General features: G+C 47.5%; 56 protein-coding genes and 1 pseudogene (2 of these 57 cut by a window edge). 30 read left to right on the forward strand and 27 right to left on the reverse strand.

Annotated elements, in window-relative coordinates; translation table 11 throughout:
• The 7 genes from V7728_RS17285 to V7728_RS17315 form a co-directional block, all read left to right on the forward strand.
• Positions 1–821, forward strand: the 3' portion of a protein-coding gene (locus V7728_RS17285) for an MIP/aquaporin family protein (RefSeq protein ID WP_015239469.1). 7 nt of this gene lie to the left of the window's left edge; 821 of the gene's 828 nt are visible here — the last part of the coding sequence; its start codon lies off the left edge, out of view; the stop codon is at positions 819–821.
• Between the two features lie 16 nt (positions 822–837).
• Positions 838–2,328, forward strand: a complete 1,491-nt coding sequence (gene glpK / locus V7728_RS17290; RefSeq protein ID WP_007610291.1) for a glycerol kinase GlpK — start codon at positions 838–840, stop codon at positions 2,326–2,328.
• 137 nt (positions 2,329–2,465) lie between these two features.
• Positions 2,466–4,133 (forward strand): glycerol-3-phosphate dehydrogenase, encoded by a 1,668-nt coding sequence (gene glpD / locus V7728_RS17295; RefSeq protein ID WP_003155341.1) that lies wholly within the window; start codon positions 2,466–2,468, stop codon positions 4,131–4,133.
• A gap of 139 nt (positions 4,134–4,272) precedes the next feature.
• Positions 4,273–6,015, forward strand: a complete 1,743-nt coding sequence (locus V7728_RS17300; RefSeq protein ID WP_099566520.1) for a phospho-sugar mutase — start codon at positions 4,273–4,275, stop codon at positions 6,013–6,015.
• A gap of 145 nt (positions 6,016–6,160) precedes the next feature.
• Positions 6,161–7,303: a GAF domain-containing sensor histidine kinase gene (locus tag V7728_RS17305; protein ID WP_099566521.1), complete on the forward strand. Its 1,143-nt coding sequence runs from the start codon at positions 6,161–6,163 to the stop codon at positions 7,301–7,303.
• Positions 7,303–7,950 (forward strand): response regulator, encoded by a 648-nt coding sequence (locus V7728_RS17310; RefSeq protein ID WP_059366832.1) that lies wholly within the window; start codon positions 7,303–7,305, stop codon positions 7,948–7,950. Before V7728_RS17305 ends, V7728_RS17310 begins: the two co-directional genes overlap by 1 nt.
• Positions 7,947–8,471: an NADPH-dependent FMN reductase gene (locus V7728_RS17315; protein WP_099566522.1), complete on the forward strand. Its 525-nt coding sequence runs from the start codon at positions 7,947–7,949 to the stop codon at positions 8,469–8,471. The genes V7728_RS17310 and V7728_RS17315 overlap by 4 nt, the downstream gene beginning before the upstream one ends.
• Positions 8,472–8,484: 13 nt before the next feature.
• On the opposite strand, the gene V7728_RS17320 is transcribed toward V7728_RS17315, so the two are convergent.
• Positions 8,485–8,727, reverse strand: coding sequence for a YhdB family protein (locus V7728_RS17320; protein ID WP_003155335.1), 243 nt, complete (start codon positions 8,725–8,727; stop codon positions 8,485–8,487).
• Positions 8,728–8,917: 190 nt separating this feature from the next.
• On the opposite strand from V7728_RS17320, the gene V7728_RS17325 reads away from it, so the two are divergent.
• Complete coding sequence (locus tag V7728_RS17325) at positions 8,918–9,241, forward strand: DUF3889 domain-containing protein (protein ID WP_007610300.1); 324 nt, start codon at positions 8,918–8,920, stop codon at positions 9,239–9,241.
• 44 nt (positions 9,242–9,285) lie between these two features.
• Here the strand turns inward: V7728_RS17325 and V7728_RS17330 are convergent, their stop codons facing one another.
• The 3 genes from V7728_RS17330 to V7728_RS17340 form a co-directional block, all read right to left on the reverse strand.
• Entirely contained in the window at positions 9,286–10,740 is a 1,455-nt protein-coding gene (locus V7728_RS17330; protein WP_099566523.1) for a C40 family peptidase, read from the reverse strand.
• 178 nt (positions 10,741–10,918) lie between these two features.
• Positions 10,919–11,353 carry a nitric oxide-sensing transcriptional repressor NsrR gene (nsrR, locus tag V7728_RS17335; protein WP_007610306.1) on the reverse strand — a complete coding sequence of 145 codons (435 nt, stop codon included), beginning with the start codon at positions 11,351–11,353 and terminating at the stop codon, positions 10,919–10,921.
• A gap of 132 nt (positions 11,354–11,485) precedes the next feature.
• Entirely contained in the window at positions 11,486–13,000 is a 1,515-nt protein-coding gene (locus V7728_RS17340) for a mechanosensitive ion channel (protein ID WP_015239475.1), read from the reverse strand.
• Positions 13,001–13,169: 169 nt separating this feature from the next.
• Between V7728_RS17340 and V7728_RS17345 the strand changes: the two genes are divergently transcribed.
• Positions 13,170–14,576, forward strand: a complete 1,407-nt coding sequence (locus tag V7728_RS17345) for a SpoVR family protein (RefSeq protein ID WP_017417346.1) — start codon at positions 13,170–13,172, stop codon at positions 14,574–14,576.
• Between the two features lie 38 nt (positions 14,577–14,614).
• On the opposite strand, the gene V7728_RS17350 is transcribed toward V7728_RS17345, so the two are convergent.
• Positions 14,615–15,994, reverse strand: a complete 1,380-nt coding sequence (locus tag V7728_RS17350) for an alkaline phosphatase (protein WP_043021357.1) — start codon at positions 15,992–15,994, stop codon at positions 14,615–14,617.
• A 459-nt stretch (positions 15,995–16,453) separates the two neighbouring features.
• Between V7728_RS17350 and V7728_RS17355 the strand changes: the two genes are divergently transcribed.
• A complete protein-coding gene (locus tag V7728_RS17355) occupies positions 16,454–17,278 on the forward strand; it encodes a C40 family peptidase (protein WP_012117174.1) in 825 nt (274 codons plus the stop codon).
• A 68-nt stretch (positions 17,279–17,346) separates the two neighbouring features.
• Here the strand turns inward: V7728_RS17355 and V7728_RS17360 are convergent.
• Positions 17,347–18,226, reverse strand: a pseudogene (locus V7728_RS17360) (LysR family transcriptional regulator).
• 109 nt (positions 18,227–18,335) lie between these two features.
• Here V7728_RS17360 and V7728_RS17365 point away from each other — a divergent pair.
• From V7728_RS17365 to V7728_RS17380, 4 genes are all read left to right on the forward strand, one after another.
• Complete coding sequence (locus V7728_RS17365) at positions 18,336–19,439, forward strand: citrate synthase/methylcitrate synthase (RefSeq protein ID WP_099566525.1); 1,104 nt, start codon at positions 18,336–18,338, stop codon at positions 19,437–19,439.
• Positions 19,440–19,518: 79 nt separating this feature from the next.
• Positions 19,519–20,388 (forward strand): SDR family oxidoreductase, encoded by an 870-nt coding sequence (locus V7728_RS17370; protein ID WP_099566526.1) that lies wholly within the window; start codon positions 19,519–19,521, stop codon positions 20,386–20,388.
• A 333-nt stretch (positions 20,389–20,721) separates the two neighbouring features.
• A complete protein-coding gene (locus tag V7728_RS17375; RefSeq protein ID WP_012117176.1) occupies positions 20,722–22,125 on the forward strand; it encodes an amino acid permease in 1,404 nt (467 codons plus the stop codon).
• A 114-nt stretch (positions 22,126–22,239) separates the two neighbouring features.
• Positions 22,240–23,595 (forward strand): sodium-dependent transporter, encoded by a 1,356-nt coding sequence (locus V7728_RS17380; protein WP_012117177.1) that lies wholly within the window; start codon positions 22,240–22,242, stop codon positions 23,593–23,595.
• A 36-nt stretch (positions 23,596–23,631) separates the two neighbouring features.
• Here V7728_RS17380 and V7728_RS17385 read toward each other — a convergent pair whose 3' ends face one another.
• Genes V7728_RS17385 through sigM form a run of 3 tightly spaced genes read right to left on the reverse strand, consistent with a single transcriptional unit; the run spans position 23,632 to position 25,467 of the window.
• Complete coding sequence (locus tag V7728_RS17385) at positions 23,632–23,922, reverse strand: anti-sigma-M factor (RefSeq protein ID WP_003155315.1); 291 nt, start codon at positions 23,920–23,922, stop codon at positions 23,632–23,634.
• Positions 23,910–24,983, reverse strand: coding sequence for an anti-sigma factor (locus V7728_RS17390; RefSeq protein ID WP_099566527.1), 1,074 nt, complete (start codon positions 24,981–24,983; stop codon positions 23,910–23,912). The genes V7728_RS17385 and V7728_RS17390 overlap by 13 nt, the downstream gene beginning before the upstream one ends.
• Entirely contained in the window at positions 24,976–25,467 is a 492-nt protein-coding gene (gene sigM, locus V7728_RS17395) for an RNA polymerase sigma factor SigM (RefSeq protein ID WP_003155312.1), read from the reverse strand. Before sigM ends, V7728_RS17390 begins: the two co-directional genes overlap by 8 nt.
• 240 nt (positions 25,468–25,707) lie before the next feature.
• Here sigM and V7728_RS17400 point away from each other — a divergent pair, with 240 nt between their 5' ends.
• On the forward strand, positions 25,708–26,307 hold the full coding sequence (locus tag V7728_RS17400; RefSeq protein ID WP_007409265.1) for a lysophospholipid acyltransferase family protein: 600 nt from the start codon (positions 25,708–25,710) through the stop codon (positions 26,305–26,307).
• Between the two features lie 45 nt (positions 26,308–26,352).
• Here V7728_RS17400 and V7728_RS17405 read toward each other — a convergent pair whose 3' ends face one another.
• Both V7728_RS17405 and V7728_RS17410 read right to left on the reverse strand, forming a co-directional pair.
• Positions 26,353–27,687 (reverse strand): hemolysin family protein, encoded by a 1,335-nt coding sequence (locus V7728_RS17405; RefSeq protein ID WP_007409264.1) that lies wholly within the window; start codon positions 27,685–27,687, stop codon positions 26,353–26,355.
• A gap of 61 nt (positions 27,688–27,748) precedes the next feature.
• Entirely contained in the window at positions 27,749–28,174 is a 426-nt protein-coding gene (locus V7728_RS17410; RefSeq protein ID WP_007409263.1) for a MerR family transcriptional regulator, read from the reverse strand.
• Positions 28,175–28,353: 179 nt separating this feature from the next.
• Here V7728_RS17410 and V7728_RS17415 point away from each other — a divergent pair, with 179 nt between their 5' ends.
• From V7728_RS17415 to V7728_RS17425, 3 genes are all read left to right on the forward strand, one after another.
• Entirely contained in the window at positions 28,354–29,538 is a 1,185-nt protein-coding gene (locus V7728_RS17415) for a pyridoxal phosphate-dependent aminotransferase (RefSeq protein ID WP_099567265.1), read from the forward strand.
• Positions 29,539–29,570: 32 nt separating this feature from the next.
• A complete protein-coding gene (locus V7728_RS17420; RefSeq protein ID WP_099566528.1) occupies positions 29,571–30,815 on the forward strand; it encodes a beta-ketoacyl synthase N-terminal-like domain-containing protein in 1,245 nt (414 codons plus the stop codon).
• Between the two features lie 229 nt (positions 30,816–31,044).
• Positions 31,045–32,433 carry a hemolysin family protein gene (locus V7728_RS17425; RefSeq protein ID WP_043021351.1) on the forward strand — a complete coding sequence of 463 codons (1,389 nt, stop codon included), beginning with the start codon at positions 31,045–31,047 and terminating at the stop codon, positions 32,431–32,433.
• A 13-nt stretch (positions 32,434–32,446) separates the two neighbouring features.
• On the opposite strand, the gene crcB is transcribed toward V7728_RS17425, so the two are convergent.
• The 3 genes from crcB to V7728_RS17440 are packed head-to-tail and all read right to left on the reverse strand — an operon-like array spanning position 32,447 to position 33,916.
• On the reverse strand, positions 32,447–32,806 hold the full coding sequence (gene crcB / locus V7728_RS17430) for a fluoride efflux transporter CrcB (RefSeq protein ID WP_012117180.1): 360 nt from the start codon (positions 32,804–32,806) through the stop codon (positions 32,447–32,449).
• Positions 32,803–33,198 (reverse strand): fluoride efflux transporter FluC, encoded by a 396-nt coding sequence (locus V7728_RS17435; protein ID WP_032874298.1) that lies wholly within the window; start codon positions 33,196–33,198, stop codon positions 32,803–32,805. Before V7728_RS17435 ends, crcB begins: the two co-directional genes overlap by 4 nt.
• A gap of 1 nt (position 33,199) precedes the next feature.
• On the reverse strand, positions 33,200–33,916 hold the full coding sequence (locus V7728_RS17440) for a glycerophosphodiester phosphodiesterase (RefSeq protein WP_015417128.1): 717 nt from the start codon (positions 33,914–33,916) through the stop codon (positions 33,200–33,202).
• Positions 33,917–34,085: 169 nt separating this feature from the next.
• On the opposite strand from V7728_RS17440, the gene V7728_RS17445 reads away from it, so the two are divergent.
• From V7728_RS17445 to V7728_RS17455, 3 genes are all read left to right on the forward strand, one after another.
• Positions 34,086–34,190, forward strand: a complete 105-nt coding sequence (locus tag V7728_RS17445) for a YhdX family protein (RefSeq protein ID WP_003155299.1) — start codon at positions 34,086–34,088, stop codon at positions 34,188–34,190.
• Between the two features lie 163 nt (positions 34,191–34,353).
• Positions 34,354–35,469 carry a mechanosensitive ion channel family protein gene (locus V7728_RS17450; RefSeq protein WP_007409256.1) on the forward strand — a complete coding sequence of 372 codons (1,116 nt, stop codon included), beginning with the start codon at positions 34,354–34,356 and terminating at the stop codon, positions 35,467–35,469.
• 63 nt (positions 35,470–35,532) lie between these two features.
• On the forward strand, positions 35,533–36,264 hold the full coding sequence (locus tag V7728_RS17455) for an NAD-dependent protein deacylase (protein WP_373467138.1): 732 nt from the start codon (positions 35,533–35,535) through the stop codon (positions 36,262–36,264).
• 33 nt (positions 36,265–36,297) lie between these two features.
• On the opposite strand, the gene V7728_RS17460 is transcribed toward V7728_RS17455, so the two are convergent.
• A complete protein-coding gene (locus V7728_RS17460; RefSeq protein WP_099566530.1) occupies positions 36,298–37,146 on the reverse strand; it encodes a polysaccharide deacetylase family protein in 849 nt (282 codons plus the stop codon).
• Positions 37,147–37,402: 256 nt separating this feature from the next.
• On the opposite strand from V7728_RS17460, the gene dat reads away from it, so the two are divergent.
• A complete protein-coding gene (dat, locus tag V7728_RS17465) occupies positions 37,403–38,254 on the forward strand; it encodes a D-amino-acid transaminase (protein WP_012117185.1) in 852 nt (283 codons plus the stop codon).
• Between the two features lie 41 nt (positions 38,255–38,295).
• Here dat and V7728_RS17470 read toward each other — a convergent pair whose 3' ends face one another.
• The gene (locus tag V7728_RS17470; RefSeq protein ID WP_012117186.1) at positions 38,296–38,880 is read right to left on the reverse strand and encodes a TetR/AcrR family transcriptional regulator; all 585 of its coding nucleotides are present in this window, start codon (positions 38,878–38,880) and stop codon (positions 38,296–38,298) included.
• 108 nt (positions 38,881–38,988) lie between these two features.
• Between V7728_RS17470 and V7728_RS17475 the strand changes: the two genes are divergently transcribed.
• Entirely contained in the window at positions 38,989–39,540 is a 552-nt protein-coding gene (locus V7728_RS17475; protein ID WP_007409251.1) for a hypothetical protein, read from the forward strand.
• Between the two features lie 38 nt (positions 39,541–39,578).
• Here V7728_RS17475 and V7728_RS17480 read toward each other — a convergent pair whose 3' ends face one another.
• Entirely contained in the window at positions 39,579–40,079 is a 501-nt protein-coding gene (locus V7728_RS17480) for a universal stress protein (protein WP_007409250.1), read from the reverse strand.
• Between the two features lie 421 nt (positions 40,080–40,500).
• Here V7728_RS17480 and V7728_RS17485 point away from each other — a divergent pair, with 421 nt between their 5' ends.
• Positions 40,501–42,258 carry an ABC transporter ATP-binding protein gene (locus tag V7728_RS17485; protein WP_025284492.1) on the forward strand — a complete coding sequence of 586 codons (1,758 nt, stop codon included), beginning with the start codon at positions 40,501–40,503 and terminating at the stop codon, positions 42,256–42,258.
• Positions 42,255–44,276, forward strand: a complete 2,022-nt coding sequence (locus V7728_RS17490) for an ABC transporter ATP-binding protein (RefSeq protein WP_099566531.1) — start codon at positions 42,255–42,257, stop codon at positions 44,274–44,276. Before V7728_RS17485 ends, V7728_RS17490 begins: the two co-directional genes overlap by 4 nt.
• 38 nt (positions 44,277–44,314) lie before the next feature.
• Here the strand turns inward: V7728_RS17490 and V7728_RS17495 are convergent, their stop codons facing one another.
• From V7728_RS17495 to V7728_RS17520, 6 genes are all read right to left on the reverse strand, one after another.
• Positions 44,315–44,935, reverse strand: a complete 621-nt coding sequence (locus V7728_RS17495) for an NAD(P)-dependent oxidoreductase (RefSeq protein ID WP_076423810.1) — start codon at positions 44,933–44,935, stop codon at positions 44,315–44,317.
• 28 nt (positions 44,936–44,963) lie between these two features.
• Positions 44,964–45,089 carry a hypothetical protein gene (locus V7728_RS17500; RefSeq protein WP_007409245.1) on the reverse strand — a complete coding sequence of 42 codons (126 nt, stop codon included), beginning with the start codon at positions 45,087–45,089 and terminating at the stop codon, positions 44,964–44,966.
• Positions 45,090–45,190: 101 nt separating this feature from the next.
• Positions 45,191–45,397, reverse strand: a complete 207-nt coding sequence (locus tag V7728_RS17505; RefSeq protein ID WP_007610368.1) for an alpha/beta-type small acid-soluble spore protein — start codon at positions 45,395–45,397, stop codon at positions 45,191–45,193.
• A 224-nt stretch (positions 45,398–45,621) separates the two neighbouring features.
• A complete protein-coding gene (locus V7728_RS17510) occupies positions 45,622–45,837 on the reverse strand; it encodes a YheE family protein (protein WP_012117190.1) in 216 nt (71 codons plus the stop codon).
• Positions 45,838–45,919: 82 nt separating this feature from the next.
• Positions 45,920–47,278 carry a YheC/YheD family endospore coat-associated protein gene (locus tag V7728_RS17515; protein WP_015239497.1) on the reverse strand — a complete coding sequence of 453 codons (1,359 nt, stop codon included), beginning with the start codon at positions 47,276–47,278 and terminating at the stop codon, positions 45,920–45,922.
• The gene (locus tag V7728_RS17520; protein WP_012117192.1) at positions 47,268–48,359 is read right to left on the reverse strand and encodes a YheC/YheD family endospore coat-associated protein; all 1,092 of its coding nucleotides are present in this window, start codon (positions 48,357–48,359) and stop codon (positions 47,268–47,270) included. The genes V7728_RS17515 and V7728_RS17520 overlap by 11 nt, the downstream gene beginning before the upstream one ends.
• Positions 48,360–48,596: 237 nt before the next feature.
• Here V7728_RS17520 and V7728_RS17525 point away from each other — a divergent pair, with 237 nt between their 5' ends.
• Positions 48,597–49,730, forward strand: a complete 1,134-nt coding sequence (locus tag V7728_RS17525) for a DUF445 domain-containing protein (protein WP_052827224.1) — start codon at positions 48,597–48,599, stop codon at positions 49,728–49,730.
• A gap of 85 nt (positions 49,731–49,815) precedes the next feature.
• The gene (locus V7728_RS17530; RefSeq protein WP_014720937.1) at positions 49,816–50,166 is read left to right on the forward strand and encodes a YlbF family regulator; all 351 of its coding nucleotides are present in this window, start codon (positions 49,816–49,818) and stop codon (positions 50,164–50,166) included.
• Positions 50,167–50,204: 38 nt separating this feature from the next.
• Here V7728_RS17530 and V7728_RS17535 read toward each other — a convergent pair whose 3' ends face one another.
• A complete protein-coding gene (locus V7728_RS17535) occupies positions 50,205–51,344 on the reverse strand; it encodes a DNA alkylation repair protein (protein WP_099566532.1) in 1,140 nt (379 codons plus the stop codon).
• 383 nt (positions 51,345–51,727) lie between these two features.
• Between V7728_RS17535 and V7728_RS17540 the strand changes: the two genes are divergently transcribed.
• The 3 genes from V7728_RS17540 to V7728_RS17550 all read left to right on the forward strand — a co-directional run bounded on the left by V7728_RS17540 (position 51,728) and on the right by V7728_RS17550 (position 55,600).
• A complete protein-coding gene (locus tag V7728_RS17540) occupies positions 51,728–52,594 on the forward strand; it encodes a Cof-type HAD-IIB family hydrolase (protein ID WP_007409237.1) in 867 nt (288 codons plus the stop codon).
• 112 nt (positions 52,595–52,706) lie between these two features.
• On the forward strand, positions 52,707–54,209 hold the full coding sequence (locus tag V7728_RS17545) for a coproporphyrinogen III oxidase (RefSeq protein WP_099566533.1): 1,503 nt from the start codon (positions 52,707–52,709) through the stop codon (positions 54,207–54,209).
• Between the two features lie 101 nt (positions 54,210–54,310).
• Complete coding sequence (locus V7728_RS17550) at positions 54,311–55,600, forward strand: lysine N(6)-hydroxylase/L-ornithine N(5)-oxygenase family protein (protein WP_094031624.1); 1,290 nt, start codon at positions 54,311–54,313, stop codon at positions 55,598–55,600.
• 25 nt (positions 55,601–55,625) lie between these two features.
• On the opposite strand, the gene V7728_RS17555 is transcribed toward V7728_RS17550, so the two are convergent.
• The 3 genes in view from V7728_RS17555 to V7728_RS17565 are tightly spaced (at most 27 nt apart) and all read right to left on the reverse strand, a layout consistent with a single transcriptional unit that may run on beyond the window.
• Entirely contained in the window at positions 55,626–56,840 is a 1,215-nt protein-coding gene (locus tag V7728_RS17555; protein ID WP_003155266.1) for a cation:proton antiporter, read from the reverse strand.
• A 7-nt stretch (positions 56,841–56,847) separates the two neighbouring features.
• A complete protein-coding gene (locus V7728_RS17560) occupies positions 56,848–57,345 on the reverse strand; it encodes a cation:proton antiporter regulatory subunit (RefSeq protein ID WP_012117200.1) in 498 nt (165 codons plus the stop codon).
• A 27-nt stretch (positions 57,346–57,372) separates the two neighbouring features.
• On the reverse strand, positions 57,373–57,671 hold the 3' portion of the coding sequence (locus V7728_RS17565) for a hypothetical protein (protein WP_052827227.1). The gene runs 55 nt beyond the window's last position; only the last 299 of its 354 coding nucleotides appear in the window; the start codon falls outside the window, past its right edge — the gene reads right to left on this strand; it ends in the stop codon at positions 57,373–57,375.

Consider the following 57,671-nt stretch of genomic DNA (forward strand, 5'->3'; position numbering starts at 1 on the left):
CATTTTGGGGAGAAGTAATCGGTACAATGCTGCTTGTTATTTTCGGCGGCGGCGTTTGTGCGGGAGTCAATTTAAAGAAATCGCTTTCATACCAATCCGGATGGATTGTTATTGTATTCGGCTGGGGATTGGGAGTAGCCATGGCGGCATATGCCGTCGGCAGCATCAGCGGCGCCCACTTGAATCCGGCTTTAACGATAGGCCTTGCGCTTGAAGGCAGCTTTCCTTGGAAAGAGGTACCTGTTTATATTGCGGGACAGATGATCGGAGCAATGATCGGTGCGGTTGTTGTGTACCTTCATTATCTGCCGCATTGGAAGGCGACGGATGATCCGGCCGCTAAACTGGGCGTTTTCTCGACCGGCCCGAGTATTCCTCATACATTTGGGAATATGATAAGTGAAGTCATTGGTACGTTTGTGCTTGTGCTCGGCATTTTGGCAATCGGAGCGAATGAATTTACAAAAGGGCTGAACCCGCTGATTGTCGGATTCCTCATCGTTGCCATCGGGATTTCTCTTGGAGGGACGACCGGATATGCGATCAACCCTGCGCGGGATTTGGGGCCGAGAATCGCTCACGCCTTTCTGCCGATTCCGAAAAAAGGGCCGTCAAATTGGAAATATGCCTGGATTCCCGTAATCGGTCCGATCATGGGCGGTGCGTTCGGCGGCGTATTTTACAATGCCGCGTTTAAAGGAAATGTGACACCTAGCTTTTGGTTTGTAAGCGTTATAATGGTTGTAGTGCTTTTCATACTCTATATTTATACCAAGAAATCTCAATCACAGAAAACATTATCAAATTCTGAATATATTTAAAAAGGAGAGCGGCATCATGGAGACCTATATTTTATCAATTGACCAAGGCACAACAAGTTCAAGAGCGATTCTTTTTAATAAAGAAGGAAAAATCGTGCATTCCGCTCAAAAGGAATTCACACAGCATTTCCCTCAGCCGGGCTGGGTGGAGCACAATGCGAACGAAATTTGGGGATCGGTGCTCGCCGTTATCGCGACTGTGATCTCCGAGTCCGGAATCAGCGCTGATCAAATTGCCGGCATCGGCATCACGAACCAAAGGGAAACGACGGTCGTATGGGATAAAGATACCGGAAAGCCGGTATACAATGCGATTGTATGGCAATCGAGACAAACATCCGGCATTTGCGAAGAGCTTCGTGAAAAAGGATATAATGATACATTCAGAGAAAAAACGGGACTTTTGATCGACCCTTATTTCTCAGGAACGAAAGTCAAATGGATTCTTGACAATGTAGAAGGCGCACGGGAAAAAGCGGAAAACGGAAATCTTCTGTTCGGAACGATTGATTCATGGCTCATCTGGAAAATGTCCGGAGGGGCGGCGCACGTAACGGATTATTCCAACGCTTCAAGAACGCTGATGTTTAATATACATGAATTAAAATGGGATGACGAGCTGCTTGATATTTTAGGCGTGCCGAAATCAATGCTGCCGGAAGTGAAACCGTCTTCTCATGTGTACGCGAAAACGGTTGATTATCATTTCTTCGGTAAAAACATTCCGATTGCGGGAGCGGCCGGAGACCAGCAGTCTGCGCTGTTCGGTCAGGCGTGCTTTGAAGAAGGCATGGGGAAAAACACATACGGCACAGGCTGCTTTATGCTGATGAATACCGGAGAAAAAGCCATCACTTCTGATCACGGCCTTCTGACGACAATCGCCTGGGGATTAGACGGAAAAGTCGAGTATGCACTGGAAGGAAGCATCTTTGTCGCAGGTTCTGCTATCCAATGGCTGAGAGACGGCATGCGGATGTTCCAAGATTCAAAAGAAAGCGAGACATACGCAGAGCGTGTGGATTCCGCTGACGGTGTTTATGTCGTGCCCGCTTTCGTCGGATTAGGCACACCGTACTGGGACAGTGACGTGCGCGGCTCAGTTTTCGGCCTGACACGCGGAACGACGAAGGAGCATTTTATCCGGGCTACGCTTGAATCTCTCGCTTATCAGGCGAAAGATGTGCTTGATGCCATGGAGGCTGATTCAGGCATCTCTTTAAAAACATTGCGTGTAGACGGCGGAGCGGTAAAAAATAACTTCCTCATGCAGTTCCAAAGCGACTTGCTTGATGTGCCGGTCGAACGTCCGGAAATTAATGAAACGACGGCGCTCGGTGCCGCGTATTTGGCCGGAATCGCTGTCGGCTACTGGAAGGACAGCACTGAAATCGCTGATCAATGGAACCTTGATAAGCAATTCAAACCGGAAATGGAAGATGAAAAACGCGATGAATTGTACGGCGGATGGAAAAAAGCAGTAAATGCAGCTATGGCTTTTAAATAAGATAAAAATGTGGTATACTGAAAACAAGTTAATAGGAACGGTCCTGAGATGAGGAGAGACCACAGCACCAAAGTGATAACTGCGCTTTGGCTGTTGTGGTCTCTTTTTCTATACCGTGACAACAAGGAGGAAACGTAATGATGAATCACCAATTTTCAAGTTTGGAACGGGATCATATGCTGGAAGACATGACTAAAAAAACATACGATCTGTTTATTATAGGGGGAGGTATTACGGGTGCCGGTACGGCGCTTGACGCTGCTTCAAGGGGAATGAAAGTCGCTTTGAGCGAAATGCAGGATTTCGCGGCCGGCACATCAAGCAGATCCACAAAGCTTGTCCACGGCGGTTTGCGTTATCTGAAGCAATTTGAAGTCAAAATGGTTGCAGAAGTCGGTAAGGAACGTGCCATCGTGTACGAAAACGGCCCGCACGTCACGACGCCGGAATGGATGCTGCTGCCGTTTCATAAAGGCGGCACGTTCGGTTCATTTTCTACTTCCATCGGCCTGCGTGTGTATGACTATTTAGCGGGAGTAAAAAAATCAGAGCGCAGAAGCATGCTGTCTGCTAAAGAAACGCTGCAAAAAGAGCCGCTCGTCAAAAAAGACGGCTTAAAAGGCGGAGGCTATTATGTAGAGTACCGGACGGACGATGCGAGACTGACGATTGAAGTCATGAAAGAAGCCGTTAAATTCGGTGCGGAGCCTGTCAACTATTCTAAAGTGAAAGAACTGCTTTATGAAAAAGGAAAAGTTGTCGGTGTTTTAATTGAAGATCTGCTGTCAGGCAAGGAATACAAAGTTTACGCCAAAAAAATCGTCAATGCGACAGGTCCGTGGGTCGACGAGCTGAGAGAAAAAGACCACAGCAAAAGCGGAAAACATCTTCAGCACACAAAAGGGGTCCATCTCGTATTCGACCAATCCGTATTCCCGCTTAAACAGGCGGTGTACTTTGATACGCCGGACGGCCGGATGGTGTTCGCCATTCCGCGTGAAGGAAAAACATACGTGGGTACGACCGATACGGTTTACAAACAAAAACTTGAGCACCCGCGCATGACGGTGCAGGATCGCGATTATGTCGTCAGCTCCATCAATTATATGTTCCCGGAACTGAACATTACGGCGGACGATATTGAATCAAGCTGGGCCGGCCTCAGACCGCTTATTCACGAAGAAGGGAAAGACCCGTCTGAGATCTCCCGTAAAGATGAAATCTGGACATCTCAATCAGGCCTGATTACGATCGCCGGAGGAAAACTGACGGGCTACCGTAAAATGGCTGAGCACATTGTCGATCTTGTCCGCGACCGCTTGAAAGAAGAGGGCGGCCAGGACTTCGGCGGCTGCAAGACGAAGACGATGCCGATTTCCGGCGGACATGTCGGCGGCTCTAAAAACTTCGAGTCATTTGTGGAAGCAAAGACAAAAGACGGCTTGAAAATCGGTTTATCACAGGAAACCGCTAAGCAGTTAGCCATCAGATACGGCTCTAACGTTGAAAATGTATTCAGCCGGATTGAGGGTCTGAAAGACGAAGCGGAAAAACGCCAGATTCCAGTTCACATTTTGGCTGAAGCGGCTTACAGCATCGAAGAAGAAATGGCTGCGACACCTGCCGATTTCTTCGTCCGCAGAACGGGAAGACTGTTCTTCGACATCAAATGGGTGCAAACGTATAAAACGGCCGTGATTGATTACATGAGCGACCGATTCCAATGGAATGACGAAACGAAAGAAAAACACACTGAGTGGTTAAATACGCTGCTGCACGACGCGGTTGTTCCGCTCGAACAATAATAACCGGAGGGCTGTGCCGAAAAGGCATGAGCCCTTCTTTTATCTTTTTACATAAAGCATTTGGTTAAGTTATCAAGTGACACGGGCAGCCGCTTCATATTAAAATATGGTCATAAGCTGAAATTATAGGAGGACGAACATGAGTTGGAGTAAGAGTTACGAACGCTGGAATCAGACCGAACAATTAGATTCAGAATTGAAAAAATTATTGGCGGACGCAGAAGGAAACGAGCAGCTGCTGGAAGATTTTTTCTACAAAAATCTTGAGTTCGGAACAGGAGGCATGAGAGGAGAAATCGGGCCGGGTACGAACAGGATGAATATTTACACGGTCCGCAAAGCATCCGCCGGACTTGCGGCGTATATCGCGAAACAGGGGGAAGACGCGAAAAAAAGAGGGGTTGCGATCGCATACGACTCCCGTCATAAATCTCCTGAGTTTGCGATGGAAGCTGCAAAAACCCTTGCTTCCCAAGGCATTCAAACATACGTATTTGATGAGCTCCGCCCGACGCCTGAGCTGTCTTTTGCGGTGAGAAAGCTGAACGCTTATGCCGGTATCGTCGTGACGGCCAGCCATAACCCGCCTGAATATAACGGATATAAAGTGTATGGCGATGACGGCGCACAGCTGCCGCCGAAAGAAGCGGACATCGTCATTGCGGAAGTGAATGCCATAGAAAATGAATTAACGATTCAAGTTGAAGATGAACAGTCGCTGAAAGAAAAAGGTTTGATTAAAATAATCGGTGAAGAAATTGATAAACCGTATACTGAAGAACTGACTTCCATCTCCGTACATCCCGAGCTTTCGGCTGAAGTGGATGTCAGCGTCGTGTTCACTCCGCTGCACGGCACGGCAAATAAACCGGTGCGCCGCGGTCTTGAAGCACTCGGTTACAAAAACGTCACCGTCGTAAAGGAGCAAGAGCTGCCGGACCCGGATTTTTCAACCGTCAAATCGCCGAATCCGGAAGAGCACGCGGCATTCGAATATGCCATTAAACTCGGAGAAGAACAAAACGCTGATATTCTCGTCGCTACGGACCCGGATGCCGACCGTCTCGGCATTGCCGTAAAAAACAGCGAAGGCAAGTACACAGTGCTGACGGGAAACCAGACAGGCGCGCTTTTATTGCATTACCTGCTTTCCGAGAAGAAAAAACAGGGCGCCCTTCCTGAAAACGGTGTCGTCATGAAAACGATTGTCACGAGCGAATTGGGCCGCGCCGTCGCTTCATCGTTCGGATTAGATACGGTTGACACGTTGACAGGCTTCAAATTTATCGGTGAAAAAATCAAAGAATATGAAAAATCAGGCCAATACACGTTCCAGTTCGGGTATGAAGAAAGCTACGGCTACTTAATCGGCGATTTCGCGCGTGACAAAGACGCGATACAGGCTGCGCTGTTAGCCGTCGAGGTATGCGCCTTTTATAAAAAGCAGGGCATGTCGCTTTATGACGCGCTGCTGTCCATTTTTAAAGAATACGGTTATTACCGTGAAGGCTTGAAGTCATTGACGTTAAAAGGAAAACAGGGAGCAGAGCAGATTTCCGCTATCCTGACTTCCTTCCGAAACGATCCGCCGAAGCAGATGGCCGGAAAACAAATCACGCAGGCTGAAGACTATTCAACGGGAAAACGGACTGTATTTGCCGATCATCATGAAGAAGATATTGATCTGCCGAAGTCAAATGTCCTGAAATATTTCCTTGAAGACGGCTCTTGGTTCTGCCTTCGTCCATCGGGAACGGAGCCGAAAGTGAAGTTTTATTTCGCCGTGAAGGGAACTTCTTTACAAGACAGCGAACAGCGTCTTGCCGCATTATCTGAAGCCGTCATGAAAACGGTAGATGGCATAGTGGAAAAAACGAAATAAACAACAAACCGCCGGAAGCGACATCCGGCGGTTTTTTTATACGCCTCATCCGAAAGTATGAGGGAAATTCATGCTGAAAACAAAGGAATATACAGAAAAGAATTGATATAATATGGATAATTCTGATTGGCCGGAGTGAGGGAAATTGACGAAAACGACAACGACGGTAGAAACGTTAAAAACGTTAAAAGCGATTGCGGAAACCTTAAACCAAAGCCACGATTTAAAGGAAGCGCTTGATAAAGTGCTTCGCGAACTGCTCAGCCTGACCGGGCTGCAGACAGGGTGGATTTTTCTGATTGAGCCGGACGGATCTTATACGCTCGCCGCATCCGCTTATTTACCGCCGGCTCTCGGTCAGCGGGAAAATGCACTCATGTGCAGCGGGGAATGCTATTGTCTGACCAAATTCAGCAATGGCGGATTGACAAAGGCCGTAAACATAATGAATTGTAAACGGATTGAATTCGCGGAACAGACGACGAACTGCCGCGATACAGAGGGCATTACCCACCATGCGACCGTACCGCTTGAGGACGGCGGCCGGAAGTTCGGTTTATTAAACGTCGCCGCAAGCGAAAAGACATTTTTCAACGAAGAAGAACTGCATCTTCTTGAAGCGGTTGCATTTCAAATCGGAACGGCGATTCAGCGGATGAAATTGGCCGAATTTGAGCAGCAGAACGCCCTGTTGATGGAACGAAGCAGACTTGCGCAAGAGCTGCATGATTCCGTCAATCAAATGCTGTTTTCTGTCAGCTTAACGGCAAAAGCCGCAAAGAGCTTTACAGATGATGATCGGCTCCGGCAGATGATTACGTTTATTCAAGAGCTGTCGCAGGATGCGCTAACAGAAATGAGAGCGCTTATTTGGCAGCTGAAGCCGAAAAGTTTGACGAAAGGGCTGTATGCGTCGATCAAAAGCTATGCCGCTCTTATCGGCCTGGAAGCCGTTTGTGAAATGGAGGATGAGCTGGAGCTTACAGATGAACAGGAACACGCGCTTTGGCGGATCGCCCAGGAAGCCTTGAATAACTGTAAAAAGCATGCGGGAACGGACCGGGTTATCATTTCCGCCGTTAAAAAGCCGGATTGCGCTGAGCTTCATATTAGCGACCGTGGAGCGGGCTTCAGCGCTGATGCGCATGCTGTGCTCCCATCGCTCGGCGTGGCCGGCATGAAAGCGCGGGCTGAAGCAATCGGCGGCCGCTTTACACTGCAATCCGAGCTTGGCGCCGGAACGATTGTCTCCGTTCGGCTTCCGTTTCGGGACAGGAGGTCTGATTGATGAAAATTGTGATTGCTGATGATCATCACGTTGTCCGCAAAGGACTGCGCTATTTCTTCGCCACTCAGGAAGACATTGAAGTTGTCGGTGAGGCGTCCACCGGTGCTGAAGCGCTTCAGCAAGCTGAAAAGACGGAGCCGGACATCATTCTGATGGATTTATCAATGCCTGATATGGACGGCATAGAAGCGGCAAAAATTGCGGCGGAACGATTCCCGGACATCAGTATCGTCGTTTTGACGAGCTATTCTGATCAGGAGCATGTCATTCCCGCCCTTAAAGCCGGCGCAAAAGCGTATCAGCTGAAAGACGCTCAGCCCGATGATTTAGTAAAAACGCTCCGGGAAGTATATTCCGGACGTTACCGGCTGTCGGCGGATATTGTGCCTCACGTGCTGACCCATATGGTTCAGGATGATCAGGATAAGGAAAAATATGATCACCTGACCCCTCGTGAAAAAGATGTTCTTCAAGAAATAGCCAAAGGGAAAAGCAATAAGGAAATTGCGGCGGCACTGTTTATTTCAGAAAAAACAGTGAAGACCCACGTGTCCAACCTGCTGTCAAAGCTGAATCTTTCCGATCGGACGCAGGCGGCATTGTATGCGGTAAAATATAATGTTTTTGGAAAGGCGGTAAAATCATGAGCATATTAGTGATCAGCGGAACACCGAGAAAAAACGGGCGGACTAGAATTGCCGCTTCTTATATCAGAGATCGGTTTCATACCGATTATATTGATTTGAGCGAAAGTGATCTGCCGCTTTATAACGGTGAAGAAGAACAGAACGAGCTGCCTTCAGTGCAAGAGTTAAGGCGGCAGGTGAAAAAGTCGGCGGCCGTCGTCTTATTATCTCCCGAGTATCACAGCGGCATGAGCGGCGCTTTAAAAAACGCCATCGATTTTTTAAGCAGCGATCACTGGGCATACAAACCGGTGGCAATCATTGCCGCGGCGGGCGGAGGAAAAGGAGGCATGAACGCGCTGGCGAATATGCGGACGGTCATGCGGGGCGTTTATGCAAATGTCATCCCGAAACAGCTGGTCTTAGACCCGATTCACATTGACATGGAGCGCCGGACCGTATCTGAGGATATGGCGGTCAGCCTGAAAGAGATGATCGAAGAGCTGAATATGTTCACAAACATAAGAAATCCCGGCGTCTGACGCCGGGATTGTTTTATGTCAGCATGGCTAATTGATCTTCATAAGCGAGCTCTGTCGCATGATCAATATACCCGAGAAGGGAATACAGCTCTTTTTCAAGCACCGCATGATCATATTCGAAATGATACGCGTGCAGAAAGTGCTCAATACGCTTTGATAATAAATCATCTTTTGTACGAACCATCAATATTAACAAATTGTCCCATTGAGACCGGTGTGTGTAATACAAGGCTTTGTCATAATCGGCATGATCCATCTAACGCTTCTCCTTTCAATGAGAAGTTCTCCGTTAGTTTATGCCGTCGAAGACCGATGCAACGGGGGAAAAGTTGGTGTCCTTATCACAGCGGCATAGCAATATGAGGGAGACATAAAATAAAACCGCATATCCGTCTCTTCTTTGGACACGCTAAGATTGACAAAAAACGACTCAGGAGAACATAAAGATGAAATCCCTTCCATTTGCGCTTGCCCTCTTGTTTTGCGGCATTCTCATTGCCTCGATCGCTGAAAAAGGGCATACAGAACACCTTGATCCATCAGTTGAAAAATGGGAGCAGCTCGCATGGAACCAGCTTGAACGTGAATACAAGGGGGCCGAGCTTACCGATTATTCGTACATGGGCCGTACAAAAGTGAACCGGGAACAGACGAAAGATGTGTTTCGCGTAACGGTGCAAACAACAAAAGAAACGTTTTCATCCCGTGCTGAAGTGTATTTCCATCCCGTGACAAAACATGTGATCAGCATTAATATTTTCAGACTGTAAAAAAAGCTGCACAGCCTAATTGAGGCCGTACAGCTTGTCAGATATCAGAAGAAACGTTTTGCGCCGAGGTAACGCTGTTTCCAATAGGAATTGTTCATGCTGGAAATAACGACACCCGAATCGTTGGCATTAATAAACTGGCCGTTCCCGAGATAAATACCGACGTGGGAAGGTCCGGCTTTATAAGTTGAGAAAAAGACAAAGTCACCGACCGCCGGCTGGCTGACTGATGTCATCGTATTCCAGTAGCCTGCGGCTGAAAGTCTGGATACAGAAGTGACCTTATTGAGAACGTAATAAATGAAACCGCTGCAGTCAAAGCCTCTCGGCGTCGTCCCGCCCCATACATACGGTACGCCCAGCTGAGCTTTTGCGGCATCGATCATTACATTAATCTTCGCGCTTGTTGAACCTGTGCCGCCTGTGTTGCCGGACTGATTCGGTGTTGTGTTTGTCTGCTGCCCGGTAATCGTCAGCTTTTGTCCGATTTGAAGAACATCTGTTTTCAGATTGTTTTTCTCGCGGATCTGCTGGGCGGTCACATTGAACTTTTGGGCAATCACCCATAAAGAATCCCCGCTTTTCACGGTATATGTAGTGGTTTTCCCTGTATTTCCGGACTGGTTCGGAGTTGACGGTGAAGTCGAAGAGCCGGAAGATGACGTTTTGGTCAGCTTAAGCACTTGTCCGACCCGCAGCATGTCTGACGTCAGTTTGTTGATGCTTCTGATTTGCTGAACCGTCATATTGTATGCGTTTGCGATTTTCCAGAGTGAGTCTCCGCTTTTTACTGTATAGGAGGACGTTTGCGTCTGGTTTTTATTTTGGTTTGAATTGTCCTTTGACGGCGTGTTTCCCGAAGAAGACGTTCCTTTTGTTTTCAGGACTTGGTTTACGTAGATCGTATCCGTTTTTAAGTTGTTTAATACTTTGAGTTCCGCAATGGTCATATTGACGCTGTTTGCGATCTTCCATAGTGAATCGCCGAGTTTGACTTTATACGTCCCGGAAGATGATGACTGCTTTTTGCTGTTGTTTGAGCTGCTGCCAGGAGCGGTTTTTTTCTGATCGGTGCTTGAGGAAACTTTCCCCGTCACTTGCAGCTTCTGTCCGGCGCGGATTAAGTCGCTTGTCAGACCGTTCAATTTTTTCAGTTCCTGTACGGACATTTCAAAATCAGATGCGATCAGCCACAGCGAGTCTCCGCTTTTCACTGTATAAACGCTTTTAGTCGTGCCGCTGTTCTTTGAAGATGGCTTTTTGCTGCCGGAATCTGATTTGCCGTTAGGAATGTTGAGCGTCTGCCCGATAGAAATAACGGTGGATTTTAGATGATTCGCTGATGTAATGGCATCCACGCTTGTATTGTAGTTTTGGGCAAGCTTCCATAATGAATCTCCGCTTTTAACCTTAATCGTTTGTGCTTCTGCCGGTGTTACAGCTAACGCAGACCCGACGATCGCAGATGCAGTCAAACCGACCGCTACCTTTTTTTTCATAATGAATCTCCCTTTTCCTGCGATGATTTTACTATCCCCATTCGTTGCATACGCAAGGTGAGGATATCAGTAATGATAATCTTTATATCGGCACTTGTCTGCAATCGTTTATCATATTAATAGAAATAGTCCTTTTTTCTTATGCCGGCATAAAAAAAGAAGGAATGCGGGCATTCCTTCAGCTTCTGAGCAGTCTCATAATCTCCTCTTTGTTTTTGACCAGATCCCTTAACGTATATTTGTCTAAAACGGCCAGGTAAGCTTGCAGGGCTTCATTCAGAAGGTTCTTTAAGTTGCAGGCGGGAGATATGATACAGAGATTTTTTTTGGAGTCAAAGCATTCTACGATGTTAAAGTCGTCTTCTGTATTTCGAACGACTTCTCCAATGTTTATGTCTTCCGGTGTCATTCCTAAACGGATTCCGCCTCCCCGGCCCCGGATCGTTTCGACATACCCGAGCTGGCCGAGGCGGTAAATGACTTTCATGAGGTGGTTTTTAGAGATGGAATAAGTATCTGCGATTTCTTTTATGTTGGAAAGTTCGTCGGAATGTCTGGAAGCCAAAAAAATCAAAACGCGTAAAGAATAATCGGTATAGTTCGTTAATTTCATAGAATGACCTCGAAAAAAGAGATTTTGCTTCTGTTACAGTCTATCATATATGAATCTAAAATGAAAAAAAAGGAATTTGCCCCCTTAACTCAAAAAAAAACGTGCGCTCCTTCTGAGCACACGTTTTTTTCGTTAAGACATCGGCGGCTTACGATCGTCAGCCGATTGATGTTTTTCAATTTTGCGATCCAATTTTGCGAGATAACGGGAGGCAAATTCTTTTCCGCCAAGACCGAATGAAAGTCCGAAGGCAAGCGCGAAACCGCCCAGAATCAGAATAAACGCGGCATTTACGATCGTGTCGGCGACACCGAGCTGATCCAGCGCCATAAAGATTGAAAGAGTGATAATGGTATATTTCGCAAGCGGCGCCAGGAATCTGAATTCCTTTCCGCTCAGCATGCCGGCAAGCAGCCTGCTGACGAGCTGTCCGGCCAAAAGCCCGATTCCGAGAATAAATACAGCGGCCAGAACATTGGGCAGGTAAGCGATAATACCGGTTGCGATAACGACGAGAAATTCGAGATGAACAAGCTGCAGCGCCTCTGCCGTAAAGAGCAGGACGATGATGATCTGAACAATCATGCCGACCGTCTGAGAAAGCGTCAGCTTCGGGGTACCCGTCTGTTCAAAACCCATTTTACCGAGAAGAGAGTCGAAACCGGCCCGGTGCAGGAGCCCGGATACAATGCTGTTGACCCATTTTCCGATCCAGATGCCGGCGATGATCAGCACGATACCGATGATGATATTAGGGAGCATTGTGAAGACCGTGTGCAGCATGGCTGACGCCGGTTCAGAAATACCCGCCACATCAAGCCGGTCAAGCGCAGAAATGATCACCGGAATGAAAATCAGCACGTAGACAATCGTTCCGATGATTGCCGACAGGCTTGTATCCTTCAGATAAATAGAAAGCCCCATACGTGCGGCGAGCCTTTCCGTGCCGATACTCGCCAGAAAGTTTGTGACGATATCACGGACGAGACGGGCAACAAGCCAGCCGATTAAAACAATCAGCGCCGCGGCGAATAATTTCGGTATAAAGGACAAAACGCTTTGGATCATATTTGTAAACGGCCCTGATACTCCGCTGATCTGGAGAGCGGCCAAGACGCCGGGCAGGAACAAGAGCAAGACGAAGTAAAAAACGATTCGTGAAGCGGCCGTAACGGATCTGCTCATCTCCGCTTCTTCAGACACCATTGTCCATTTTCTGAGCCGGCCGTTTTCAGCGAGTTTCATGCCCGCTTTTTTGACGAGATAGCTGAAAAGCGAAGCGGCCGCCCAGCCCAACAGCAGAATCAGGCCGGCTTTTAAAATGCTCGGCACAGCCGCCGTTATCGCTGACAGCATGCTGACAAAAGGCGAAGCCACGGTTGTCAGATGCAGAATGTTAAAGAATAGAATAAAAACGATGATTAATGCGATAAAATAAATGACTTTACTGATGACTTTTTCTGAGGAATAGCGCGCCGGCTTTTTTTCGGCGAACAGCCTGTCGTCGATTTTTGTTTTTTGCAGGCCTTTGTATACGGCTTTTTCAATGATTTTGGCAATGCCCCAGCCGATAAGCAGGACGAGCAGTGCGATGATCAGATTCGGGAGTTTGCTGAGATACGTCGTAAGCATGTCTGCTGTATTCAAGTAGAATCGCTCCTTTTCTTTTTGGGGTATGGTGTGTGTTTTACCCACTTACATATAAAGCAAACGGGGCGGATGTGCCGAAAGTTTTCAGCCGGAAACCGGTCTGTTATTTCATCTTTTGAGAGGAGGGGTCATACATTATAAATAAGTCCAAGTAGGGGGGATTCGGTTGAACGCGGAGGAGACAAAAGGTTTACAGCGGGCAATTGAGGAAATAACCGACATTGCGAAGGGTTTCGGCCTTGATTTCTACCCGATGAGATATGAAATTTGTCCGGCTGAGATTATTTATACATTCGGCGCGTACGGCATGCCGACGAGATTCAGCCACTGGAGTTTCGGCAAACAATTTCACAAGATGAAACTCCATTATGATCTCGGTTTGAGCAAAATTTATGAACTTGTCATTAATTCCAACCCTTGCTACGCTTTTTTGCTGGACAGCAATTCGCTGATCCAAAATAAATTAATTGTAGCCCATGTTCTTGCCCATTGTGATTTTTTCAAACATAACTGCCGCTTTCAAAATACGAACCGGGACATGGTTGAGAGTATGGCGGCTGCGGCGGAGCGGATTAAGCATTATGAAAGAATGCACGGGATAAAAGAGGTGGAGTCCTTTTTAGATGCCATTCTGGCGGTTCAGGAGCATATCGATCCGTCGCTCGTCAGGCCGAAGCTGCTGTGGAGCGTCGATGACGAAGAGGAGGACGAAGAAGAAACCGCGCCATCGCCTTACGATGATTTATGGGGAATGGATAAGCCGAAGCAGGTGAAAAAGAAAAAAGGGAAAAAACCGTTTCCGCCCCGGCCGGAAAAAGATATTCTGCTGTTTATCGAGGAACATTCGCGGGAGCTTGAACCGTGGCAGCGTGACATTTTAACCATGATGAGAGAAGAAATGCTGTATTTCTGGCCTCAGCTGGAAACGAAAATCATGAACGAAGGCTGGGCATCCTATTGGCATCAGCGGATTATCCGCGAGCTTGACCTGACTTCAGATGAAGCCATCGAATTTGCGAAGCTGAACGCAGGCGTCGTTCAGCCGTCAAAAACGGGAATCAACCCGTATTATTTAGGGCTGAAAATTTTTGAAGACATCGAAGAGCGTTATGACAACCCGACAGATGAAATGAAAAAAACAGGAGTAAAGCCCGGTTCCGGACGCGAGAAAATGTTTGAGGTCAGGGAAATTGAATCGGATATATCATTTATCCGCAATTATTTGACGAAAGATCTCGTGATGCGTGAGGATTTGTATTTATTCCAAAAGCAGGGCAGGGACTATAAAGTGATCGACAAAGAATGGAAGGCCGTGCGCGACCAGCTCGTGAACATGCGGGTCAACGGGGGATTTCCTTATCTGACCGTCAATGACGGGGATTACCTGAAGAATAATGAGCTTTATATTAAACATTGGTATGAGGGAATTGAGCTTGATCTGAAATATTTGGAGAAAGTGCTGCCGTATCTGTACCAGCTGTGGGGCAGGAGCGTGCACATCGAATCTGTTCTTGAAGACAGAGAAGTGATGTTTTCGTATGACGGCAAAGGAGTGCACCGGAGATATCTGTAAAAGAAGAAAGGATGCGGGGAAACCCCCGCATCCTTTTTTTATTTTCCGTGTTTCAGGATGTGAAAGATCTTTTTGGCCTGGTCCGTGTTGTTTAAAAGCCCCGTAAATGACTCTCTTCCCGGACCGTATGCGTAAACGGGAACTTCTTCGCCTGTATGATCGCCGGTTGTCCAGCCGCTGTTGGTTTTCGCATTAAAGAGCTTAATGATCGCTTTGTAGATGCTCTTGTCAGCATCCTGTTTTGCGGCCGTTTCGATCTGTTTGATTTCAGCTTTTGACCATTTCAGGTCTGTATAGCGCGCAAGCACGGAAGATACGGATTTGCCCGCTTTGATTTGGTCAGCCATAAATGCCGGAGTTTTTTTGGCGGCAAGAATCGGTTCAACATGCCAGTTTTTATCGTCATTCGCGCCGATCGTCAATCCGCCGGTGGTATGGTCAGCCGTGGCAACGACAAGCGTATGTTTGTCCTTTTTGGCAAATGCGATCGCTGCTTTATACGCTTTTTCAAAATCCTTCATTTCGCTCATTGCGCCGACTATATCATTGTCATGTCCCGCCCAGTCAATTTGGCTGCCTTCGACCATTAAGAAAAACCCTTTTTTATTCTTGTTCAGCCTGTCGATCGCCGCCGTTGTCATGTCTTCTAATGAAGGGACGGCGTTTGAGCGGTCGATTGCTTTGTCGAGTCCGCCATCGGCAAACAGGCCGAGAATCTTCTTGTTACGATCCTTTTTGAGTTCCTGTTTTGATGTCACGTAGCTGTATCCCGCTTTTTTGAAATCCTTTGTTACATTGCGGTCTTTACGGATAAAGTTTGACTTGCCGCCTCCGAGGAGCACATCGACTTTCTGTTTTCCGTTGATGCGGTCATCAAAGTAGCTGCTTGCGATGTCATCCATGTTCTTTCGGGATTTGTTATGGGCTCCGAATGCCGCAGGGGTGGCGTGCGCAATCTCCGAAGTTGCGACAAGTCCGGTGGATTTCCCTCTTTGTTTCGCTTCTTCGAGGACGGATTTTACCCGCTTTCCTTTTTTATCGACTCCGATCGCCGCGTTATACGTTTTCACACCCGTGGCCATTGCCGTGCCTGCCGCCGCGGAATCGGTAATATTGGAATCAGGATCGTCAGGGTAAGTCATCATCATACCGGTGAGATTGGGGTCGAATGCCGTCAGTTTCATACCATCCGAAGGCTTTCCTTTGTTAATGACCGAACGGTAGGCGTTCATATAGGGAGCGCCCATTCCGTCGCCGACCATGAAGATGACGTTTCTGATTTCGTTTTTGTCAGGCTGTTTTTTTGCCGCAGCCTGTTCGGAGTGCTGAAGCCCCGCGCCCGCAATCAGACCGGCTGTCAGCACGGATACGGCTGCCGCCGGCAGAAGTTTTGATCGAACCTGTTTAAATAGACTCATTCTCACTCGTCCTCCTTTAATCGTGTCTGCATGTCTAATGGTAGGGGGTGTTTGTAAAGAGCGCCTGTTCCTCCTGTAAATTTCAGGTGAAACATTGTTAGAAATGTAAATTCCGGTGTAAAGTTATGTTTTCAAGAAAGAGTGAAAACCATTCACTTTTTTGAAAAAGTCGAGGATTTTTTTAACAAGGGGTTATTTGGAAAATAAACTGCTTTGTTTTTCCAAAATACGAGGATCACAGGAAAAAAACATGACAAATAGACTCGTTTTTCGTCACGTTTGAAATCAAATTGAAATATTTAATACCCTTAAAAACTTTTTTCTAAAACGAATTAGTAAGAAATTTGTCACGGGAAGTCAAGTCTATTTCTAGTGGAAATTGAACCTTATAATAGGAAACAGATAAAAACTTTAAAAAAGAGACACATAAAATAGATAGAATCATTCAGGGAGGAAAATATGAAAAAGCAACTTGTTACAGCAACAACGGCAGTGGTTTTGGGGACGACTTTGTTTGCGGGCGCGGCATCTGCGCAAACGATTAAGGTAAAAAAAGGCGATACATTATGGGGACTTTCAAATCGGTATGGAACGTCAATTAATTCCATTAAATCTGAGAACAAATTAAAATCGGATATCATTTACATCGGTCAGACGCTTTCGATTAACGGTAAATCATCCTCAGGTTCAAGCTCAAGCAGCAAGTCATCATCGTCTACATATAAAGTCGTAAAAGGCGACAGCCTTTGGAAAATTGCGAATAAATATAAAATGACGGTAAACCAATTAAAAAGTTTAAACGGTTTAAAAACGGACCTGATCCGCATCGGACAAGTTCTTAAAGTAAAGGGATCAACTTCCGGTTCAACGTCTTCAGGATCTTCGTCATCAAAGCAGCCTTCATCCAGCCATAATGCTGCACAGACGAGCCTGAATGTAAACAAGCTGATTTCTGATGCGCAATCTTTAACCGGGACGCCGTATGTATGGGGCGGAACAACGACTTCCGGCTTTGACTGCAGCGGATTTATCTGGTACCTGTTAAACAAACAGACGAGTGTCGGCAGAACGAGCACTGCGGGATACTGGAGCTCAATGAAGAGCGTGTCCAGCCCGTCAAGAGGAGACTTCGTCTTCTTTACAACATATCAGGCCGGCCCTTCACACATGGGTGTGTACATCGGAAACAACAAGTTCATCCATGCCGGTTCTGACGGCGTCACAACAAGTGATCTGAATAACAGCTACTGGAAACCGCGCTACCTTGGCGCGAAAAGATTCTAGCAGCGATAGAAACCCGTTCATCAGAACGGGTTTTTTATTTAGACGGGACAGAGCTCCATTTGTTTCACCTAAAAATGAAAATGTGATAAAAAATCTAAAAAGGTTTTCTTTTTTTCATTTTCATAGAGGGCGATGGCGTACGCGCCCGCGCTCGGCATCTGGGCGAATTCGCACGGAATTTCAATCATGCTGCCTGCGGCGAGTTCGGCCCGTACTGCTGACAGCGGCAGAAATGAGACACCCAGCCCCTCTTTAATAAATCGTTTCGTAATATGCGTCTGTGTCACCTTCATTGTCCTGACGAAAGGGAACTGTATTCTGACCTGGCGGAGCAAATCATCCCAATAGTCAGGATGGTTATGGGTCAAAAGCAGATATTGTCCGAACAGGTCTTTCACTTCATCGGCCTTCCCTGTTCCGGGTTTTCGGCCGGGCGGCGCGACGAGGACAACGGGGTCATTGTACAGGGAGCGGCAAGTGAGGGAAGATGATTGCACCTTTAAGCAGCTCAGTCCGATATCGGCTGAGCCGTTTCTGATTTGAGAGGCGATTTCTTCCGATTCGAAAATGGTGACCGTCATTTCGGTTTCTTTATTGTCCTCTGTATAACGCTTCATGACAGACGGGAGAACGGTGTCGGCGATAAGCGGCGAAACAGCGAGTGTCAGCGTGTGCGAGTAGCCCTGGCGCACCCTGTGCAGCTCCGCCATGCTGTTTTCATAGTCTTCCAAAAGCCTCATGGCAAACGGCACGTATGCTTTTCCTTCTTCGGTCAATTGTATCTTTCGGCCGCTTCGCTGAAACAGCTTGCAGCTGATTTCTTTCTCTAATAATTTTATATGAACGGTGACGGTCGGCTGAGATAAAAAAAGCGTTTCCGCCGTTTTTCTGAAATTCTCATATTTTGCCGCGGTGACGAAGGAAGGTGTGAAGCCATTTAAAATCCATAGATGCACTCCTCTGATTAAAAGTTTTAATTAATTCCCTTAAAAATATTCATTATTTTTTAAATATTATATTTACTATAATAACAGAAAGAGGATAAGGGGGAATGAAATTGATTTATCGTGGATTGAAAGGGATTACTTGTGCAGAAACGGCTATCAGCCACATTGACGGAGAAAAGGGGCATTTAATATATCGCGGCTATGATGCGAAGGATATTGCGCTGCAATTCAGTTTTGAAGAAGCGGCGTATCTCATTTTGAACGGGGCGCTTCCTGATGAGCGGCAATTGCTTGCGTTTCAGGAAGAACTTGCAGCCGAGCGCGGGCTTCCGAAACATTTGATCGACTTACTGGAAACGCTTCCGGATGAAATGGACGACATGGCGGTGCTGAGAACGGCTGTTTCAGGTTTGGGCACAGATTCATTTACATATCCGCCCAAGCCGGAAGAAGCGATTAAACTGATTGCCGTCACACCGACGATTATTGCGTACAGATACCGCCGTAAACAAGGGCAGGAAGCGTTGTCACCTGAGGCGCGATACGGACACGTTGAAAACTATTTGTATATGCTGACAGGCAGGCAGCCGTCCGCAGCCCAAAAGAAAGCGCTTGAAACGTATATGATTCTGGCGATGGAGCACGGGATGAATGCATCGACTTTTTCAGCGAGAGTCACCGCTTCGACTGAATCGGACTTAGTGTCTGCCGTCACTGCCGCACTGGGTACGATGAAAGGGCCGCTGCACGGAGGCGCGCCTTCAGGCGTCACGAAAATGCTTGAAGACATCGGGAAAAAAGAAAATGCAGAAGCGTATTTGGCAGCGAAGCTTATGAGGGGAGAACGCCTGATGGGCTTCGGGCACAGGGTGTACAAAACAAAAGACCCGCGGGCGGAAGCGCTGCGCATAAAGGCTGAAGAAGTGGCGGGAAATGATCCGTCGCTTGACTTGGCGCTTTATGTGGAGAAGGAAGCCATCCGCCTGTTAGAGCAATATAAGCCCGGACGGAAGCTGTATACGAATGTGGAGTTTTACGCAGCGGCTGTGATGCAGGCCATTGATGTCGACAATGATTTGTTTACGCCGACCTTTTCAGCAAGCAGAATGGCAGGCTGGTGCGCACACGTGCTTGAACAGTCCGCTGACAACATGATTTACAGGCCGTCTGCGAAATACACCGGCGCTTTTCCCGAAACGGCTCAGCAGCTTTAATTACCGGCATATTTGTCCGTTTAACTCCCCGCACTGCGTGGTATCGTCTCAGTAATACCAATTGCAGGAGTGTGAGAATATGAATCCGATGGACAGACAGACGGAAGGACAAAAGCCGCAGGTGCAAAAACGCCAGCCCGGTATTGAATCAGACATGGAGCCGAAACCGTTCTTGGAGGACCCGGATGTAAAAGGGTCGGACAGATTAAAAGGAAAAGTCGCCGTCATCACGGGCGGAGACAGCGGCATCGGCGCAGCGGCTGCGATCGCTTACGCGAAGGAAGGGGCGGATCTTGCCATCCTGTACCTAGACGAACATGCCGATGCCGAGAGAACGAAAAAGCGTGCGGAAGAATACCAGGCCGAATGCCTGTTAATTCCGGGAGACGTCGGTGATGAGGCGCATTGTCAAAAGGCGGTCCGCCAAGTCTTAGATCACTACGGAAAAATAGATATTCTCGTTAATAATGCGGCTGAGCAGCATCCGCAAAACGGGATTCTTGATATTACAGCTGAACAGCTGGAGAAGACATTCCGTACAAACATGTTTTCTATGTTTCATATGACAAAAGCCGTGCTGCCTCATCTCAAAAGAGGGAGCGCCATCATTAATACAACGTCTATTACCGCTTATCAGGGAGACACATCATTGATCGACTATTCATGCACGAAAGGCGGCATCGTTTCCTTTACGCGTTCAATGGCGATGTCATTGGCCGATCAGGGGATCAGAGTAAATGCGGTGGCCCCTGGCCCGATCTGGACCGCCCTGATTCCGGCAACGTTTACTGAAGAAAAGGTGGAAAAGCACGGTTTGGACACTCCGATGGGAAGACCGGGACAGCCTGCGGAACACGCCGGAGCTTACGTGCTTCTGGCTTCAGACGAATCTTCCTATATGACGGGGCAGACCATTCACGTAAATGGCGGCAGATTTATTTCAACATAATACGCAAGTCTTATCCCGCGCTTTTAAAAAGGGCGGGATTTTTATTTGAACGTACATATGAATACGATTTTCAAAAAATGGAAGTCGCCAGCTGAATCACTAATGTTAATATTTCACAGTGGAGAATCCGCTGAGTTCTGTTTTATGAAAACTAAAAATAATATATAGAATTTTCAAAAAAGTTATTTTCATTTTTATATTTTTCGCTATAATATGACATAGGAGAAAGGAATGATGTGCTGAAACATTTCATGCGAAAAATAAGAATTTAGTCATTATTGCTATTGTTATCTGAATATTCTAACATATATTGGTTTACAAGGAGTGAAGCAGATGAAGGGGAGCGTATTCAGAAAGAAAAGCATTCAGGACCTGCTTGCCGCAACGAGCGGGGAAAAGTCGCTGAAAAGAGAGTTAGGGGCCTTTGATTTGACCCTTCTGGGGATAGGGGCCATCATCGGAACGGGGATTTTTGTATTAACCGGAACAGGCGCTGTCACGGCGGGGCCGGGGCTGACCGTTTCATTTGTCATCGCCGCTCTTGCGTGTTTATTTGCGGCTCTGTCATATGCTGAATTTGCTTCAAGCGTCCCGGTTTCAGGTTCCGTCTACACGTTTACTTATGCGACACTGGGTGAACTTCTCGCGTTTATCATCGGATGGGATTTAATCTTGGAATATATGCTCGCCGTCAGCGCGGTTTCGGTCGGGTGGTCCGGCTATTTTCAATCATTCTTGGCGGGCTTCGGCATTCATCTTCCGACCGCATTAACGGCCGCGCCGGGATCTATTAAAGGCACGGTCACATTCTTTAATCTCCCCGCATTTGTTATCGTGCTTGCGATTACATTCCTTCTCTACTTAGGCATTAAGGAATCGAAGCGGGTCAATAATATTATGGTCATTTTGAAGGTTCTGGTTGTTCTATTGTTTATCGCCGTTGCGGCCGTATATGTCAAACCTCACAACTGGCAGCCGTTTATACCGATGGGGTTCGGCGGTGTTTTCAGTGCCGCGGCGCTCGTTTTCTTCTCTTTTATCGGTTTTGACGCCGTCTCTTCCGCCGCTGAAGAAACGAAAAATCCGGCGAAGGATCTGCCGAAAGGAATTATCTTTTCATTAATCGTCTGCACCGTGCTGTATGTGACCGTATCGGCGATTATGACGGGCGTCGTTCCGTTTGCCCGCTTTGAAGGCGTTGACCATCCCGTGTCTCTCGTCCTGCAGATGGCCGGACAGAATTGGGTGGCCGGAATTATTGATATCGGCGCAGTGTTGGGGATGACAACGGTGATGCTCGTCATGCTGTACGGCCAGACGAGGGTGATGTTTGCCATGTCCCGTGACGGTTTGGTGCCGGGGGCGCTTTCAAAAGTCCATCCGAAGCATAAAACGCCGCACGTGGTGACGTGGGTGTTCGGCATCCTGTCGGCATTACTCGGCTCGCTCGTCCCGCTTGATGAACTGGCGAAGCTGGTGAACATCGGCACGCTTGCCGCATTTGTCCTGATTTCCGTGGCGGTTATCGTATTGAGAAAGAAACAGCCTGATCTGCCAAGGGCTTTTAAATGTCCGGGGGTTCCCTTTATTCCGATATTGTCCATTCTGTTCTGCGTGTTTTTGATTATTAACCTCGGCGCAACCACCATATTCCGTTTCTTTATCTGGCTGATCATCGGTCTGGTGATTTATTTCTTATATTCGAGAAAGCATTCGAAATTAAACGGGGATTTGTAAGGAGCGGCACCCGCCGCTCCTTTTTATTTTTCGGAATAATGAAACATATTGAAATGGGCTTAAGTTATCGCAGCGAATAAGGGATAATATAGGGCGGAAGGGAAGTGGAAAGTCGTGTCTGACCAAAAAAGGGTTCAATGGGCCTCAAAAATAGGATTTATTATGGCCGCTGCCGGTTCGGCGATCGGCCTGGGAGCCATTTGGAAGTTCCCTTACGTAGCGGGTACGAACGGGGGAGGCGCTTTTTTTCTTGTATTCGTCCTCTTTACCGTGCTTTTAGGCTATCCGCTTTTGCTCGGTGAATTTATTTTCGGAAGACGGAGCCAGACAAATGCGATTGATGCCTACAAACAAGCCGCGCCGAAGTCGGTATGGCACCTCACGGGTTATGTGGGTGTGGCGGCCTGTTTTTTAGTTTTGTCTTTTTACAGTGTTGTCGGCGGGTGGATTTTGCTTTATGTGTTAAAAGCCGTTACCGGTTCTTTATCCGGGCTCACTCAGGAGCAGTACGGCACGGTGTTCGGGACGGTCATTGAAAATCCGATCCAGACTCTCATTGCGCAGCTTGTATTTATGATCATGACGGTGGCGGTCGTCGCAAAAGGCGTGCAGAAAGGGATTGAACGTGTCAGTGCGGTGCTGATGCCGATTTTATTCGTGCTGTTTCTATTGCTTGTGCTGCGATCAGTCACGCTCGATCATGCCGTTGAGGGGATTAGATTTTTATTGGTTCCGCACTTTGAAGATTTGACGCCGGAATCCATCCTATATGCTTTAGGACAGGCGTTTTTTACATTAACGCTCGGTGTTTCGGTCATGGTGACATACAGTTCGTATCTGCCGAAAACCCAAAATCTTCCGGGTTCGGCGGGTTCCATTGTTATGATGAATGTGCTCGTTACGCTGTTTGCGGGACTGGCCATTTTCCCGGCGGTTTTTTCGTTCGGCTTTAAACCGGATGAAGGGCCTACACTGCTGTTTACCGTGCTGCCGGCTGTGTTTGACCGGCTGCCGTTCGGCTCGCTGTTTTTTATCAGCTTTTTGGCGGTCTTTTTCTTCGCCGCGCTGACTTCGGCCTTTTCGATGGTGGAAATTATCGTGGCGACTGTCGGGAAAGGTGATGAAACGAAAAGAAAGAAGCTGTCGTGGACAAGCGGTCTGCTCATTTTCTTAGTCGGAATTCCGTCCTGTTTATCATACGGTGTTCTCGGTGATGTTCATTTGTTCGGAAAAACGTTTTTTGATCTTGCGGATTTCACCGTCAGCAATGTGCTGATTCCGCTCGGCGCTTTATTAATATCAATCTTCGTCCCGCTGAAAATACCGAAGCAGGAGCTGTTTGCCGAGATGAAAAGCGGTTCCGCCATCGGCTATCGTTTCTTTCAGGTGTGGTATTTCCTTCTGAAATATCTCGTGCCGCTGGCTATCATCGTCGTATTGCTGCATTTAATCGGCGTTCTTTCATTTTAAAAAAACAGGCCCCCGTAAAAGGGCCTGTTTTTATGTTTAAAAACCGAATTGCAGATTCGTATCAACCGCAACGATCGTATATACACAGACAATGACGAACAGATTGAGAATGACACCGAGCAGTCCCGGGCCCGTCCGTCCTTTTTTAATAAACAGCTCAATGATGCCGAACGGCACGGCGGCCATCGCAAACGGCAGCATCTGATAAGAATAGAAAGTCACATTGCTGATGATTGCCACGTTCAAAAGCAGCAGCGACAAAATCGCGGTACCGACTGATATCCAGCCGAAAACATTATGCTCTTTAAAAATTCTTACCAATTCCATAATTCCACCTCACCGATGTTTGCTGCTTTTACTGTTTTGTTTTTCAGCAGACGTTCGATTTCTTTTGTCGGCCCCGTCACGACAGAGCCGTATACGTTCATTCCGTGATGTTCAACATAGTCGATTCGGCTGCCAAGATTCATGTCTTTGCGTTTCGATATTGCATGCGCCCATTTTTTATGGCGGGACATAAATTCAAGGGCATTGATAAATTGTTCACGGTCTGTCTGTCCTTGCGTTTCGAAAGAGGACACCATCTTGGAATCTTTCCCGGGAAATCCTAACGGCTCGGCATAAGGACTGTCTTTCAGATTTTTCTCCGTTTCGACCGCGTTCCATAAAAACTTCACATCGTATTTTTTAAAAGTCGAATATATTTGAGAAGAAGGATAGGCCCTGTCATAAGAAAGATAGACCTCCGCCACGCTTCCTTCAGGCAATTTTTTTAATGTCTGTCCGGCTTTGTCAATCGTGCGTTCCTTTAAGCCGGAAGGATGGGCGAAATAATGCTTTGCCTGTGCCGCGTCTAGATCATAGTAGTTAACGGCAGGCGATTTGACCGTATCTAAAAACATTTCAATCCGTTCTCCGCCGACGGATTTCGTTTTTGTGCCGATCTGCTTTTGCAGCGGAAATTCCGTATTCATTCCAAACAGCTTCACCTGGCTTTTCAGTCCGGAGGTATCGACGAGGACGTTCGGCATTGTGGTCGCCACCGTCACTGCCGCGGTCTCCATTAATTGATTGCCGGTGCTTTCTTTTCCCCCCAGACCGTAATAGAGGTAGCTTCCTAATGTGCAAAGCGGCAAAATCATCAAAGTGGAGATGACGGCGAGAACTGAAATCCGCAAATACGATTTGCGTTTTCCGTATGATAAAATGGCCTTCTGTTTTTCCGGGCTGATGCCGACGTCCCATTCCCGGTCGTCCTGCATTTCGCTTTCAATCAACTCCTGATAGACTTCCAGCTTTTCCAGCTCTTCTTCAAAGGCGGCCATTTCCCGGTCGCTCATTTCTCCATTTTTGTATTGGTAAAAACGCTTTTTAAATTCTTCATTCATCATTAACACCTCTATTATAAAGTGCTTTCAGCCGCTGTCTGGCACGAAATAAAACACTTTTAAAATTAGCCTCTGAAATATTCATAATATGGGATGCTTCTTTGTAATTCAGTTCTTTTAAATAATACAGTGTTAAGGCCTCCCGATAATTGTCGGGAAGTTCGGACATATACCCTGTCAGCACTTCCTTGATTTCAATCTGATGAGCCGGGCTTTGAACAGCCGTCTGGAAAAGGCTCCCAATTAAGTCATCGGAAATGGTCACTTCCTTTTTATGTTTTCTGACATAATCTATAAACGCATTTCTCGCCACTTGAAAAAGCCATGGCTTTACTTTGCTGTGGTCGTAGGAGTGAATGTGTATGTATGCCCTCATAAAGGTTTCCTGCAGCAAATCTTCAGCGAGATGCTTGTCTTTTGTCATGGAGAGCAGGAACCGGTAAACATCATTCATATACATTTGGTAAATTTCATCGATCGTCACTGCCTTTTCTCCCCTCTATGTTATACACGCATAAGAAAGGTTTAAAGTTGCACGTTCCATGCAAACGGCTTAAATTCATTTTCACCTCATCAAACACCATTTCTCTATAGTACCCAAAATCCGTCATAAAAGATAGAGATCGGCGGAGGAAAAATATAATTATTAGTACCAGGTAATAAAAAATATTGTTATAATAGAGAGAGAGAACACTTTTGATCATTACAACAAAGGAAGTGCGTTATGTATAAGTTTTGTGCAAATGCCATCAAATGCATTCTATCCCTGCGCGGAGGAGTGAAAGTGTACAATAAAGAGAATCTTCCGTCTGATAAAGGATTCGTTATCGCGTGCACGCATGCGGGCTGGGTGGACGTCCTCACGCTCGGTGTCGGGATATTGCCCCATCAGATTCATTATATGGCGAAAAAAGAGCTGTTTCAGAAAAAGTGGATCGGACGTTTTTTGAAGAAGATTCACGCGTTCCCGGTTGACCGTGAAAATCCGGGCCCGAGCAGCATTAAAACGCCGATTAAGCTTCTGAAGGAAGGAAAGATTGTCGGGATTTTTCCGAGCGGTACGAGAACATCAGAAGACGTCCCGCTGAAAAGAGGGGCCGTGACCATCGCCCAAATGGGAAAAGCGCCGCTCGTTCCGGCCGCATATAAAGGGCCGTCTACGGGAAAAGCGCTGTTTAAAAAGGGAAAAATGCGGCTTATCATCGGCGAGCCGATTTTTTTGGAGGACTTTTCCGATCTTGCGCCGAAGGAGAGGCTTGCGGCCATGACAGAAGAGCTGAATGCCAGAATTAAAGAGCTTGAGAAAAAACTTGAACAACTGTAAATGAAAAAAAGCTTGCCGTCTGTATCAGACGCGCAAGCTTTTTTGTTATGCTTCTTTTTGTTCGGCGGTTTCCAGCAGTTCATCAAACGCCAGTTTTTTCACTTCGATATATGCGACGTGGTGGCCGTCAATTTCATTAATGATAAATTCACAGCCTTCTTCGATAATCGAGTCGTATTGTTCGACGTCGTATTTCTGGGTAAGGAACCAGCCGCCGATGGTGTCGACCTCGTCATTTTCCAAATGGATGCCGAGGAGTTCGTTCACTTGATCAATCAGGACCTTGCCGTCAAGCATGTAATGGCCGTCGCCGAGTTTACGGATTTCGTTGATTTCATCGATATCAAATTCATCACGAATTTCCCCGACGATTTCTTCAATAATGTCTTCAACGGTGACAAGCCCCGCGGTTCCGCCGTATTCATCCGACAGAATCGCCATATGAACCCGTTCCTTCTGCATTTTTACAAGCAGATCGTGAATCGGTGCCGACTCAATCACATGGATGATCGGATTAACAAAATCGGTAATCGGCGAGTCGACTGATACTTCGCCGCTGATGCAGGCGGTCAGCACTTCTTTAATGTTAATAACGCCGATAATATTATCTTTGTCACCCTCTTCGACAGGGTACCGGGTATATTTTTCAATCTGAATGATGTCCATCATTTCAGAAATTTTGATATCATGCGGCAGACTGACGATTTCCGTACGCGGAATCATGATTTCTTTTGCAAGTCTGTCGTCAAATTCAAAGATTTTGTTCACGTATTTAAATTCAGACTGGTTGATTTCACCGCTTTTATAGCTTTCCGATAAAATGATGCGCAGCTCTTCTTCAGAGTGGGCAAGCTCATTTTCAGACACCGTCTCAAGACCGAACGCCTTCGTTAAAAGACGGGCGGAGTTGTTCAGAAGCCAGATAAACGGGAACATGATGCGGTAAAACCAAATGAGCGGTTTCGAAAACAGCATTGAAACGGCTTCCGCTTTCTGGATGGCGACTGTTTTCGGCGCCAACTCTCCCACGACCACGTGTAAGAATGTAATGATCGCATAGGCGAGAATAAATGAAATAATATGCGATAATGAGCTTGGTACGTTTATCTTTGTGAAAAGCGGATGAAGCAAGCGTTCAATCGTTGATTCGCCTAAGACACCAAGACCGATGGAAGTCAATGTTATGCCGAGCTGGCACGCCGATAAATACTCATCTAAATGCGTGGTCACTTTTTTGACACCGATTGCGGCTTTATTTCCTTCTGCTATAAGCTGGTCAACCCGTGAGCCTCTGATTCTGATTATCGCAAACTCAGATGCTACGAAAAATGCCGTCAGCGCGATTAAAACCGCGACTAAAATCAAATTCACAATGTCCAATTAGAACCTTCACTCCTTTTGGGAAGATGAAGGTAACACCTCCTGTTAGTAAGATAATGGTTTAACTTAACAGCAGCATAAATGATTGAAGCACTGCAAGCTTTTCAGGAGCCAGCCTTTTTTTCAGCTGGGCGCGCTCCTCTGGTTCAAGCTTTTCAAACCGATTCAAGATCACGGAGATGTTTTGATTCATGTGATCAATTTCCGATGCCAGATTTCCAATATCGTCAGGCAGGGCTGAAGAGGGAAACTGGTTCTCCAGTCGATCTTTTATATCAGACAGGGCCAATCGCTGCTTTTTACAAGCGACTATAAACTTTAACCGATTAAGTGCAAGTGTATCGTAGTAACGATAGTTCGAACAAGACCTGTCAGGCTTTAAAAGCCCGAGGTTTGTGTAGTAATCCACCGTGCGTTTCGTTACACCGGCAAGCTCTGCTAATTCACTGATGCGATAAGTCTCAGCCCCATCTAAATCCCTCCCCAACCATCACGTTATAGTTATGAGAATAGTTTAATATATGAAGGGGAGTTTGCACAAGTTTATTGTTTTCCGTCTTTCTCCTGAAACGGCGCGGCGGGCTGTCTGAAAAAGCGTTGACTGCGCCATGTAAATCTTTCATAATCATTGTAAATAGAAACGGAAGAAAAAGACAGAAGGGACAGATGACAGTGGCCGGTTTATCACGGGAAGTGACACAGAATCTGGAGAAAGGTTCATGGATACGCAAACTATTTGATGAAGGCGCTCGGCTGAAAAAAGAGTTCGGCGCCGATAAGGTGTTTGACTTTTCAATAGGAAATCCGGTTGCGGAGCCGCCTGAAACATTTAAAAAGGCGCTTTGCGAAGCGGCTGAAACAGGGCGGCACGGATACATACAAAACCAGGGGCTTCCGGAGGCGAGAGAAAAGGTTGCGCGCTTTTTGTCAGAGCGGTTTCAGACAGAAATTTCCGCCAGGCATACAGTCATGACGGTCGGAGCCGGCGGGGCGCTGAATGTCGCGCTGAAAAGCATTTTAAACCCCGAGGAAGAAGTCATCCTTCTTGCGCCTTATTTTGCGGAATATAAAGCGTATGTTGAAAATTACCGCGGCAGACCCGTCATCTGCCCGCTGACTGACTCATTTGAGATTGATATTGAAGCGGTTAAAGGTGCGATCACCCCCCGTACGAAAGGACTGATCGTTAATACGCCGCATAATCCGACGGGGACTGTGCTCAGCCAGAAAAACCTTAACGAATTGGGCGCCTTATTAAAAGAAGCCGAAGAGCGGAACGGCCAAAGCATATTTATTTTATTTGATGAACCGTACAGCCAGCTGATCTACGGAGAAGAGCAGGCGAATCCGTTTCAGGCGTATCACCGCGTGATTTTAGTCAGTTCGTTCAGTAAAGATCTCGGCATTGCGGGGGAAAGGCTCGGGTATATCGCGGCAGACGCCCAAATGCCTGAGGGCGATCTTCTGACGGATGCGTTCGTTTTCTGCAACCGGACGCTCGGCTTTGTGAACGCTCCGGTCATGATGCAGCGTGCCGTGGCGAAAATGGATGATCTTTCGATTGACGCTGAACCTTACAGAAAGCGGAGAGACCTTATGGTGGACATCCTCACAGAAGCCGGCTTCGAATTTGAAATGCCGAAAGGAGGCTTTTTCGTCTTTCCGAAATCACCGATTGAAGACGAGGTGGCGTTCTGCATTCATGCCGCACAGAAATACAAACTATTGATCGTACCCGGCAGCGGATTTGGAAAAAGCGGCTATTTCCGATTATCTTTCAGCGTGCCTTCAGAACAGATCAGACAGTCGCGCGATATTTTCAAAGCACTGTATCAAGATTTTTCTTCATAGCTTCCAATACATAAAGATGGGAGAACGGACAAATGTCGAGGAGTAATAATGGCACGTCAGACATCAGCATTACAGGAATCGGAGTCTTAACCGCGGTCGGACAAGGCAAGGAGGCGTTTCTCGATGCGCTTATGGAGGGGCGGCACGCCTTTGATGTGATGAAACGGCCCGGCCGGCAGAAAGGCAGTTCGTTTATCGGCGCGGAGCTTAGCGAATTAACGCCGCCGGACGCGCTGTCGAAGCGCTTGTACCGAAGGGCCGCATTATCAGGAAAGACGGCGCTTATCGCTTTATATGAAGCGTGGCATGACGCTCAATTAGACGGCGCTGATCACAGCCGCACCGGTCTGATCATCGGCGGCTCGAATATGACGCAGCGCGAATTGCTGCAGGCCTTTGAGAAAAACGGTGAAACGCCGCAATTTGTAAATCCGACATACGGGCTTTCTTTTATGGATAGTGATTTGTCGGGGCTTTGTACGGAGCAATTCGGGATAAAAGGGCCGGCCTTTACGGTCGGCGGCGCGTCGGCAAGCGGCCAGGCGGCGGTTATTCAGGCTGCTCAAGGAATCAAAGGCGGCCTGTTTGACCGGTGCATCGTGATCGGGGCGCTGGCCGATCTGTCGTACATGGAGTGTCATGCTCTCCGTTCTTTGGGAGCGATGGGCACTGATACATACGCTGAACGGCCTGAAGCCGCCTGCCGCCCGTTTGACCGGCATACGGACGGGTTTATATTCGGAGAGGCGTGCGGGGCGATTGTGCTGGAACGCGCTGAATGTGCCGAAGAGAGGGGCGCACGATCGTGGGCTGGCTTAAAGGGCTGGGGAATGGCTTCCGATGCGAACCGCAACCCGAATCCTTCAGCAGAGGGCGAAATGACGGTGATCCGCCAGGCGCTGGAGCGGGCCGGTCTTTCAGCAAAAGAGATCGATTACATCAACCCGCACGGCACCGGTTCGCCGATCGGTGATAAGACTGAATGCCGGGCGCTTTCTGAAAGCGGCCTGTCGCACGCGCGGATTAATGCGACAAAATCGATTACCGGACACAGTCTGAGTGCGGCCGGAACGGTGGAAATCATTGCTGCTCTCTTGCAAATGCGGGAAAACAAGCTTCATCCGATCCGAAACTTAACGGAGCCGATTGACGATTCATTTCAGTGGGTGACCGACGGGCCGAGCGCCCATACCGTACACCATGCGTTAAGCTTAAGCATGGGATTCGGGGGGATTAATACGGCGCTTTGTTTAGAAAATCATTTCCGAAGCAGATAACGGCAGCCTTCTTTTTGAAGGCTGTTTTTTATATGATAAAAATCTGAAAATGATGAAAGAATGGAGTTGTGATACAATAAACTATACAAATGACAATCATGCTTTGACTTAGGAGGTGGCAGGATGGGGCCCTCTGTGTAGTCAATCATCCATTTCGTTCCTCTCGCTTAAGAAAAAACGATGAAATCAGGAGGTGACGTCCTTATCCTTCAATTCGGGATAAGGTGAAATGGACGATATTGACAGTTTGATTTTAATCGGTGTGCTCATTGCGTTAACGGCATTTTTCGTGGCGAGTGAATTTGCGATCGTCAGAGTGAGAAGATCCAGAATCGATCAGCTCATTTCAGAAGGGAACAGACGGGCGGTGCTCGCAAAGCGTATCATTACGGATCTTGATGAGTATTTATCCGCCTCGCAGCTTGGCATTACACTCACATCCATCGGGCTCGGCGTACTGGGAGAGCCTGCATTTGAACGGATGCTTCATCCTTTGTTTCAGGGCATGGGGCTGCCGGATTCTGCTGAGCATGTGATTGCTTTTGCTGCGGCGTACGGGCTGATTACGTTTCTGCATGTCGTCGTCGGTGAGCTTGCGCCTAAAACGGTTGCGATTCAAAAAGCGGAAAAGCTGACGTTATGGATTGCCGGACCGCTTCGGTTATTTTACGTGTTCATGTTCCCGTTTATTTGGGTGCTGAACGGCTCCGCGAGAATTCTGACCGGTTTGGCCGGATTAAAGCCGGCATCTGAGCATGAAGGCTCCCACTCTGAAGAAGAGCTGCGGATCCTGCTGTCAGAAAGTTTAAAAAACGGAGAAATCAATCCGTCTGAATATACATTTGTGAATAAAATTTTTGATTTTGATAATCGGATCGCCAAGGAAATCATGATCCCGAGAAAAGAAATCGCGGCTGTTTCCACTGATATGGACGTGCCGGAAATGCTTGAGATGATGCTGAAAGACAAATATACGCGCTGGCCCGTAACGGACGGGGACAAAGACAGTGTCATCGGCATGATCAATACGAAGCATCTCTTTTCAGATCTGCTGTTTATGACAGAAGATGAAAAAGCGGAAGTATCCATCACGTCTTACGTCCGCCCGGTGATTGAAGTCATCGAGACGATCCCGATACACGACCTGCTGATAAAAATGCAGAGAGAACGGATTCATTTGGCGATATTGTCTGATGAATACGGCGGAACGTCCGGTCTTGTGACGACCGAAGACATACTTGAAGAAATCGTCGGCGATATCAGAGACGAATTTGATGAGGACGAACAGCCGCAGATTCAAAAGCTGTCCGAACGCCATTATGTGCTGGACGGAAAGGTTCGGATTGATCAGGTGAATCATCTTCTCGGCGCAGGGATTGAAGAGGAAGTCGACACGATCGGCGGTCTTGTGCTGAAACGGAATATTGACATCTGTGCGGGTGAGTCGATACAAATCGGGGGATACACTGCCCTCATATTAGAAATGGACGGCCGGTTTATTAAACAGCTTGAACTCAAAGAAGAACAGGGCCGCCCGGGCGGTCAGGGAACAATAAACCGCCAGCTCCCCGTGCCTGAAACGGTCATGCTTCATAACGCAACCTTGAGCGAAAAATAAGCTCAAGGTTTTTTTAAATGGATATCATAACAAAGCCGCACCAGAACGCCAAAAGGCTTCCGGCTGCTGAAACAGCGATGTAGAGCAGGCTTTCCTTTATGCGATTGTTCATCATCAGCTGCACGGCTTCAATACTGAACGTGGAAAAGGTCGTAAACGCACCGAAAAAGCCCGTCGCGATGATGATGCCGGCGGAAGGATTATCCAGACCCAGGCCGGTGAACATGCCGAGGCCGAAGGAGCCGAGCAGGTTGACCGCAGCCATTCCAAGCGGCATCGGAAAACCTTTTGTTCTTTCTGAAATTGTTTTACCCAGCAGAGACCGTAATACCGCTCCGATACCCGCTGCGATAAGCATCAGGACAATCGTCATGGCGTATCATGCCCCCTTCCCGCTGCGTGAAGGGCAATCCGCCGTCCCCAGAAAATGCCGGCGTATGCAAGGGCAAGACCAGCGAATAATGTCGCGGCAGCATAACAAAAAGCCGCTGCGGGAGACGATTGCAGCAGAAAAATGGTTTCTTTTGCGAAGGTTGACATCGTCGTGAAACCTCCGCAAAAACCGGTTCCTAAAAAGGCGGTCAAAAGAGGGCGTTTAGCCCGAATGATGAAATAACCCGTAATAAGACCGAGTAAAAGGCTTCCCGCCGCATTTTCGAGGAAAGTGGCCGCCGGGAAAGAACCGCTGTGAATGTGCGCGCTCATTTCAAAGCGGAGCAATGCGCCAAGCGCGCCTCCGATAAAAATTGCGATGTATTGTTTCATATCAGCCATCCTTAGAAATAAAATCCGGAAAATCAGTTACAATGCCGTCAACTGCCATCATTTGCAGTTTTTCGGCCGTCTTTTGATTTCTGACCGTCCAGGCAAATACTTTCAGGCCGTGTCTGTGAGCGGTGGAAATCAAGAACCGATTCAGGCGGGTATATTTAATATTGACATAATTTACGGCTGATTTGTAGGCGGCCAGCTGGCTTTTGGAAAACATCCCGAAGCTGGGTCTTGCAATTATTGCAGTCGGAACGGACGGATACATGTCGTGAAAGGTCTGAATTGACTTGAGGCTGAATGATTGAACGATAGGGCGGATGGAAAAGGAAAACCTGCTTAACAGCTGGCCGACTGCTTTTTCAAGACCGACTTGAGAAACGTGCCCTTTCAGTTCAATTAAAAAACCGATTTCAGAATGATAACGCTTCAAGACCTCTTCGAGCAGGGGAATCCGCTCCCCTTTAAACTCAGCCCCATACCAGCTGCCGGCATCCAGAGACTGCAGCTTCTTCAGCGTAAAATCTTTTACAAAACCGGAGCCGTCCGTCGTCCGGTCGACTTTGTCATCATGGATGACGACAATCTGGCCGTCTTTTGTGAGCTGGACGTCAAGCTCAATGAAATCAGCGTTCATTTCTGCAGCGATATCAAATGCCGCAAATGTATTTTCGGGCGCGTAACCGGATGCGCCGCGATGAGCGATGGTATACAAGCTTGTCAGCTCCCCTCATGGGCATTTCTGTTATTATATCAGATTCGTATATGCACAGCGATTCAAACTGGTGAATGTGCGAAACAGTATTTTTTTGGAATAAAGATAGTGCTTTTTTCGGTTTACAATCCGCAGTGATGATTTATAATGGCAAAAAGGAGGCGAGATCATGGGAAAAGGGAGATTGAAAGTGGAAGAAAGAATTAAGGCCGAAACCGATGCTGAAATCCAAAAAGCGACTCTCCTGAAACAGACACAATCAAAGAAGAAATAGTGCCTGACCCTGTTGTATCTGGCTGAAAGATGAACGAATGTGTGAAAAACCCCGGCTGTGCTCTGATGCCGGGGTTTTTCAGGCTGCCTAAAGACATTAAAAGAAGCTGATGTCCGAATGTTTTAGTATAATAGATTTTCGACAAGACAAAGGAGCATATGCCATGATGACACAATTTCAGAGCTTTTTTACGCTTGACCATATTTTGCAGATCAGTATCAGCATCGGAATTTTAGCGGCTTTTCTCGTTTTGAGAAAACTGTTTGTCAAATACTTTTTTCAGCTCATTTACAAATTGGCGAACAAGCCGAAAACCGACATATTCAAACAGATTGCCGTAGCGTTTGACAAGCCGGCCAGATGGTTTTTCGTGGCGCTGGGTCTATTTTTGGCGATTGAGTATTCGCCGTTCTTAGACGGGCAGATGGACATTGTCAAAAAATTGTACCGCTCTCTGATCGTTGCGCTGATCGCCTGGGGGCTTTGCAATCTGACATCGGCGTCTTCGTTTTTATTTCATAAAGTCAATCAGCGCTTTGAGCTTGATATGGATGACATTTTGGCGCCGTTTTTATCCAAGGTGCTGCGCTTTGTCATTCTCGCGCTCAGCGTCAGTGTGATCGCGCAGGAATTCAATTATGATGTAAACGGGTTCGTGGCCGGACTCGGACTTGGCGGATTGGCCTTCGCGCTTGCGGCTAAAGATACGATCAGTAATTTTTTCGGCGGCATTATCATCATTACGGAAAAGCCGTTTACGATCGGCGACTGGGTCGAGACGTCATCTGTAACGGGGGGCGTTGAAGATATCACATTCCGAAGCACAAGGTTCCGCACGGCGCAGGGGGCGCTTGTTACCGTGCCCAATTCAACGCTGTCCATGGAAGCCATCACAAACTGGACGAGGATGACGAAGCGCCAGGTCACGTTTTCCGTTCGTGTTTCTTATGCGACGCCGATTGATCGTTTAGAGCGGTGCATCACAAGGCTCAGAGAAATGCTTCGTGAACATGAAGGCGTGCATGATGATACGATTATGGTTAACTTTGACGTGTTTGCGGACAGCTATTATAATCTGTTTTTCAACTTTTACACAAAGACCATCGTCTGGGCGGAAAGCTTGGACGTGCGGCAGGATATCAACCGCCGGATTATTGATATTTTTGCTGAGGAAGGCGTGGAATTCGCCTATCCGGGCCAGAATGTATTCGTAAAACAGAAAAGCCACGATGATCCGGTTCATGTGAAGGATCATTCCGGAGAAAAAGAACGGGCATAACAGGCGCCGTTCTTTTTTCATGATATGATAAAAAGAAAAGGCGGTGGAAGAGTGGAAGCGTTTATGACATTGATCAATCAGGCGGAACGTATCGTGGTGCTGACGGGAGCGGGAATGAGCACGGAATCCGGCATTCCTGATTTTCGTTCGGCGGGCGGTATATGGACCGAAGACACATCCAGAATGGAAGCGATGAGCAGGGAATACTTTGAACGCCGTCCGCGTGAATTCTGGCCTAAATTCAAACAGCTCTTTCAGATGAAAATGAGCGGAAGCTATGAGCCGAATGCCGGCCATACGTATTTGGCGGATCTTGAAAAGCGGGGAAAGCAGGCAGACATTTTCACGCAGAATATTGACGGGCTGCATAAGAAAGCGGGAAGCAGCAGTGTCTATGAGCTTCACGGTTCAATTCAGACCGCCGCATGCCCCCGCTGCGGAGCGCGCTACGGGCTTTCTCATCTGCTGAAGGACGAAGTGCCGGAATGTACGGCGGAAATCGGTGATCATGCGGTATGCGGCACCGTATTAAAAACGGATGTCGTGCTGTTCGGCGATCTCGTTCAGCATTTTGAAACCCTTTATGAAAAGCTTGATAAAGCTGATCTTCTTCTTGTGATCGGCACTTCGCTTGAAGTGGCGCCGGCAAGGTTTGTCCCTGAGGATGCGGGCCGGATTCCCGGTTTGAAGCAGGTGATCATTAACCTTGAGCCGACATATTGCGACCATTTATTTGATCTTGTCATCCATGAGAAGATCGGTGAATTTGCAAAACGGATCAGCGCCGCGACATAAAAAAAGCCGGATCATATACAGATCCGGCTTTTCTTATTCATGGACGGGAATCATTTGATCCGTCAAAACATCAAAGGAGTAGCCCTGGGCTTTCAGTTTTTGGATCAGGCTCGGCAAAGCGTACACCGTCGCAGGCAGATCGTGCATTAAAATGACATGCGGCCTGCTCGTATGAACGCTTTCCAAATATGCGAGCTGATTCAATACTTCCGGCACGTACCGTGTGTTTTTGTACTTCCAGTCTTCACTGTCTATCGTCCAGTCCCAGTACACGAATCCGCCTTTTTCGAGATTCTTAATCTGGGCATCCGTCAATGACGGTTTACTGCCGTAAGGCGTGCGGACAAGATCCGTTTTTACTCCGGTGATTGCCTCGAGTGTATCGCGTCCCTGCTGCATTTCGTTCAGCGGTGATGTCGGTGTTTGATAAAACAGGTGATTATCGTGCGTCACGCCGTGCAGGCCGAGCGCGATTCCTTCCTGCTTCGCTCTTTGCACGGAATGCTTATAGGCTTTCATCCGCGGTTCAAGCATAAAAAAAGTGGCCTTTGCGCCATTTGCCTTCAATACATTCAACAGCTGTTCAGTATATGGAGACGGCCCGTCGTCGAAGGTTAAATATACCGTTTTTTTCCCTGGGTCACGCTCTCTCTGCAAATGTTTCATTAAGATGTCGGGAGAATCATTTTTCAGCCGCAGGCTTTCTGCTTCATCCCGAAGCTGCCCGTTTGCGGTCACGGTGACCTGTTTGTTTTTTGCGGCGGAAGCGGAATATCCCATTATGACGATTACCAGAAGCAGTCCGCACAAAACTGCTAAACTCGTAAGTTTAAAAGCCAATGAAAACAGAGAAGGGGAAGCACCTTCTTTTGTGTTGCGCATAACAATCTCTCCAGTAGCATAAGTTTCTGCATAATGCCGATAACAGCGGAGGCTTGCGAAGTGCCATAAGTTAACAGCATATGTATGTCGAATCAAGTATACAGGAACAAAACTGGAAAAGACATAGAAAAGATGTCGAATAATAAGATTTTAAGAAAAAAATAAACTCCGCAGCCGGCTCGTTCAGTATGATAGAATAGTTGACAATAACAGCTGAGAATGCACATCACGGCAGATAACGATGAGGAGGGTTTACATGAAGACATTAGTAAACGGCCAGTTGGTTGATCGTGAAGAAGCGGCAGTTGATATTGAGGACCGCGGATATCAATTCGGTGACGGTGTGTATGAGGTCATCAGAGTGTATAACGGCGCCTTATTCGGTCTGCGTGAGCATATTGCCCGTCTTTTCAGAAGCGCCGCAGAAATCGGCATCACCCTGCCGTTCTCCGCAGAGGACATAGAATGGGATCTGCAAAAGCTCGTACAGGAAAACAAACTCATTGACGGCGGGGTCTATATACAGACGACGAGAGGGAAGGCGCCGCGGAAGCACCAGTATGACGAAGGATTGGAACCGCAGACGACGGCATACACCTTTTCAGTAAAAAAACCGGAAAATGAACAAAAAGCCGGAGCGCAGGCCATAACGGCGGAAGACAAACGCTGGCTGAGGTGTGACATTAAGAGTCTGAATTTACTGTATAATGTGATGATTAAACAAAAAGCCTATGAAGCAGGCGCTTATGAAGCGGTGCTGATAAGGGACGGAGCGGTCACGGAAGGAACCTCTTCCAATGTATACGCCGTCATAAACGGCACTGTCCGGACGCATCCTGCAAATGAGCTGATTTTAAACGGCATTACGCGGATGAAACTGTTAGAGCTGATGAAAGAAAACGATATTGAGGTGCGGGAGAAGGCTCTTACCGAAGACGAACTCAGGGATGCGGATGAAATTTTCATCTCGTCAACGACGGCTGAATTAATCCCGATCGTAACCCTTGACGGGAAACCGGTCGGAAGCGGAGTGCCGGGACCTGTAGCCAAAACGATTCAGGAGGCTTTTCAGTCGCACATTCAGCAGGAGCTCGGGGTTCAGTCATAAGCTGAAAAAAGGCCGGAACACATCCGGCCTTTTTACTTCAGTCAGATAAAAAGAGATTCGATATGCTGAACGAGCACACGGGAGATCTTCTCTTTTGAAAGACGCTCAGGTTCAAGCATGGCATGCAGCGCCAATCCGTCGGCGATGGCGTACATTTTCTCCGCTTCGATCTCTTTATCAAGATTCGGTTTCAGAAGCTTATTTTCATCCAGCCAGTCAATCAGACCGCGGATATATGCCAAGATCCCGTCCTGCTGGGGTTGAAACTCTTCTCCCTTATGTCTGGCATAAGCTGTGAAAGCGAACCATACCTCCATTTCAGCCATCGTTTCTTCATCTGTCGGGATGATTTCAAGCATCAGACGCACCGCTTTTTCTTTCGGCGGCAGATCTTTCATGGCAACTTCGTTAATTCTGGCGGCCGCTTTTTCTTTTACGAGTGTCATCGCATACCCTAAAAGCTCATCCTGGGTGGTGAAATAGTGCCTCAGCGCGCCTAAAGAAAGACCCGCTTCCTGGGCGATGTTTCTCACTGTCGCTCCTTCCATTCCCCGCTCCAAAATCGTCCGCCAAGTGGCTTCGGCTATTTGTTTTCTTCTTTTTTCATGATCGATTATTTTAGGCATGGTTCCAGTGTAACAGGAAATATTTTTTCTTGCAATTTTGTAATACAGTTGTATTAAATAAAAAGCAGTGATACAATGCATTTTAGAAAACGATAAGGGGGAACCGGATTGAACGCGATTGCTTGGTTGATTGTCATTTGTGAGGCTGCTTTTTGGGCGGCTGTTATCTTCGGATTGGCGGCGCGCTATATATTCAGGCGGCAAAAGCTCGGAATGTTTTTTTTCGCTCTCATTCCTTTATTGGATGCCGTACTGTTTCTGGCGGCCGCAGCTGATTTATACAGAGGGGCGGCGGCGACTATGGCGCATGCGGTGGCGGCCATTTATATCGGAGTGTCTGTCGCCTTCGGGAAAAGCATGATTCAATGGGCGGATGAGCGGTTCCGCTATTATGTGGTCAAGGAAGGGGCAAAACCGGTCAAGCGGTACGGGCTGGATTATGCCAAACATTATGCAAAAGGATGGGGAAGACATGTATTAGCATTTGTCATCGGCGGCGTTCTTTTAGCCGGAACGGTATTTCTCATTCAGGACGCTTCCCGCACCGAAGCGCTCAGCAAGCTGTTAAAGGGCTGGTCTGTCGTATTGTGCATCGATTTTTTGATCATGGCGAGTTTTTTTGTGATGCCGAAAAAAAGAAGAAACAGCCGGGAGCTGTAAAAAAAGCAGCTTTTGATTAAGCTGCTTTACAGAAAGAATTATTTTACGATCAGCACGGGAATATCGGATTTCGATGACAGTTTTTCACTGACGCTTCCGAATAAAAGTTTTTTCAGCCTGTTCTGGTCCCGGCTCCCCATGACGATCAAATCCGCCGATATACGGTCGGCATGCTCGATAATGGCATCAGCGGGATCACCTTCTAAAATGTCGATATCCCCGTCAATCTGGCTGTCGTTCATCAGCATTCTCGCTTCCGCAACGATTTCTTCCGTACGGTCTTCATAAATCATCGGATCAGGGGAGATTCTTTCCGCCTGGAGCGGGTCAGGAACGCTTGCAATCCCGCCGCCGATATACGTTGCCCCGGCTCCCGGCCTGGGGGGATCAACAATCGTCCGGGTATCTTTTGCATTGTGGGAATGTACGACCGTTAAATCCGCGTGAAATGTTTTTGAAAGGTCTATGGCTTTTTGGAGCGCTTTTTTACTATCATCACTTCCGTCAAAAGCTGCTATCAACCGGTCCGCGTGAAACATCGGCCTCATCCTTTCAGTAAAAAAGGTTTGTTTTACAATACCCGAATGGCAGAAATGTAAAACCTGCATTGACAAAAAAAGGATTTGTTTATATGATGAAGGAACAATATAGGGAAAAAGGAGGTATGGATCATGTCAAAACTAAAGCTTGTCAACTCATCTTCAGCTGAATACCGGCGTGACTCCCATACAGCTTCCGTTTTCTGAACATTTGCTTAAAAACGGGGCAGTCGCGCATAAACGGCGGGTCTGTACCTTATTTATAATAATAAGAGGCATGGAGCTGAGGCTTCATGTCTTTTTTTATACAAAAAAATGAAAGAAAGACAGGTGTGATGCATGTGGCGGTATTAGCGAAAACAATGAAAAACAATCCGGAAAAGCTTGAGGGCGGCTGATTGATGAAAGGGGATGACAGTATTTGTTTACTGTATTAAAAAAGCTCGCGTGGTTTTTTAAAGCCTATTGGCTGCGCTATACGACAGCGATTGTTCTGTTATTGATTGTGAATGTCATTGAAATGTTTCCGCCTAAACTTCTCGGTAACGCGATAGACGATATGAAGGCGGGCGTGTTTACAAAAAGCGGGATGCTGTTTTACATATGTGTATTTCTCGCATTAACGGCAGCCGTCTATTTACTGTCTTATTTTTGGATGTATCAGCTTTTCGGCGGGGCGAATGTCATGGAGAAGATTCTCCGTTCAAAGCTGATGGGAAGGCTTCTTCAAATGTCACCGCCGTTTTACGAGAAATACAGAACGGGCGATTTAATGGCGCGGGGGACAAATGACTTGCAGGCCGTCAGTATGACGACGGGCTTCGGGGTCTTAACGCTCGTTGATTCAACGATGTATATGCTGACGATATTTTTGACAATGGGGCTTCTCATCAGCTGGAAGCTGACATTTGCCGCGATTATTCCGCTGCCGATAATGGCGGCTGCGGTCAGCCTGTACGGAAAAAAGATCCATGAGCGGTTTACGGAAGCGCAGGATGCTTTCGGATCATTAAATGACAAGGTGCTGGAGTCGGTATCCGGCGTCCGGGTCATCCGGGCTTTCGTGCAGGAAAAAAATGATGTCAGCCGGTTCGGTGATATGACGGCGGATGTATATGAGAAAAACATGAAGGTGGCGTTTATCGATTCACTTTTTGAACCGACTGTGAAACTTCTCGTCGGCCTCAGCTATCTCATCGGTCTCGGCTACGGCGCTTATCTCGTTTTTCAAAACCGGCTGACGCTGGGAGAGCTGGTATCGTTTAACGTGTACCTCGGAATGATGATCTGGCCGATGTTTGCGATCGGAGAATTAATCAATATTATGCAGCGCGGAAATGCCTCCTTGGATCGTGTCAATGAGACGCTTTCCTATGAGCCAGACGTGATCGGGCCCAAGCACCCCGCCGGCATCAAGGAGCCCGGGCGTCTTGTTTTTGAACAAGTGACTTTCACGTATCCGAGCGGAGCGGGACCGGCGGTTTCTGATGTATCTTTTTCCGTAGAAAAAGGGCAGACACTCGGCATCGTCGGGAAGACGGGAAGCGGAAAGACGACGATCATTAAGCAGCTGTTGCGTGAATATCCGCCCGGCGCGGGAGCAATCACGTTTACAGGTGTTCCGATTCAGGGGATTCCGCTTGAGGAGCTCCGCGGGTGGATCGGCTATGTGCCGCAGGATCATATTTTATTTTCAAAGACTGTAAAGGAGAATCTGCTTTACGGACGGCAGGATGCAAACGAAGAGGAAATCGGCAGCGCGCTGAAAGACGCGCATTTTGAAAACGATATCGGTATGCTTTCCGACGGGCTTGAGACGCTGGTCGGCGAGAAGGGCGTAGCGCTCTCTGGCGGACAAAAGCAGCGCATCTCAATTGCGAGAGCGCTTTTGACCGATCCTGACATTCTCATATTAGATGATTCGCTTTCTGCCGTAGACGCGAAAACGGAAGCCGCCATCATTGACAGCATCCGTAAAAAACGGCGGCATAAAACAACGATTATCACCACCCATCGGCTCTCGGCAGTTGAACACGCAGATCTCATTCTCGTCATGGATGAAGGCCGGGTGTCTGAAAGAGGCACGCACCGGGAGCTGTTGGCGCAGAACGGCTGGTATCGAAAACAATATGAGAGGCAGCAGCTGTCCTCTCTTGAAGAAGGGGGGACGGGCGCATGAAGACCGGGAGAAGATTATGGAATTACGCGCTTCAATATAAGAAGCTGCTGATATGGGCGGTCGTCCTGCTCATTATTGCGGTCGGCACTGAGCTGACCGGCCCGTTTATCGGAAAAAAAATGATTGACGACCACATTCTCGGCATTGAAAAAACATGGGTTAAAGCCTCTGCGGACGATCCGGGCGCCGTCAGGTTCCGGGGGCATGATTATGTCAGGGAGGACCGGCTCAAACCGGGGGCGGACAAAACCGGAGAGGCGCACATTTATCAAGTCGGTGCGGGCTACTATTTTGTTGACCGTCCCGTCAGTTTTGACGGAAACCGTTCGGTGTCTGACGGCCGGCTGACAATATCAAACGGTAAAGAAAGCAGGTCATATCCCGCCATTACGTTATCAAGACAGGAGATTTTTCAATTTTACCGTCCCGAAATAAAAGGATTGCTGACGCTGACCGCCATTTACGCGGGACTGCTCATGTTTTCCGTATGTTTTCATTACGGCCAGCATTATCTGCTGCAGATGGGAGCGAACCGGATCATACAGCGCATGAGGCAGGATGTATTTTCACACATTCAGAAAATGCCGATCCGCTACTTTGATAATCTGCCTGCCGGAAAAGTCGTGGCCCGCATTACGAATGACACAGAAGCGGTCAGGGATTTATATGTAACGGTGCTGTCGACATTTATCACAAGCGGCGTTTATATGCTCGGCATTTTTACGGCGCTGTTTATGCTTGACGTCAGGCTGGCCGCCGTTTGCCTGCTGATTATTCCGATTTTAATGATCTGGTCGGTTGTGTACCGCAAATACGCATCCGTCTTCAACCAAAAAATCCGTTCCATTAACAGTGACATCAATGCGAAAATGAACGAGTCCATTCAAGGAATGCCGATTATTCAGGCGTTCCGCCGCGAGAAGGAAACGATGAAGGAATTTGAAGAATTGAATGAAGCTCATTTTCGCTACAAAAACAAAATGCTGTCCTTAAATTCCCTCATGTCCCACAGTCTTGTCAATGTGTTGCGCAATCTGGCGTTTGTCGGGCTGATCTGGTATTTCGGAGGCGCGAGTCTGAGTGCGGCCGGAATTGTTTCGATCGGTGTTTTATATGCATTTGTTGATTATTTAAACCGTTTGTTCCAGCCGGTTACGGGGATTGTCAACCAATTTTCGAAGCTTGAATTGGCCCGTGTCTCTGCCGCCAGAGTATTCGAGCTTTTACAGGAGGAGGAAACAGAAGAAGAAGGCGCTCCCGCAGACAGAAAGGCGGAAGGAACTGTGGAATTCCGCGATGTTTCTTTTGGATATCGAAAGGGGGAAGAGGTGCTGAAACAGATCAGCTTTACAGCTGAAAAAGGGGAGACGGTCGCCCTCGTCGGCCATACGGGGTCCGGCAAAAGCTCCATCCTGAATCTTCTGTTCCGTTTTTATGATGCCCAAAAAGGAGATATCCTGCTGGATAATAAAAGCATATACGGCATGTCGAGGCAGGAGCTGAGGTCGCATATGGGCATTGTGCTGCAAGACCCGTATCTTTTCTCGGGCACGATCGGCTCCAATGTGACACTCGATGATCAGCGTATTTCTTTGGAGCAGGCGGAAGAAGCGCTTCGCCAAGTCGGCGCCGCAAGTCTTCTGCAATCCCTGCCGAAGGGCATCAGAGAGCCCGTCACCGAAAAAGGCGGCACACTGTCCTCAGGCCAGCGTCAGCTGATTTCTTTTGCAAGAGCGCTTGTGTTCGATCCGGCCATTTTAATTTTGGATGAGGCGACGGCGCACATTGACACCGAAACAGAAGCAGTCATTCAAAAAGCGCTGCAAGTCGTTCAAGAAGGACGCACGACATTTATTATCGCCCATCGGCTTTCCACGATCAGACACGCAGACCAGATTCTCGTGCTGGAAAAGGGCCGCATTATTGAAAAGGGAAGCCATGACGAATTAATGGCGCAAAAGGGGCAGTACCACCAAATGTATGAATTGCAGAAAGGAACGGCGAAGTCCGCGGTGTAATCGGAAAGGGTGAATCAAAGATTCGCCCTTTTTTTCATTCAGTAAGCCAGTCCCACCCGTTTTCTGACAAACTGCGGGCTGATCAGCTCACGGTACAGAAAGTGCGCCGTGTCTCCGACGGTGATTTCAGCGCCGTCTTCAGGAAGGCGATCCTGTTCGAACCGGTAAACTCCGGCAGCATCTCCGTCAGGAAGGTAGGTGGGACAGATGATCGTCCAGTCAAGATCCTCTGCCAGCAGCATTTCGTATACGCGGGCGTGTTCCTTTGCGGCTCTTGTTGATTTTCGTTTTGATTCTGCCGATTCAAAACGGTATTGATCAGGCATAAGCCGTGATTGAAGGATACCCGCGGTGCCGATCGTAATCAGACGCTGAACATGATGCCGTTTCATGCTGTCTATTATATGGGTCATAGCGGTTGAAAGGGTATCGTCACCGTCCGTGCCGAGACAGCTCACGACTGTGTCCGCTTTGGAAATCAATCGGCTTACATCTTCCCGCCGCCTCGCATTCCCTGTTATGATTTGTTTTTCAGGAATGGGAAGGACTGTTCCGGCTGATCTGACAAGAGCGAATATCTCCATGTGTCCATGTTTCTGCGCTTCTTTTATAAAAGCCTGTCCGACTCTTCCCGTTGCTCCGAGTAAAGCGATGTTCATGTAAAAAACCTCCTCGCCGCTCATTATATCATTCAAAGCAGCGGGGAAAAGAATACCTGTGAATAAACGGGAAATGGTGGGCAACATATTCATTGACCAAAGAAACACTTACGAACTGAATCAGCTCCCAATTGACTGAGGCAATGAATGACATGTTTTCCCTCCTTTTTTCCTAGGGTATGTGGAATAGGAAAAAAGGGTGACGGCATAAAAGAAGACGCGGTATCCCGCGCCTTCTGTAAGCCATTTATTGAGTTATTGTACGCCTTGGCCGCCCATGTTCTGCTGTGCGAAAGATACTAAACGTTTAGTGATTTCTCCTCCGACAGAACCGTTTGCACGAGAAGTTGTTTCTCCGCCAAGGTTTACGCCGAACTCAGAAGCAATTTCGTATTTCATTTGGTCGATTGCTTGAGCAGCGCCGGGTACTACTAGTTGGTTTGAAGAGTTGTTGTTTGCCATTTGTATGATCTCCTTTATAAAGTAGTATGGTTGGGTTTGCTGGAATTGCACCAGCCGATGATTTTCGGAACGAAAACCATTGCCAGCTCGGCTTCACCCAATGCTGTTTGCCGCTTTGTACTACGTATTATGGTGAATCAAACGGCATCTCATTCGGAAAACGGTGTGGTAAATAGCGGAAGGAAAAAGAAAAGCCCAGCCTGGTGCGGCTGAGCTTTTAGCTTTCAGTCATATATGTGATAAAGCATTAATTCATGCAGCTCTTTTACGAGAGCCGGCTCTTCTTTTCCCGGATGTGTGTGTCCCCATTCAATGTCTCCTGACTTGTGGTAAATCCCTTCGTAATGCGTACCCTGCCAGTAAAATGAAATCCGCCATCCGGGCAGTTTCTCTTTTTTGAATAACGGTTTCCAGCTGAAGTGCGAAATCATGACGTTCACGCTCCTTATGGGAAATGTTGATCTTGTTCATTGTAGCTCATCGTTCAATGCCTGTCCCGGGTAAACCTAAAAAAAGACAGCCTCACCGCCAAAGTTTTTCCGGGGCGGTGATGGACCGTTCTGATAAATACGACGCGTATTCAAAATTTCTCCGTTTTGTCAGGTAATCGACCGATCTCAGCTTCGGATGGGAAAAAATGCTGCGCCCGGGGCGGGAATTGGCTTCAAACATCCAAACTTTCCCTGAATGATCGACGCCGAGGTCAAAACCGATTTCGCCGATAAAACCTTCAATGTGCTCATTTAACACGCGGCTGACCGCCAAGGCGGCTTTTGAAAGTTTCCGCATCATGCCGACTCTCTCTCTCGGATCGCCGTATAATTCAGCTAACGTCCTGACTTCTCCGCCGGTTGCGAGATGCGTCGTGATGCTGTTTTCACCGGAAATTTTTGCCGCAATGGCCGTCACTGTCCATTTCCCCTCGGCGTTTTTATTCGTGTGCACCCTGAAATCGACGGGGCGCCCATCCAGCCGGATCAGGTCAATGCCTTGCTGAATTAAAAATGCGGACGGGTCATTGTTTTCTTTAAATGATGTCATGAAGGATGCCGCATCTGAATACTCTGCCGTCACCACCGTTTTTTCCTCATTCGTGTGTTTGACAGATAAGCCGGCATCTGTTTTTTCCACCTTGTAAATCCCCGTTCCGAGTGCGCCGTCTGCAGGTTTGATATAGACGGTGTCAAACGTGCTGCATAACGTTTCTAACGCTTCTGCATTCGGGTGCAGGACAGATTTTGGCAGAAGTGAAGCGGTGAGACTGTTTTTTTCCAGAAGCTTATGAATGTCCCATTTATTAAAGAATTGCGGATTAAACCACGGAATCTGATAGTCATTCATCAGCCTTTGTTTTGTCTGCTGTAAAAGCGGAACTTCTTCCGTTTTTCGGCTCGGGAGCCTGTCATATACGACATTCGGAAGCGGGACGGCCGTCCGTTTCCAGCTGTTTTCTTTATAAATCAGCGCTTGGACAGTGCCTTCTTCCCAGTTGATCTGATGGGCCCCGAAAACGAAACAATATCCGTTCGCCTGTTCATGAAGAGAGAGCATCTTGGAAAAGAAGGCTGTACGGTCTCTTAACGGGCGGGACGGCGATGATGTGAACCCGGCTGTGAAAACGCCGATCAGCGGTCCGATGTGCACCGTCTGGCCGTGTATGAGAAAGTCAGCCCGGCTTTTATGCGGTATCAACAGCTCCTCGAACAAATCTTCAGAAAGGAGCGCGCTTTTTTCAAGTGATTGAGAAAAGGCTACACGGCATTTGACAACCTTGGTCCCGAAGGCAGCGGATAAAAGCCCTTCCCGTTTCATGGAGGAGGGGAGAAACAGCGTATTTTTGCTTTTTTTATCGATGCCGACAATCATCCCTTTATGATTCACGCGGTAATACTCCTTTCCGGCTTTCCTGTGACTGAAGTTCGCGGAAGCGTCTCAGCGGACTCGTATACAAATCCTCTTTCGCCTCCGGAGCCACGCTTAAAATAGCTTTCCGTCCCGGCTTTGAGTTGACATCCAAAAGCCAGATGCGTCCGTCTTTGGCATAACAAATATCGAGCCCCAGCTCAAACAGCGGCCCGAACCGTTCATCAAGGAAATAAGGGACGGATTGGGTGATCGAAAAGACATCATCCAATAAAACGGCCTGCTGCTTTCTCGGAATTTCCTCAAACCATGTGTCAAACTTAATCGGTTCAGATCCTCCGGGCAAATGAGATAAAAGACCGTTCTGATAACCCCTTCTGACCGCTTTTCCGACCGTTTCCCAAACGCCTGACTCAGTTTTGCGCATGAAAATGCGGATGTCGCACGGATGCCGCTCTTTATCCTGGATATTTAAGTAGGATTGAAGCAAATAGCGGTGCTGCAGCACTTTTTTGCACCAAGACTTAAAAGACACGTGATTGGAAAATGATTTTGTTTGTTTGTTTTTTCCGATATAGTAAGTGGCCGTAATTGATTTTTTGCCTGTTTCAAGCAGGATGATGCCTCTGCCTCCCGCGCCGAAAGCGGGCTTAAGTATACATGCTTTTTCCTTGGCTAAGTATGATTGCACCTGTTCATAGCGGCTGACTTCGGCCGTTTCAGGAATATAGGGACTGATCAGATGATGCTTTTGGAGCGCATCCGTGACCGTCCATTTATCAGGAAGCCCCCGGCCGATAAATTCCGTTTTCCGATATTTTTTCAGCCATTCGACGATCGGTTTGGCTTTTTGCGCTTCAGCGGATTTTCCGTAAAAACAGCGGTCGTAAATATATTCGGGAATATCGATTTCCGTTTCGTTCCACTTTCCGCTTTGCGGGTGATAGACGAGCGCTTTCACGCGCAAAGAATCCGGAAATATATCAAACGGTGTAAAGCGGGCTAAGCGCACATTATATTGAGGCGCTCTTTCAGCCAATTCCCCGGCGTAATCTTCTTCGTGCCGGCGGGATACAGACATAAAACCGAGTGTTGTCATATTATTACTCCCCCTTTATTCAAAAAGCCGCTGATGGAACGGCCCTTCCATCCAATAAATATGCTAAGCGCATCATAAAAGATGATCTACTGTAAAGAGTACGAAACAGCATCTTGCCTTATTCCTCACAAACAACAATTCAGGTTCTTCATTTGCCCGCATGCCCGCCAGCCTCTATAATACGAATAGATATATCATCAAGAAAATAGAACATAAGATGGAGGCAGAAGAAAAGGAATGGGCATTGCAGGAACGTTTCTATTTATGATTGTGATCGGAGCCGCGATCGGCGCGGTGACGAATCATCTTGCCATTCAGATGTTATTTCGTCCGTACCGGCCGTATTACCTGTTCGGAAAACGGGTTCCGTTTACGCCGGGGCTGATCCCGAAAAGACGGGATGAATTGGCAAAACAAATGGGGCTCATGGTGACGAACCACCTTTTAACCCCGGAAGGAATAAAAAAGCGGCTTTTATCAGATACCGTTAAAAACCAGGCGCTTCTTTTCGCCGAACAATTCACGCAAAAAATGGCCGCTTCCGAGATGACGGTGCACGAAGCTTTGGCCGCCGCGGGCATCCGGAATCCGCAGGAAAAGACGGATGCCTGGATTGACCGTTTTACCGATGAAAAGCTTTCGGAACTGTACCGGAAATATGAGCACCGCGCCATAAAAGACTGGCTTCCTGATGAGCTTCAGGAAAAGCTGGATGAAAAAGTCCCGCTGGCCGCAGATTATATTCTGAAGCGGAGCATTGATTATTTTGAGAGTGAAGAAGGGAAAGACAGGCTCGGAAATATGATTGACGACTTTTTGAATTCCCGGGGGATGCTCGGCAGCATGGTGCAGATGTTCCTCGGCAATTCAAGCTTGGCAGACCGTGTGCTGCCTGAGCTGTTAAAGTTTTTGCGCAATGAGGAAACGAAAAAGCTTCTGGCTGATCTGCTTTCTCAAGAATGGGGCAAGCTCAAATCTTATACACTTTATGAGGCCGATGAAAAGTGGAATGCGAAAGATCTGCTGTTCAGCATGAAAAAGCGGGCTTTGGCCGCACTTCAAACCGCGCCCTTTTTCGAATGCCGGCTCGGTGACATCATCTCCCGTTATGAAGGTGAGATTACGGGAACGTACGCGCCGAAGCTGCTTGATGCGGCACTCGGCAGTATTGCCGCTCATTTGGAGAATGTGCTGAAACGGCTGCGTCTTGAGGAAGTGGTCAAAGAGCAGGTTGATCAGTTTCCCGTTGAACGGCTGGAGGAAATGGTGCTGTCGATTTCCAAGAGAGAATTTAAGATGATAACGTATTTAGGCGGTCTGCTCGGCGGGATAATCGGAGCAATTCAGGCTTTGTTTGTCATTCTTTTCTAAGGAAAACATACGCCGATGATGAAAGTCGCTCCGCAGTCTGTTATAGTGGAGTGGTATGTCCGAAAGGAAGAAAGGAGCGGTTACTATGGCAGTTCATTTTTATGATGCAGCATATGATCTTGAAAAAGCTTTGCGAAACAGTGATGAATACAGCCGTCTGAGAGGGCTTTATGATCAAGTAAACGCAGATGAATCCGCAAAACGCATGTTTGATAACTTCCGCAATGTACAGCTGCAGCTGCAGCAGAAACAGATGTCAGGTGAAGAAATCACTCAGGAAGAGGTAGAGCAGGCACAAAAAACGGTGGCTCTCGTACAGCAGCATGAATTGATTTCTCAGCTGATGGAAGCGGAACAGCGCATGAGCATGCTGATCGGCGAGTTAAACAAAATCATTATGAAACCTCTTGAAGAGCTTTACGGCAGCCCGGAATAAGCTCCACACCCCTCCATCTATGAAATGGAGGGGTTTTTTTATTCAACAGAAAAATCAAGCGAACCTTTTACCGTTCCGTTAATGATGACAGACAGAGTGTGAATTCCCCGATAATGCTTGCGGGTGGTTAAATCTTTAAGGGAATGGTGTTTGCTGAAGGCTTTTACGTCTCCGTTATCCATGGCGGACTCCGACATCTTAAACACCTTGCGGCTGCGGTGCCCCCTTTTCTTTACAAAATCAATCGCGTATTCAACCCTGACTTTTTGCCGGGCGGATGAGCGGATCTGAAAAGAAAAATGTATGCTTGTTCCGATGGCGGCCGTTTCCGAATTCAATGTAAAACGTTCCAATGAAATCCGGGAGGCGTCTTCAAACCCGAAAACCGCAAGCGCCTGTTTGTCTCCTCTTTTTAACAGTGTCCTGCAGGCGTGCTTCAAAATCCAGTCCGTGTGCGGACAGCTTCCGAACCGCTCGGCTGCGATCTGTGCCAGAACATCCGGATGTGTTTTGGAGATGTCATTCAGGTTATTCGCCACGCTTTTTCTGACATATAACGAGTCATCCTGCATCAAGCGGTCCAGAACAGGGAGAATCGGAGAAGGATCGTCAAGAAGAGCCGGAATGGAGATTCCCCATGGCAGGCGCGGTCTTGACCCTTCGCTGGCAAGCCTTCTGACATGTTCGTCCGGATGCTCCGTCCAGGAAAGGAACTCTTTGAACATCCGCTCCCGGTCAAGCCTGATATACGGGCGGACCGCAAATTCGGAAGTGGAAAAACGAGTGAAATACTGAAGCGCCTTCATTGATTCGTCCCAGTGATCCGTTCCGTACTGTTGGACATAATCGGGAAAAATAATCCCGGCGAGCCCTGAGAAGTGGGGAGCTGTCTCATATAAGACGTCAAGCGCCCGTATGTAATCCTTCGGCAGTGTTTCATATAAAGAGTCTGTGATCCGGCGCATCCGCTGTTTTAACGTCAGTCCGGGCCAATCTTCCTGAAACATCAGCGCCCGGCACTTGTCCCGCTCAAAAGCCGGATACGCCGATTTGATTCTGTTCAGAAGTGCTTCTGCAAATTCTTCGTTATAAATATCTTTTAATAGAGACATGACAGTCACCGCTTTTTTTCTTTTATTATATGAGAATGTATGTTCTCTTTCAACTTTATCATACATTCAGCATAGATATTTCCTCTGATTTTTTTAGTTAAAAAAACCCTTGTTTTTTAACAATATAATTGAGATAATAACTCTGAAAGCGCCTACACTTACAGATGATCTAAGGATACGGTCGCCTATACTGCCTGGTATGTTAAGGGGTAGCAACAGAGAGTAAGTGAAACGAGCGCATCAACGGTCAAATAAGGGGTTCCTGATATATTTCGTAAATAGAAATACACATTGGGGAGAAGGCAGCAAATCGATCGTATCCCAACAAAACGACAGTTCAAAGTCTGCTTGAGGCAGGCTTTTTTGCTGCGGAGAAAAGGTTGTTCTAAACAAAGAGACAGGGTCATATCCTAATGACAAGTACAGTCATCAAGGAGGGGGACTTCTCTGTGTCAAAACAAATGCTGGCGTTAAATATAGACGGAGCGCTTCTTCGCTCCAACGGCAAACTTCATCAGACGACAAAGGATGCCATCGAATACGTCAAGAAAAAAGGAATTTACGTCACACTGGTCACAAACCGCCATTTTCGCTCCGCTCAAAAAGTGGCGAAAATATTAAAGCTGAATGCGAAATTGATTACCCACAGCGGCGCATACATTTCTGAAAAAATAGATGAGCCGTTTTTTGAAAAGAAAATATCAGAAGATCATACGTTTAATATTGTTCAGGTGCTGGAAAGCTATCCATGCAATATCCGGCTTCTTCACGAAAAATATTCGATCGGAAACAAGAAGAAAGTGAACTCCAATCTGGTCGGGAAAACGATGATTCATCCGTCTGACCCGATTTTTTATCCGGTGCAGTTTGTCGAATCATTAAGTGACCTGCTCCTTGATGAGCCGGTTTCAGCGCCCGTCATTGAAGTGCATGCCGAAGATGGCCTGCAGGCTGATATAACGGATACGATAATGAAAGCATTCCCGGCCGTCGATGTGATCCGCGTCAACGGAGAAAAACTGAACATCGTGCCTAAAGGGGTTTCAAAAGAAAGCGGACTTTCGATGGTCGCCGCTGATCTCGGGCTTTCAATGGAAGAGGTTGTAGCTATCGGCCATCAGGAAGATGATCTGCCGATGATCGAGCTGGCCGGTCTCGGCGTCGCGATGGGGAATGCCTCAAATGAATTAAAAAGAAAAGCGGACTGGGTGACAAGGTCAAATGATGAACAGGGAGTCGCCTATATGATTAAGGAATATTTCCGCATGCAGCACCGCAAAGGCTTTCTCGATAAGTTCCATATGAAACGGCCGTAATCAAGAGCCGCAGACGCGAAACGCCGGTCTGCGGCTTTTTCGCGGATTGATTTTAGCCTGTTCTTTCTGTACACTAAAGAAAGTTTTGAATCTGAAAAATAAGGTGATCACATTGCAAATAAAAATAGACGGCATCACGGATGAGAGGCTGCATCGTCCGCTGCAAAACATCGCGAATTTATTTTTTGAAGAGTGTGTTCTTGCGTACGGCGAAACGGAGGAACCCTCTGATCTCGTCATCTCACTTGCCATTTCTCAAGATGCAGACAGCGTGTCGGTATCCGGAGAAATCAAAGGAACCGGCGAAAAGGAACATCATACGAAACCGCTTCTTGCCGGATGGAGCGAAAAAGAAGTATTTAAACAGGTGAAAAATACGCTGTCATATGTCTACTTAAATCTTCTTCAATCGCATACGGGCATGACACAAAAATGGGGAATCTTAACCGGCATCAGGCCTACTAAACTTCTTCATAAAAAGCTGCAGAGCGGCCTGACAAAAGAAGAGGCGCATGCCGATCTGAAAAAAGATTATCTGATCCATGATGAAAAAATCAATCTGATGCAGGAGATCGTCGACCGCCAGCTCGCTGCGGTTCCCGATCTGTACCGGGTCAAAGATGAAGTCAGCATATATATCGGCATCCCGTTCTGCCCGACAAAATGCGCCTACTGCACGTTTCCGGCTTATGCCATTCAAGGACAGGCGGGAAGAGTCGGCTCCTTTTTATGGGGGCTTCACTATGAAATGCAGAAAATCGGAGAATGGCTGAAGCGGCATGATATCAAAGTGACGACCATTTATTTCGGCGGCGGCACGCCGACAAGCATTACCGCTGAAGAAATGGATCTTTTATATGAAGAAATGGTCCGCTCTTTCCCGGATGTCGCGAATATCAGGGAGATTACCGTTGAAGCGGGCCGTCCCGACACGATTACGGAGGAGAAGCTGGCCGTTTTAAATAAGTATAAGATTGACAGAATCAGCATCAACCCGCAATCTTATGAAAACGAAACGCTTAAGGCCATCGGCAGACATCATACAGTTGAAGAAACCATCGAAAAATACCATCTTTCCCGCAAACACGGCATGAACAACATCAACATGGACCTGATCATCGGCCTGCCGGGAGAAGGGACGGCTGAGTTCAGGCACAGTCTTGAGGAAACGGAAAAGCTGATGCCTGAATCTTTGACCGTTCATACGCTTTCTTTTAAACGGGCGTCAGAAATGACGAGAAACAAGCATAAGTATAAAGTTGCCGACAGACAGGAAGTGTCCCGCATGATGGATGACGCCGTCCGCTGGACAAAAGAGCACGGCTATACGCCGTACTACTTGTACCGGCAGAAAAACATTCTCGGAAACCTTGAAAATGTCGGCTACTCCTTCCCTGGTCAGGAAAGCATCTACAACATTATGATTATGGAAGAAGTGCAGACGATTATCGGTATCGGCTGCGGCGCGGCAAGCAAATTCATTCATCCGGAAACCGGAAAAATCACGCACTTCGCCAATCCGAAAGATCCGAAATCATATAATGACCGATTCGAGCATTATACAGAAGAGAAAATCAAATACTTAGATGAGATGTTCGTCAAATCTGCATTATAATATCAAAAACGGCACGGAATCAGCGTGCCGTTTTTTTATGTTTAACCGTCTGCAAAAACGGGAAAAGACCATCAGACTGTTATTCGCAAGAGGTGCATAATATGTATGATGTCATAGGAGCGGGAATCGGGCCGTTTAATTTAGGGCTTGCCGCATTGTTAGAGGATATACCCGGAACAGACGCTCTTTTTTTCGATAAAAAGAAAGAATTTGCGTGGCATCCCGGTCTATTAATTAAAGGGACGGATTTACAGGTGGCGTTTCTGGCGGACTTGGTCACGCTCGCCGATCCGAAAAGCCGCTACACGTTTTTAAACTTTCTCCATGAACATGACCGGCTGTACCGGTTTTATACGTTTAATGAATTTGATATTCCGAGACGGGAATTTAACGACTATTTGAGCTGGGCGGCTTCAGAAATCAAATCATGCCGTTTCGGCTCAGAGGTAATCGGCGTGAAAAATGCCGGCGGACATTATGACGTCAGCGTCAAGAACATTGAGGACGGAAGCATCAGTGTCTATCAAACGAAGCATTTCGTCATGGGGACGGGGTCTGAACCGCTTATTCCCGCAGAGATTGCTGCCGAAGCGCGTCAGGACACGATGGTCAGCACGGAATATTTGTTTCGGAAAGACGAGCTCGCCGGCGCCGAATCAATTACAGTGGTCGGCTCCGGACAGAGCGCCGCGGAGATCTTTTCTGACTTATTGCACGATGAACAATACCGCCGCAGCCGGCTGCAATGGGTGACACGCTCCGCCGGATTCCGAGAATTGGAAACCGCCAAGCTCGGACAGGAAATGTTTACACCTGATTATGTGGAATATTTTAACCGCCTGCCTTTTAAAGAACGGCTGAACACGCTCCCTGAGCTGGACGGACTGCGCCACGGCATTGATTCTGACACACTTGCCGCCATTTACGATGCCCTGTATCACAGATCGATCAGCGGAGGTTCGCCTGACGTATATATTCAGCCGATGGCGGAGCTTAAAAAAATTGAAAAGCAAAACGGGCGCTGCGTACTGAGCTTTCATCAATGGCAGATGGATGAAACCTTTACGGCCGATTCAGAAAAAGTGATTTTGGCGACCGGCTTTAAACCTCATATTCCGGAATGGTTTACGGCAATTGCCCCCGATATCGAATGGGAGGATGAGAAACGGTTTAAAGTGACGGCCGATTCCCGTCTTGTCTTTAAGGACGACAGGCGGCATCATTTTTTCACATTAACGAATCTTGATCATGCTCACGGAACGGGCGCTACGAATTTGAAGCTGTCTGTTTACAGAAACCAAAAAATCATCAATACCATTCTGGGAAAAGAGCATTTCTCCATTAATAAAAAAACGGCTTTTCAGCAATTTCTTCCCGCTCAAAAAAACTGACCCCTTATGAAGAGGTCAGTTTTTTTTATGATTTCTGCGGCTTCTTTTCAGGCGTCTTCCATTTGAACACGCTGTTCAACAGGAGATATATCCGCTTCGATTCTTTCGTGAGCAAAGGGCCGAAGATGGCCAGTATCAAAACATATAAGGCGGCGAAAGGTTTAAGTGAAGCGGACAGGCCGCCGGCGATGCCGAGATTTGCGACGATAATGGAGAATTCGCCGCGTGACACAATGGTCAGCCCGATATTGGACGATGCTTTATGAGAAAGCCCCGCCCGGCGCCCGGCGATCATGCCGGCGATAAAGTTTCCGGCAATCGTCAGCAGAACGGCGCCGAGGGCAAGCCATACCGCATCTCCGAGTGAAAACGGATCAATGCTGAGACCGAAGCTGAAGAAAAACATGGCCCCGAAAAAGTCACGGAACGGCACGACAAGATGCTCAATCCTGTCAGAATGGGCCGTCTCCGAAAACACGAGTCCGAGCAAGAGCGCGCCGATCGCTTCAGCGACATGAATCGTTTCGGAAAAGCCGGCAATGAAAAAGAGCGCGGCGAAAATGACGATGACAAATACCTCGTTTGAACGGATATCAAGCAGCTTGTTCAGCAGAGGCGGCAATTTTCGAGCGGCAATGAAAAACAGCAGCATATATCCGAAAGCGATCACGATTGACATCAGCGCGCCTCCGACAGACGTCGCGTCTCCCAGAACAAGCCCGGAAACGACGGATAAGTAAACCGCCAGAAAGATATCCTCAAACATAATGATGCCGAGAATCAGCTCCGTTTCCGGATTGGCCGTGCGCTTTAAGTCGACAAGCACCTTTGCGACAATGGCGCTTGATGATATCGTGATGACGCCCGCCAATACAAGCACTTCCAAAAAGGAAAAGCCTGTGATAAAGCCGTATATCAGCCCTAAACTGAAATTAATCAGAATATAAATCGTTCCGCCGGCGGCGATTGAACGTCCGGATTTGACTAATTTTCCGACCGAGAATTCAAGCCCGAGGTAAAAGAGGAGGAACAGGACGCCCATCCGTCCGAAAAATTCAATCACTTCCCGGCTTTCGATAAACGTCAGGTCAATGATGCCCGCTTGGGGCGCGTGCGGCCCGACGAGCATTCCTAAAATGATCAGGAAGGGGATGATCGAGAATTTAATTTTATTGGCGATGACACTCGCAATGGCTACAAGAACTAACGCCGTACCGACTTCAAATACGAGATGGTCCATAAACAGATCACACTCCGTCTCTGGAGAGGAAGTCTTGGATCAGCTTTTTCAGATGCTTTCTTTCACCTGAGAGGACGAGTGTATCGTTTGCTTCAAGGAGCGAATCAGCGCCCGGGTTTAAAAGCTTTTTCTGGTTATGCTTAATGATGGCGATGACCGTCACGTCATAGTTCTGACGCACATCCAGTTCGCCGAGCGTCCGCCCTGCCGCTTTTGCCCCTTTTTCAACTTTAAACCATTCGATAATCAGATCGTTGAACGCCATTTCAATCGATTCAAGCGCCTGCGGTTTATACACCATACCGCCGATAATCGCGGCAATCTGTCTTGCTTCCGCATCATCAAGTGAAATGCTTGCCAGAAGCTCATCAGGGTCGCGGTCATCAAATCTGTAAATTTCCCGCCTGCCGTCATCATGAATGATGATCGTCATTTTTTCATGATTTCTCGTTTCGATTTCGAATTTTTTCCCGATGCCGGGCAGATCGTTTTCTTTAATATTCATAAAAAATCCCTCCGGAATATACTGTTTTTACATCGTAAATACAGATTGGCAATGAGAAATTGTCTGATGCCGGAGGTAATTTGACTGGTATTGTATCGGAATGGCGCATGTCCTTTCCATTGTGGAATCAATGAATTGATCAAGAGGTTTGACAGATAACAGGGAGATCATCCGGGATAACGCACCGTATCCTTTTGACAGGCCTTGCGGAGCGGTTTTGGTGTGAACCGGCGTCTTTGCCGAATCCGTTTCCTGCGGGTAAACCGAAATTTGTACATGGCTGTCTGTTTCTGTCACCAATTGGGAAGGAAGAGCGACATCCGAAG

The sequence above is a fragment of the Bacillus sp. JHAA genome, assembly GCF_036961585.1.
Taxonomy (GTDB): Bacteria; Bacillota; Bacilli; order Bacillales; family Bacillaceae; genus Bacillus; species Bacillus velezensis.

Excerpts from the sequence above, each read along its gene's own strand:
- glpK (WP_007610291.1), top strand. The coding sequence starts at position 838 with ATGGAGACCTATATTTTATCAATTGACCAAGGCACAACAAGTTCAAGA.
- glpD (WP_003155341.1), top strand. The coding sequence starts at position 2,466 with ATGATGAATCACCAATTTTCAAGTTTGGAACGGGATCATATGCTGGAA.
- V7728_RS17300 (WP_099566520.1), top strand. The coding sequence starts at position 4,273 with ATGAGTTGGAGTAAGAGTTACGAACGCTGGAATCAGACCGAACAATTA.
- V7728_RS17310 (WP_059366832.1), top strand. The coding sequence starts at position 7,303 with ATGAAAATTGTGATTGCTGATGATCATCACGTTGTCCGCAAAGGACTG.
- V7728_RS17315 (WP_099566522.1), top strand. The coding sequence starts at position 7,947 with ATGAGCATATTAGTGATCAGCGGAACACCGAGAAAAAACGGGCGGACT.
- V7728_RS17320 (WP_003155335.1), bottom strand. The coding sequence starts at position 8,727 with ATGGATCATGCCGATTATGACAAAGCCTTGTATTACACACACCGGTCT.
- V7728_RS17325 (WP_007610300.1), top strand. The coding sequence starts at position 8,918 with ATGAAATCCCTTCCATTTGCGCTTGCCCTCTTGTTTTGCGGCATTCTC.
- V7728_RS17330 (WP_099566523.1), bottom strand. The coding sequence starts at position 10,740 with ATGAAAAAAAAGGTAGCGGTCGGTTTGACTGCATCTGCGATCGTCGGG.
- nsrR (WP_007610306.1), bottom strand. The coding sequence starts at position 11,353 with ATGAAATTAACGAACTATACCGATTATTCTTTACGCGTTTTGATTTTT.
- V7728_RS17350 (WP_043021357.1), bottom strand. The coding sequence starts at position 15,994 with ATGAGTCTATTTAAACAGGTTCGATCAAAACTTCTGCCGGCGGCAGCC.
- V7728_RS17355 (WP_012117174.1), top strand. The coding sequence starts at position 16,454 with ATGAAAAAGCAACTTGTTACAGCAACAACGGCAGTGGTTTTGGGGACG.
- V7728_RS17370 (WP_099566526.1), top strand. The coding sequence starts at position 19,519 with ATGAATCCGATGGACAGACAGACGGAAGGACAAAAGCCGCAGGTGCAA.
- V7728_RS17375 (WP_012117176.1), top strand. The coding sequence starts at position 20,722 with ATGAAGGGGAGCGTATTCAGAAAGAAAAGCATTCAGGACCTGCTTGCC.
- V7728_RS17385 (WP_003155315.1), bottom strand. The coding sequence starts at position 23,922 with ATGGAATTGGTAAGAATTTTTAAAGAGCATAATGTTTTCGGCTGGATA.
- V7728_RS17390 (WP_099566527.1), bottom strand. The coding sequence starts at position 24,983 with ATGAATGAAGAATTTAAAAAGCGTTTTTACCAATACAAAAATGGAGAA.
- V7728_RS17400 (WP_007409265.1), top strand. The coding sequence starts at position 25,708 with ATGTATAAGTTTTGTGCAAATGCCATCAAATGCATTCTATCCCTGCGC.
- V7728_RS17415 (WP_099567265.1), top strand. The coding sequence starts at position 28,354 with ATGACAGTGGCCGGTTTATCACGGGAAGTGACACAGAATCTGGAGAAA.
- V7728_RS17420 (WP_099566528.1), top strand. The coding sequence starts at position 29,571 with ATGTCGAGGAGTAATAATGGCACGTCAGACATCAGCATTACAGGAATC.
- V7728_RS17425 (WP_043021351.1), top strand. The coding sequence starts at position 31,045 with ATGGACGATATTGACAGTTTGATTTTAATCGGTGTGCTCATTGCGTTA.
- crcB (WP_012117180.1), bottom strand. The coding sequence starts at position 32,806 with ATGACGATTGTCCTGATGCTTATCGCAGCGGGTATCGGAGCGGTATTA.
- V7728_RS17435 (WP_032874298.1), bottom strand. The coding sequence starts at position 33,198 with ATGAAACAATACATCGCAATTTTTATCGGAGGCGCGCTTGGCGCATTG.
- V7728_RS17445 (WP_003155299.1), top strand. The coding sequence starts at position 34,086 with ATGGGAAAAGGGAGATTGAAAGTGGAAGAAAGAATTAAGGCCGAAACC.
- V7728_RS17450 (WP_007409256.1), top strand. The coding sequence starts at position 34,354 with ATGATGACACAATTTCAGAGCTTTTTTACGCTTGACCATATTTTGCAG.
- V7728_RS17455 (WP_373467138.1), top strand. The coding sequence starts at position 35,533 with ATGACATTGATCAATCAGGCGGAACGTATCGTGGTGCTGACGGGAGCG.
- V7728_RS17460 (WP_099566530.1), bottom strand. The coding sequence starts at position 37,146 with ATGCGCAACACAAAAGAAGGTGCTTCCCCTTCTCTGTTTTCATTGGCT.
- dat (WP_012117185.1), top strand. The coding sequence starts at position 37,403 with ATGAAGACATTAGTAAACGGCCAGTTGGTTGATCGTGAAGAAGCGGCA.
- V7728_RS17470 (WP_012117186.1), bottom strand. The coding sequence starts at position 38,880 with ATGCCTAAAATAATCGATCATGAAAAAAGAAGAAAACAAATAGCCGAA.
- V7728_RS17480 (WP_007409250.1), bottom strand. The coding sequence starts at position 40,079 with ATGTTTCACGCGGACCGGTTGATAGCAGCTTTTGACGGAAGTGATGAT.
- V7728_RS17490 (WP_099566531.1), top strand. The coding sequence starts at position 42,255 with ATGAAGACCGGGAGAAGATTATGGAATTACGCGCTTCAATATAAGAAG.
- V7728_RS17495 (WP_076423810.1), bottom strand. The coding sequence starts at position 44,935 with ATGAACATCGCTTTACTCGGAGCAACGGGAAGAGTCGGACAGGCTTTT.
- V7728_RS17500 (WP_007409245.1), bottom strand. The coding sequence starts at position 45,089 with ATGTCATTCATTGCCTCAGTCAATTGGGAGCTGATTCAGTTCGTAAGT.
- V7728_RS17505 (WP_007610368.1), bottom strand. The coding sequence starts at position 45,397 with ATGGCAAACAACAACTCTTCAAACCAACTAGTAGTACCCGGCGCTGCT.
- V7728_RS17520 (WP_012117192.1), bottom strand. The coding sequence starts at position 48,359 with ATGACAACACTCGGTTTTATGTCTGTATCCCGCCGGCACGAAGAAGAT.
- V7728_RS17525 (WP_052827224.1), top strand. The coding sequence starts at position 48,597 with ATGGGCATTGCAGGAACGTTTCTATTTATGATTGTGATCGGAGCCGCG.
- V7728_RS17530 (WP_014720937.1), top strand. The coding sequence starts at position 49,816 with ATGGCAGTTCATTTTTATGATGCAGCATATGATCTTGAAAAAGCTTTG.
- V7728_RS17535 (WP_099566532.1), bottom strand. The coding sequence starts at position 51,344 with ATGTATGATAAAGTTGAAAGAGAACATACATTCTCATATAATAAAAGA.
- V7728_RS17550 (WP_094031624.1), top strand. The coding sequence starts at position 54,311 with ATGTATGATGTCATAGGAGCGGGAATCGGGCCGTTTAATTTAGGGCTT.
- V7728_RS17555 (WP_003155266.1), bottom strand. The coding sequence starts at position 56,840 with ATGGACCATCTCGTATTTGAAGTCGGTACGGCGTTAGTTCTTGTAGCC.
- V7728_RS17560 (WP_012117200.1), bottom strand. The coding sequence starts at position 57,345 with ATGAATATTAAAGAAAACGATCTGCCCGGCATCGGGAAAAAATTCGAA.